The sequence below is a fragment of the Pseudosulfitobacter sp. SM2401 genome (assembly GCF_042932805.1).
Taxonomy (GTDB): Bacteria; Pseudomonadota; Alphaproteobacteria; order Rhodobacterales; family Rhodobacteraceae; genus Ascidiaceihabitans.
The window spans coordinates 1-55,836 of record NZ_CP170634.1 but is presented as its reverse complement, the minus strand read 5'-3'; the positions used below and the strand labels follow the sequence as shown (position 1 = coordinate 55,836).

Annotated in this window: 55 protein-coding genes; 22 read left to right on the top strand and 33 right to left on the bottom strand. The window is 56.3% G+C overall.

Features of this window, described 5'->3' with window-relative positions:
* The first annotated feature begins 86 nt into the window (after window positions 1-86).
* Window positions 87-1,438, top strand: a protein-coding gene (locus tag ACFIO0_RS21070; protein ID WP_390910864.1) for an IS3 family transposase whose coding sequence is annotated in 2 segments (ribosomal slippage) — window positions 87-423 and window positions 423-1,438 — 1,353 coding nt in all. Because the reading frame shifts where the segments join, the coding sequence is not laid out codon by codon here.
* Window positions 1,439-1,473: 35 nt separating this feature from the next.
* On the opposite strand, the gene ACFIO0_RS21065 is transcribed toward ACFIO0_RS21070, so the two are convergent.
* On the bottom strand, window positions 1,474-2,760 hold the full coding sequence (locus tag ACFIO0_RS21065) for a filamentous hemagglutinin N-terminal domain-containing protein (protein ID WP_390915410.1): 1,287 nt from the start codon (window positions 2,758-2,760) through the stop codon (window positions 1,474-1,476).
* 90 nt (window positions 2,761-2,850) lie between these two features.
* Here ACFIO0_RS21065 and ACFIO0_RS21060 point away from each other — a divergent pair, with 90 nt between their 5' ends.
* The 10 genes from ACFIO0_RS21060 (at window position 2,851) to ACFIO0_RS21015 (ending at window position 12,442) form a co-directional block, all read left to right on the top strand.
* Window positions 2,851-3,327: an invasion associated locus B family protein gene (locus ACFIO0_RS21060; protein WP_390915409.1), complete on the top strand. Its 477-nt coding sequence runs from the start codon at window positions 2,851-2,853 to the stop codon at window positions 3,325-3,327.
* Entirely contained in the window at window positions 3,324-4,232 is a 909-nt protein-coding gene (locus ACFIO0_RS21055) for a ChaN family lipoprotein (protein WP_390915408.1), read from the top strand. The genes ACFIO0_RS21060 and ACFIO0_RS21055 overlap by 4 nt, the downstream gene beginning before the upstream one ends.
* Entirely contained in the window at window positions 4,229-4,597 is a 369-nt protein-coding gene (locus ACFIO0_RS21050; protein ID WP_390915407.1) for a hypothetical protein, read from the top strand. Before ACFIO0_RS21055 ends, ACFIO0_RS21050 begins: the two co-directional genes overlap by 4 nt.
* Before the next feature lie 325 nt (window positions 4,598-4,922).
* On the top strand, window positions 4,923-5,753 hold the full coding sequence (locus tag ACFIO0_RS21045) for an FAD binding domain-containing protein (protein WP_390915406.1): 831 nt from the start codon (window positions 4,923-4,925) through the stop codon (window positions 5,751-5,753).
* On the top strand, window positions 5,750-8,464 hold the full coding sequence (locus tag ACFIO0_RS21040; RefSeq protein WP_390915405.1) for a molybdopterin cofactor-binding domain-containing protein: 2,715 nt from the start codon (window positions 5,750-5,752) through the stop codon (window positions 8,462-8,464). Before ACFIO0_RS21045 ends, ACFIO0_RS21040 begins: the two co-directional genes overlap by 4 nt.
* The gene (locus ACFIO0_RS21035) at window positions 8,457-9,938 is read left to right on the top strand and encodes a 6-hydroxynicotinate reductase (RefSeq protein ID WP_390915404.1); all 1,482 of its coding nucleotides are present in this window, start codon (window positions 8,457-8,459) and stop codon (window positions 9,936-9,938) included. The genes ACFIO0_RS21040 and ACFIO0_RS21035 overlap by 8 nt, the downstream gene beginning before the upstream one ends.
* Window positions 9,938-10,798 (top strand): UPF0280 family protein, encoded by an 861-nt coding sequence (locus ACFIO0_RS21030; RefSeq protein ID WP_390915403.1) that lies wholly within the window; start codon window positions 9,938-9,940, stop codon window positions 10,796-10,798. The genes ACFIO0_RS21035 and ACFIO0_RS21030 overlap by 1 nt, the downstream gene beginning before the upstream one ends.
* The gene (locus ACFIO0_RS21025) at window positions 10,791-11,372 is read left to right on the top strand and encodes an amino acid synthesis family protein (RefSeq protein WP_390915402.1); all 582 of its coding nucleotides are present in this window, start codon (window positions 10,791-10,793) and stop codon (window positions 11,370-11,372) included. The genes ACFIO0_RS21030 and ACFIO0_RS21025 overlap by 8 nt, the downstream gene beginning before the upstream one ends.
* Window positions 11,369-11,953 (top strand): amino acid synthesis family protein, encoded by a 585-nt coding sequence (locus ACFIO0_RS21020; RefSeq protein WP_390915401.1) that lies wholly within the window; start codon window positions 11,369-11,371, stop codon window positions 11,951-11,953. Before ACFIO0_RS21025 ends, ACFIO0_RS21020 begins: the two co-directional genes overlap by 4 nt.
* Window positions 11,954-12,007: 54 nt before the next feature.
* Entirely contained in the window at window positions 12,008-12,442 is a 435-nt protein-coding gene (locus tag ACFIO0_RS21015) for a MarR family transcriptional regulator (protein ID WP_390915400.1), read from the top strand.
* Here ACFIO0_RS21015 and ACFIO0_RS21010 read toward each other — a convergent pair.
* The 9 genes from ACFIO0_RS21010 to ACFIO0_RS20970 form a co-directional block, all read right to left on the bottom strand.
* Window positions 12,435-13,601 carry an amidohydrolase family protein gene (locus ACFIO0_RS21010; RefSeq protein WP_390915399.1) on the bottom strand — a complete coding sequence of 389 codons (1,167 nt, stop codon included), beginning with the start codon at window positions 13,599-13,601 and terminating at the stop codon, window positions 12,435-12,437. The two genes, ACFIO0_RS21015 and ACFIO0_RS21010, sit on opposite strands and share 8 nt — an antisense overlap.
* A gap of 21 nt (window positions 13,602-13,622) precedes the next feature.
* Window positions 13,623-14,318, bottom strand: a complete 696-nt coding sequence (locus ACFIO0_RS21005) for an ATP-binding cassette domain-containing protein (RefSeq protein WP_390915398.1) — start codon at window positions 14,316-14,318, stop codon at window positions 13,623-13,625.
* A complete protein-coding gene (locus ACFIO0_RS21000) occupies window positions 14,305-15,039 on the bottom strand; it encodes an ATP-binding cassette domain-containing protein (protein WP_390915397.1) in 735 nt (244 codons plus the stop codon). The genes ACFIO0_RS21005 and ACFIO0_RS21000 overlap by 14 nt, the downstream gene beginning before the upstream one ends.
* Window positions 15,027-15,971, bottom strand: a complete 945-nt coding sequence (locus ACFIO0_RS20995) for a branched-chain amino acid ABC transporter permease (RefSeq protein WP_390915396.1) — start codon at window positions 15,969-15,971, stop codon at window positions 15,027-15,029. The genes ACFIO0_RS21000 and ACFIO0_RS20995 overlap by 13 nt, the downstream gene beginning before the upstream one ends.
* Window positions 15,968-16,894 (bottom strand): branched-chain amino acid ABC transporter permease, encoded by a 927-nt coding sequence (locus ACFIO0_RS20990; RefSeq protein WP_390915395.1) that lies wholly within the window; start codon window positions 16,892-16,894, stop codon window positions 15,968-15,970. The genes ACFIO0_RS20995 and ACFIO0_RS20990 overlap by 4 nt, the downstream gene beginning before the upstream one ends.
* 29 nt (window positions 16,895-16,923) lie before the next feature.
* Window positions 16,924-18,234: an ABC transporter substrate-binding protein gene (locus ACFIO0_RS20985; RefSeq protein WP_390915394.1), complete on the bottom strand. Its 1,311-nt coding sequence runs from the start codon at window positions 18,232-18,234 to the stop codon at window positions 16,924-16,926.
* A 68-nt stretch (window positions 18,235-18,302) separates the two neighbouring features.
* Window positions 18,303-19,667: a hypothetical protein gene (locus ACFIO0_RS20980; protein WP_390915393.1), complete on the bottom strand. Its 1,365-nt coding sequence runs from the start codon at window positions 19,665-19,667 to the stop codon at window positions 18,303-18,305.
* A gap of 102 nt (window positions 19,668-19,769) precedes the next feature.
* A complete protein-coding gene (locus ACFIO0_RS20975) occupies window positions 19,770-20,189 on the bottom strand; it encodes a chemotaxis protein CheD (RefSeq protein ID WP_390915392.1) in 420 nt (139 codons plus the stop codon).
* A gap of 178 nt (window positions 20,190-20,367) precedes the next feature.
* The gene (locus ACFIO0_RS20970) at window positions 20,368-21,255 is read right to left on the bottom strand and encodes a CheR family methyltransferase (RefSeq protein WP_390915391.1); all 888 of its coding nucleotides are present in this window, start codon (window positions 21,253-21,255) and stop codon (window positions 20,368-20,370) included.
* Between the two features lie 128 nt (window positions 21,256-21,383).
* Here ACFIO0_RS20970 and ACFIO0_RS20965 point away from each other — a divergent pair, with 128 nt between their 5' ends.
* Window positions 21,384-22,070 (top strand): fumarylacetoacetate hydrolase family protein, encoded by a 687-nt coding sequence (locus tag ACFIO0_RS20965; RefSeq protein ID WP_390915390.1) that lies wholly within the window; start codon window positions 21,384-21,386, stop codon window positions 22,068-22,070.
* On the opposite strand, the gene glpK is transcribed toward ACFIO0_RS20965, so the two are convergent.
* Both glpK and glpD read right to left on the bottom strand, forming a co-directional pair.
* Window positions 22,067-23,545, bottom strand: a complete 1,479-nt coding sequence (glpK, locus tag ACFIO0_RS20960) for a glycerol kinase GlpK (protein ID WP_390915389.1) — start codon at window positions 23,543-23,545, stop codon at window positions 22,067-22,069. The two genes, ACFIO0_RS20965 and glpK, sit on opposite strands and share 4 nt — an antisense overlap.
* The gene (gene glpD, locus ACFIO0_RS20955; RefSeq protein ID WP_390915388.1) at window positions 23,542-25,086 is read right to left on the bottom strand and encodes a glycerol-3-phosphate dehydrogenase; all 1,545 of its coding nucleotides are present in this window, start codon (window positions 25,084-25,086) and stop codon (window positions 23,542-23,544) included. The genes glpK and glpD overlap by 4 nt, the downstream gene beginning before the upstream one ends.
* A gap of 175 nt (window positions 25,087-25,261) precedes the next feature.
* Between glpD and ACFIO0_RS20950 the strand changes: the two genes are divergently transcribed.
* Entirely contained in the window at window positions 25,262-25,723 is a 462-nt protein-coding gene (locus ACFIO0_RS20950) for a c-type cytochrome (protein WP_390915387.1), read from the top strand.
* A gap of 62 nt (window positions 25,724-25,785) precedes the next feature.
* Here ACFIO0_RS20950 and ACFIO0_RS20945 read toward each other — a convergent pair whose 3' ends face one another.
* A complete protein-coding gene (locus ACFIO0_RS20945; RefSeq protein WP_390915386.1) occupies window positions 25,786-26,472 on the bottom strand; it encodes a hypothetical protein in 687 nt (228 codons plus the stop codon).
* A gap of 508 nt (window positions 26,473-26,980) precedes the next feature.
* Here ACFIO0_RS20945 and ACFIO0_RS20940 point away from each other — a divergent pair.
* Both ACFIO0_RS20940 and ACFIO0_RS20935 read left to right on the top strand, forming a co-directional pair.
* On the top strand, window positions 26,981-28,285 hold the full coding sequence (locus ACFIO0_RS20940; RefSeq protein ID WP_390915436.1) for an AAA family ATPase: 1,305 nt from the start codon (window positions 26,981-26,983) through the stop codon (window positions 28,283-28,285).
* The gene (locus tag ACFIO0_RS20935) at window positions 28,282-29,340 is read left to right on the top strand and encodes a ParB N-terminal domain-containing protein (RefSeq protein WP_390915435.1); all 1,059 of its coding nucleotides are present in this window, start codon (window positions 28,282-28,284) and stop codon (window positions 29,338-29,340) included. The genes ACFIO0_RS20940 and ACFIO0_RS20935 overlap by 4 nt, the downstream gene beginning before the upstream one ends.
* A gap of 44 nt (window positions 29,341-29,384) precedes the next feature.
* Here the strand turns inward: ACFIO0_RS20935 and ACFIO0_RS20930 are convergent, their stop codons facing one another.
* The 8 genes from ACFIO0_RS20930 to ACFIO0_RS20895 all read right to left on the bottom strand — a co-directional run bounded on the left by ACFIO0_RS20930 (window position 29,385) and on the right by ACFIO0_RS20895 (window position 37,214).
* Window positions 29,385-30,782: a tetratricopeptide repeat protein gene (locus ACFIO0_RS20930; RefSeq protein WP_390915434.1), complete on the bottom strand. Its 1,398-nt coding sequence runs from the start codon at window positions 30,780-30,782 to the stop codon at window positions 29,385-29,387.
* The gene (locus ACFIO0_RS20925) at window positions 30,779-31,585 is read right to left on the bottom strand and encodes an alpha/beta fold hydrolase (RefSeq protein WP_390915433.1); all 807 of its coding nucleotides are present in this window, start codon (window positions 31,583-31,585) and stop codon (window positions 30,779-30,781) included. Before ACFIO0_RS20925 ends, ACFIO0_RS20930 begins: the two co-directional genes overlap by 4 nt.
* On the bottom strand, window positions 31,578-32,579 hold the full coding sequence (locus ACFIO0_RS20920; protein ID WP_390915432.1) for a P1 family peptidase: 1,002 nt from the start codon (window positions 32,577-32,579) through the stop codon (window positions 31,578-31,580). Before ACFIO0_RS20920 ends, ACFIO0_RS20925 begins: the two co-directional genes overlap by 8 nt.
* A 4-nt stretch (window positions 32,580-32,583) precedes the next feature.
* Window positions 32,584-32,934 carry a cupin domain-containing protein gene (locus tag ACFIO0_RS20915; RefSeq protein ID WP_390915431.1) on the bottom strand — a complete coding sequence of 117 codons (351 nt, stop codon included), beginning with the start codon at window positions 32,932-32,934 and terminating at the stop codon, window positions 32,584-32,586.
* An 18-nt stretch (window positions 32,935-32,952) separates the two neighbouring features.
* Entirely contained in the window at window positions 32,953-33,747 is a 795-nt protein-coding gene (locus ACFIO0_RS20910) for a hypothetical protein (protein ID WP_390915430.1), read from the bottom strand.
* 97 nt (window positions 33,748-33,844) lie between these two features.
* Window positions 33,845-35,458, bottom strand: a complete 1,614-nt coding sequence (locus tag ACFIO0_RS20905; protein WP_390915429.1) for a dipeptide ABC transporter ATP-binding protein — start codon at window positions 35,456-35,458, stop codon at window positions 33,845-33,847.
* The gene (locus ACFIO0_RS20900) at window positions 35,455-36,270 is read right to left on the bottom strand and encodes an ABC transporter permease subunit (RefSeq protein WP_390915428.1); all 816 of its coding nucleotides are present in this window, start codon (window positions 36,268-36,270) and stop codon (window positions 35,455-35,457) included. The genes ACFIO0_RS20905 and ACFIO0_RS20900 overlap by 4 nt, the downstream gene beginning before the upstream one ends.
* Window positions 36,267-37,214 (bottom strand): ABC transporter permease subunit, encoded by a 948-nt coding sequence (locus ACFIO0_RS20895; RefSeq protein WP_390915427.1) that lies wholly within the window; start codon window positions 37,212-37,214, stop codon window positions 36,267-36,269. Before ACFIO0_RS20895 ends, ACFIO0_RS20900 begins: the two co-directional genes overlap by 4 nt.
* Window positions 37,215-37,262: 48 nt before the next feature.
* Here ACFIO0_RS20895 and ACFIO0_RS20890 point away from each other — a divergent pair, with 48 nt between their 5' ends.
* On the top strand, window positions 37,263-38,378 hold the full coding sequence (locus tag ACFIO0_RS20890; RefSeq protein ID WP_390915426.1) for an acetoin utilization protein AcuC: 1,116 nt from the start codon (window positions 37,263-37,265) through the stop codon (window positions 38,376-38,378).
* 8 nt (window positions 38,379-38,386) lie between these two features.
* On the opposite strand, the gene ACFIO0_RS20885 is transcribed toward ACFIO0_RS20890, so the two are convergent.
* The 3 genes from ACFIO0_RS20885 to ACFIO0_RS20875 all read right to left on the bottom strand — a co-directional run bounded on the left by ACFIO0_RS20885 (window position 38,387) and on the right by ACFIO0_RS20875 (window position 41,640).
* Complete coding sequence (locus tag ACFIO0_RS20885) at window positions 38,387-38,794, bottom strand: cupin domain-containing protein (protein WP_390915425.1); 408 nt, start codon at window positions 38,792-38,794, stop codon at window positions 38,387-38,389.
* Window positions 38,795-38,855: 61 nt separating this feature from the next.
* Window positions 38,856-40,298, bottom strand: coding sequence for an ABC transporter substrate-binding protein (locus ACFIO0_RS20880; RefSeq protein ID WP_390915438.1), 1,443 nt, complete (start codon window positions 40,296-40,298; stop codon window positions 38,856-38,858).
* Between the two features lie 58 nt (window positions 40,299-40,356).
* Window positions 40,357-41,640: an acetylornithine deacetylase/succinyl-diaminopimelate desuccinylase family protein gene (locus ACFIO0_RS20875; protein ID WP_390915424.1), complete on the bottom strand. Its 1,284-nt coding sequence runs from the start codon at window positions 41,638-41,640 to the stop codon at window positions 40,357-40,359.
* An 80-nt stretch (window positions 41,641-41,720) separates the two neighbouring features.
* On the opposite strand from ACFIO0_RS20875, the gene ACFIO0_RS20870 reads away from it, so the two are divergent.
* Window positions 41,721-42,281, top strand: a complete 561-nt coding sequence (locus ACFIO0_RS20870; protein WP_390915423.1) for a LuxR C-terminal-related transcriptional regulator — start codon at window positions 41,721-41,723, stop codon at window positions 42,279-42,281.
* 27 nt (window positions 42,282-42,308) lie between these two features.
* Here the strand turns inward: ACFIO0_RS20870 and ACFIO0_RS20865 are convergent, their stop codons facing one another.
* Genes ACFIO0_RS20865 through ACFIO0_RS20855 form a run of 3 tightly spaced genes read right to left on the bottom strand, consistent with a single transcriptional unit; the run spans window position 42,309 to window position 45,044 of the window.
* Complete coding sequence (locus ACFIO0_RS20865) at window positions 42,309-42,635, bottom strand: hypothetical protein (RefSeq protein ID WP_390915422.1); 327 nt, start codon at window positions 42,633-42,635, stop codon at window positions 42,309-42,311.
* Between the two features lie 50 nt (window positions 42,636-42,685).
* On the bottom strand, window positions 42,686-43,795 hold the full coding sequence (locus ACFIO0_RS20860) for a CoA transferase (RefSeq protein WP_390915421.1): 1,110 nt from the start codon (window positions 43,793-43,795) through the stop codon (window positions 42,686-42,688).
* Window positions 43,788-45,044 (bottom strand): aminotransferase class V-fold PLP-dependent enzyme, encoded by a 1,257-nt coding sequence (locus ACFIO0_RS20855; RefSeq protein WP_390915420.1) that lies wholly within the window; start codon window positions 45,042-45,044, stop codon window positions 43,788-43,790. The genes ACFIO0_RS20860 and ACFIO0_RS20855 overlap by 8 nt, the downstream gene beginning before the upstream one ends.
* Before the next feature lie 128 nt (window positions 45,045-45,172).
* Here ACFIO0_RS20855 and ACFIO0_RS20850 point away from each other — a divergent pair, with 128 nt between their 5' ends.
* From ACFIO0_RS20850 to ACFIO0_RS20840, 3 genes are read left to right on the top strand one after another with little or no spacing between them, the layout of a single operon-like run.
* Window positions 45,173-47,425 (top strand): heavy metal translocating P-type ATPase, encoded by a 2,253-nt coding sequence (locus tag ACFIO0_RS20850; RefSeq protein WP_390915419.1) that lies wholly within the window; start codon window positions 45,173-45,175, stop codon window positions 47,423-47,425.
* A complete protein-coding gene (gene cueR / locus ACFIO0_RS20845; RefSeq protein WP_390915418.1) occupies window positions 47,426-47,815 on the top strand; it encodes a Cu(I)-responsive transcriptional regulator in 390 nt (129 codons plus the stop codon).
* 37 nt (window positions 47,816-47,852) lie between these two features.
* The gene (locus ACFIO0_RS20840) at window positions 47,853-48,677 is read left to right on the top strand and encodes a 3-keto-5-aminohexanoate cleavage protein (RefSeq protein ID WP_390915437.1); all 825 of its coding nucleotides are present in this window, start codon (window positions 47,853-47,855) and stop codon (window positions 48,675-48,677) included.
* Between the two features lie 10 nt (window positions 48,678-48,687).
* Here the strand turns inward: ACFIO0_RS20840 and ACFIO0_RS20835 are convergent, their stop codons facing one another.
* Genes ACFIO0_RS20835 through ACFIO0_RS20815 form a run of 5 tightly spaced genes read right to left on the bottom strand, consistent with a single transcriptional unit; the run spans window position 48,688 to window position 53,198 of the window.
* Window positions 48,688-49,662 carry an NAD(P)H-binding protein gene (locus ACFIO0_RS20835; RefSeq protein WP_390915417.1) on the bottom strand — a complete coding sequence of 325 codons (975 nt, stop codon included), beginning with the start codon at window positions 49,660-49,662 and terminating at the stop codon, window positions 48,688-48,690.
* A 50-nt stretch (window positions 49,663-49,712) separates the two neighbouring features.
* Window positions 49,713-50,057 (bottom strand): Rid family hydrolase, encoded by a 345-nt coding sequence (locus ACFIO0_RS20830; protein WP_390915416.1) that lies wholly within the window; start codon window positions 50,055-50,057, stop codon window positions 49,713-49,715.
* Window positions 50,058-50,087: 30 nt separating this feature from the next.
* A complete protein-coding gene (locus ACFIO0_RS20825) occupies window positions 50,088-51,128 on the bottom strand; it encodes a helix-turn-helix domain-containing protein (protein WP_390915415.1) in 1,041 nt (346 codons plus the stop codon).
* A 3-nt stretch (window positions 51,129-51,131) separates the two neighbouring features.
* The gene (locus ACFIO0_RS20820) at window positions 51,132-51,935 is read right to left on the bottom strand and encodes a phytanoyl-CoA dioxygenase family protein (protein WP_390915414.1); all 804 of its coding nucleotides are present in this window, start codon (window positions 51,933-51,935) and stop codon (window positions 51,132-51,134) included.
* Window positions 51,936-51,962: 27 nt separating this feature from the next.
* A complete protein-coding gene (locus tag ACFIO0_RS20815; RefSeq protein WP_390915413.1) occupies window positions 51,963-53,198 on the bottom strand; it encodes a urate hydroxylase PuuD in 1,236 nt (411 codons plus the stop codon).
* Window positions 53,199-53,483: 285 nt separating this feature from the next.
* On the opposite strand from ACFIO0_RS20815, the gene ACFIO0_RS20810 reads away from it, so the two are divergent.
* Window positions 53,484-54,524 (top strand): Rieske 2Fe-2S domain-containing protein, encoded by a 1,041-nt coding sequence (locus tag ACFIO0_RS20810; RefSeq protein ID WP_390915412.1) that lies wholly within the window; start codon window positions 53,484-53,486, stop codon window positions 54,522-54,524.
* A 138-nt stretch (window positions 54,525-54,662) separates the two neighbouring features.
* Complete coding sequence (locus tag ACFIO0_RS20805; protein ID WP_390915411.1) at window positions 54,663-55,403, top strand: hypothetical protein; 741 nt, start codon at window positions 54,663-54,665, stop codon at window positions 55,401-55,403.
* A gap of 238 nt (window positions 55,404-55,641) precedes the next feature.
* On the opposite strand, the gene ACFIO0_RS20800 is transcribed toward ACFIO0_RS20805, so the two are convergent.
* On the bottom strand, window positions 55,642-55,824 hold the full coding sequence (locus ACFIO0_RS20800) for an SDR family oxidoreductase (RefSeq protein WP_390915439.1): 183 nt from the start codon (window positions 55,822-55,824) through the stop codon (window positions 55,642-55,644).
* Window positions 55,825-55,836 lie beyond the last annotated feature (12 nt).

Sequence of the window (55,836 nt, the reverse complement as noted above, 5' to 3'; positions counted from 1 at the left end):
TGTCTGACGTCAGCGCTTATGGGTCCAAATAGGTATATTTGATAAGAGAGAGTTGTTGGCTCATCGTAACCACTGAGGAGTGGGACATGAGACAGACAACTGGAACACGCAAAAGCCCTGGCGAGAAGATCGTCAAAGACATCAAGCGGGCCACGCGCAAGCATTATTCATCCGAAGAGAAGATCAGGATCGTCCTGGACGGTCTGCGTGGAGAAGACAGCATCGCCGAACTGTGCCGCCGTGAAGGCATATCACAGGGCATCTATTACAAATGGTCCAAGGACTTCATGGAGGCTGGCAAACGGCGGCTAGCTGGCGATACGGCACGTGCTGCAAACACAGATGAGGTTAAGGACCTGCGCCGCGAAGCCCGTGATCTGAAGGAAGTGGTGGCTGAACAGACGCTGGAACTGCGTCTTCTCAAAAAAAGCATGTTCGACGGTGGGGGCGACCCCGAATGAGATACCCTGCATCTGAGAAACTAGAGATCATCCGGTTGGTCGAAGAAAGCCACCTGTCAGCCCGCCTGACGCTCGCCAAGCTCGGTATCCCCCGCACCACATTCTACCGTTGGTATGATCGCTACCTCCAGCGTGGTGAGGCTGGGCTGCAGGACCAGTCTCCCAGGCCCAAGCACGTCTGGAACCGCATCCCTGACGACGTGCGTCGCAAGGTGGTCAAACTGGCGTTGAAGGAGACAGAGTTGTCACCGCGAGAACTGGCGGTGACGTTCACAGATACAGAAAGCTACTTTGTATCAGAGGCTTCAACGTATCGGATCTTGAAGGCGCACGATCTGATCACCAGTCCTGCCTTCATTGTGATCAAGGCCGCCAGTGAGTTCAAAGACAAAACGACGGCCATCAATCAGCTGTGGCAGACCGACTTCACCTATCTGAAGATCATCGGTTGGGGCTGGTTCTATCTCAGCACGATCCTGGACGACTACAGCCGTTACATCATCGCGTGGAAGCTTTGCACCAATATGCGGACCCGCGACGTCACTGACACGTTGGATCTGGCTTTAGCAGCGTCGGGATGTGACCAAGTTCATGTCGTCCACAAGCCGCGACTGCTCAGCGACAACGGCTCCAGCTACGTCTCGGGGGAACTGGCCGAATGGTTGCAGAATAAAGGTATGAAGCACTCGCGCGGTGCGCCGTATCATCCGCAAACCCAGGGCAAGATCGAGCGTTGGCATCAGACTTTGAAGAACCGCATCTTGCTGGAAAACTACTTCCTACCCGGTGATCTCGAAGCCCAGATTGAAGCCTTCGTCGATCACTACAATCATCGGCGCTTCCACGAGAGCCTGAGCAACGTCACACCGTCTGATGTCTACTTCGGACGGTACAAAGCCATTCTACAGCAACGAGAAAGGATCAAACATAAGACGCTCGAAACGCGACGCTTGCATCACAGACAACGCGCCGCATAATCAAACCAACCAGATGAGCCAAACTCTGTCTTAGCTTAAGCTGCCATTGGTTCCAAAAACCCTGACGACGGACACATTCGAACATCGTCAGTCGTTACAAAATCCAAGCCTGAAAGGTCAATATATCCGCCTGCAACGAACACCACGTTACTGTTGGCAACGGCGTCAGAGTCTTCTCCGATCGTAGAACTTACAAAAGCTCGGTTTTGCTCAGTGCCAGTGGTAGTTATATTTTCGCTGGCTCGTACAGTCACACCACCATCCGATGCAAATGTACCTGAAGCCGTGGTCACACCAGACACAGACGATTGCCCTAGCGCCACGCTGCCGGCATTGGCAATGAGAACAACGCCACTTTCATTCGAGCGGATTTCGGTCCTGGCATCTTCGGCTGATGCCAGATCCACCGAGGCGGCTGAAACGATGACCGAACCTTTTGCAGTCACACGCGTATCTGCCATCTCAAGATGGCCCGTTGACGTTAATCGGAAACCTCCAGCAGCGGCCATGTGATCGCCAGCAATCCGCACTCCAGCCCCTGTATCGGTCACAGTCAAACTGATGCGGCCCGCTGAAATTGACCCCGTATTGGCAATGTCCACAATCAGATTTCCGTTGGCATCACCGGTACCTGCAGTTGCCAATGCCCATGGCAAAGCATTTGCCCCATCAACGCCCAAACCTCCTCGGTCCCGATCTATCGTTGTGACTGAGGATCCGGTGATGACGTTAACATGTGATTGGTCACTCGGAAGATCATAACTAATCCCCCCCAGCAAACGCAGGCTTTTCGAAATGAGCGCCAACTCATCCATTGTGCCCGACAATCCATCTTGTCCAACGACAATGCGCCCTGTGTTGACTGTCGACGTGACGACACCAGAAGTGTCGACATTCACTGTACCGGTTGTCAGCGCCAAGTTCCCTGTGTTCTGGAAACGACCACCGTTCACTGCAATTCCATTTGGATTGGCAATAATCACATCGGCCCTTGCGCCAATGACGGTCAGCGGACCATTTATAAGTGTCTTATTTGTTGACGTAACCTCGTTTAAAATGGTGCTGGCAGCCACTGCACTGTTGTCCAAATTCACGCCTGCGCTTTGAACCGAGAAGTTTGTAAAAGTGTTGTGGCTGATGGATGCGGAATTCGCAGGAGCAAGACCAACGGTAATCAACCCGTCAGATGACACCGTCACGCTCGTATTTGTTCCGCCATCAGTGACGACACTTTGAGCAACAGAATACTGCGATGATAAGGTAAAAAGGCAGAGCGTGAAGATGCCCAGAAGGGATACCCCAGTTTGGAATGACAGACCCAAGCGGGATTTTTTTTCACAATACATCTGGCTTGATACCTACAAATTCGCTATTCCACGCCAGACTTAATTCAATCAATGCGGGTTACCAACATGTGGAAAACAACCAAATCTGCATTTGTGGCTTGGATGACACTCGCAAGCGCCCTGCCCTTACACGCGCAAGATATTGAAGACACACAAACCTTCAGTGACTGGCGCGTTACATGTGAGGGCGATCAAGGCTGCCGTATGTCTCAAGCGATCGTTCAGGCCTCAACAAATCGGTTGATTTTGGAATTCAAAATCTACGGATCAGATGACCCGACGGCCCTCATCACATTCCCACTAGGCATATTACTCAGCACTGGTTGGCAATACAAAATCGATAATCAAAAGGGTGCCGTCTTACCGTTTGAGATATGTAATGTTGATGGATGTTTTGCGGGAGTGAAACTCTCAAACTCGCTTATCAAGTCAATGAAGCGAGGGAACAAAATGAGCATTCGCTTTTTTGACGCCGCCCAATCAGAAGTGAACCCCGTTGTTTCGTTGGCCGGGTTCACAAAAGCCTATGAGGCGATCCAGTGAAGTCTTTACTTTCATCTGTCGTCGCATTTTGCATGGCAGCAAACGTTGGCCATACTGAAGATAAACTGGCACCGCTTGCGGGGCAAATCTGGGGGGTTTCAGAGGAGCAATTTGTTTCCTTTGAAACCATGCGGGCATCTCTTTTAGAAGCACAGTACATTCTGCTGGGCGAGCGGCACGGGCGCAACGCTCACCAAAGGCGTCAGGCATTTGTTCTGATGGCACTTGCTGAAGCCGGTAAATATCCGACTGTCGCCTTTGAAATGCTCGACTACACGCAAACGGCAACGGTCAAAAGCTACCGGGCAAAGGCCCCGGAATATGCGCTGGAATTGGGTATCGACCTGAACTGGGCCGATACTAACTGGCCGTCGTGGAGCTTTTATGCCCCCATGTTTGACGCCGCATTTGCTACTAAAGCAAATATCGTAGGCGCGGATTTAACCGATCCCGAACAAAAGCAGGCGCTGGCGGGCTTAAGTGATATCAAGCAAACCACCCCAAACCAATCAACCTTAGACTACTACACAAATCATATGAAAAAGGCCCATTGTGATCTGATTACAGAGGAACGCGCCAACAATCTGGCAAATCTGCAATTGGCGCGAGACGTGCATATGACCCGCTCTATGATTGAACGCGCTGACAAACAACACGGCACCATCCTGATGGTTGGCTCCGCGCATGTGCGCAAATCTGTAGGCATTCCCCGACATTTCCCGAACCAAGACGCCGTCGTGGTCACAATGGTTGAAACCGACGCCCAAGTCGGAGATTTCCTCACCCCATTTCAAGACAGCGTAGCTGCGCCACTCTCGGATTTTGATTACATTTGGTTCACGCCAAAGCTCGAGAAAACCTCGTTATGTAATCGCTTAAAACCTATCCAACCGAAGGACCCATGATGAAATCTCGACACATTGCCACTGTAGCATTGGTCGCGTTTGGCTTGACCGGCTGCATTGAATCTGAAGAAGAAATTACGGCCCGAAAGGCCCAATTTGATGGCAGGCTACTTTCCGCAGTGGTGAGCAAAATTGGCGCGCCTCAATCCCAGTCTAACACCCAAGCCGTTTGGGACTATAAAAACACCTCAACAACACGTGTTCCGATCCAGAGTCTCGAGAATGGTGTTTTTGTTACCAAGGGGTATCGCACACAAACCACGATATTGACGTGCAACTATGTCGCCACGCTCGAAAATGGTCGTGTGATCAACAGCCGATACACAGGCAATAGCTGTCGACGCTACGCACCTGATCTTGGGTAGATAAGATCTCGGTATCCAGTTTTGAATATGCGCGGCGCAGCAGGTTCCTAACCAAACGCCTGTACGAACTGAGGCAGACTTTACTCGCCTAAAAGGCCATTCTTTCCCAGTGTTCAGAAATGCAAGTTCGTTGCGTATAGATAAGATCAAGACAGTTTGAGCACATACGACGAACTTCGGCTTACAATTCATCGGGTCAAATTTCACATATGCGACATTATAGATCCTCCAGATCACCGCAGAAATTATGCGTTCATACAATTCACAATTGACAAAATGCGCCACCCCAATATCATTAGCATACTAATGATAGTCAGGGGCACACGTGAGCTATAACAGTCCGACCGATTTAGCCTCTGCTTTGACATTGGCAGCAAAGGCGCACCAAACGGTGATCGCCGGCGGCACGGATGTGTACCCCGCCAGCCGTCAAGGGCGTCCGCCACAAAACCTGTTAGACGTGACGCGCATTCCCGACCTGACCAGCATCGCCCATTTAGACGATCACATCCGTATCGGTGCTGCCGTCAATTGGACGCAGATCATCAACGCAAATCTGCCTGCAGCTTTTGATGCGCTGAAACAGGCCGCGCGCGAAGTCGGCAGCGTGCAAATCCAAAACTCTGGCACGATTGGTGGCAACCTTTGCAACGCATCGCCAGCCGCTGATGGGGTGCCGCCGCTTTTAACGCTGGATGCGTCACTCGAAGTGAGCAGCCTTGCACGCGGGCCACGGATCATGCCGCTCGGTGACTTTATCACAGGACCACGTTCAACCGAGCTGCAAGCCGACGAATTGGTCACAGCCGTGCTGGTCACGAACCCGGATGCGAATGCGAAATCCGCTTTTGAAAAGCTAGGCAGCCGCAGATATCTGGTGATCTCGATCACGATGACCGCCGCTCAAATCACATGCGATGACGCAGGCAAAATTGCACAGGCCCGTGTCGCGGTTGGTGCCTGTTCGGCAGTGGCGCAACGCCTCCCCGATCTTGAGGCCAGTTTAATTGGCAAAACCCCACAAGACGTGCACGTTGCGCGGCACCATCTGGCCCCCTTGTCCCCGATCGATGATGTTCGTGGTAGCGGTGAATTCCGTCTGGATGTTGTGGCCGAACAATGCGTACGCGCGATCAAACGGGCGGCATTGGCATGACACAGACAACCGAATTCAACCTTGATGGCCGTGCAATCAGCGTGACCCCAAATGTTGGCGAACGCCTGTCAGAAACGCTGCGCGAACGCCTGGGCGCGCGCGACGTCAAGATCGGTTGTAACGCCGGTGATTGCGGCGCCTGCACGGTTTTGATTGACGGCGCGCCGGTTTGCGCCTGCCTGACCCCGTCCCAGCAGGTCGCTGGCAAGACTGTCGAAACCCTGCGCGGATTGCACGGTGATGACCCGATCGCGGCGCAGCTTGCCGAGCGTTTTCAAGACCATGGGGCGGCGCAATGCGGAATTTGCACGCCGGGAATGATGGTCGCAGCCGTCGCGTTGTTGCGCACAACGCCGCATCCAAACGAGGACCAAGTCAAAGACGCATTGGGTGGTGTTTTATGCCGCTGCACGGGTTATCGCAAAATCATCGACGCGGTGATGGGCAAGGCCGCCTTTGCGCGGGACACGACCGGACTGGTCGGGGATTCCATCCGCCGGTTGGACGGTTCAGGCAAAACCGCAGGCACCGAGGCATTTGGCGATGACGTGGCACCAGCTGGCACGCTTGAGCTGTTGATCATCCGCTCCCCCTACCCGCGTGCACGATTTGAACTGGGCAATTTGGCGGCATTTGTACATGCGAACGAGGGCCTCGTCGCCACACTGACGGCGTCGGATATCCAAGGACAAAACGCGTTTGGGGTCATCCCCGCCTTTGTCGACCAACCTGTATTTGCCGAAACCGAAACCCGTTTTCGAGGCGAAGCAGTGGCGGCAGTGATCGGCACATCCGACGCACTACGGCTTTTGTCACCAGATAATTTCCCCGTTTCATGGACCGAGCTGGACGCGGTCCAAGACGTGCACGCAGCCCTGCACACCGCCCAAGCGCCGCTTCACGACGGGCGCGCGCAGAACGTCATGTGCGGCGGATTTGTTGCCTGCGGTGACGCGGCCAAAACCGTGGACAACGCGGAAATATCTGTCACAGGGCACTACAAAAGCGGCTTTGTCGAACACGCCTACATCGAACCCGAAGCCGGCTTTGCGCAAATGGTAAACGGGCGCGTTGAAATTCATGCATGCACCCAAGCGCCAGTGATGGATCTTGAGGCGCTCGAAGTCATCTTGGGTTTGGAACGATCACAAATCAGGATCATTCCAACCGGTGTTGGCGGTGGTTTTGGATCAAAGCTGGACATCAGTGTGCAGCCCTATCTGGCCCTTGCAACGCTGAAAACCGGCAAGCCCGTGCGTCTAACCTACAGCCGCACGGAATCGATGCAGAGCACGACAAAACGGCACCCCTCTGACATCACGCTGCGGATTGGGGCGGACAAATCCGGCAAGATCACCGGCTTTGATTTCCTCGGGCTTTTCGACACAGGTGCTTACGCCAGCTGGGGTCCAACCGTCGCCAATCGCGTGCCTGTGCATGCCTCTGGCCCCTATCAGATCGCCGACTATCGTGCTGAATCCAAAGGAATTCACACCAACAACCCGCCTGCGGGCGCGTTTCGCGGGTTTGGCGTACCACAGTCTGCAATCGCACAAGAAAGCCTGTTCGACAGCTTGGCGGAAAAACTGGGCATGGACGCCTTGGAATTCCGCATTCTCAACGCGCTCGAAAACGGCGCGCCCACTGTCTGCGGGCAAGTGTTTAACCAAGGCGTCGGCATCAAAGCCTGCCTCAAAGCGTTACGTGCGCCATGGACCGCCGAAAACCGCGCCGCCCAAGATTTCAACGCGCAGAGCGCCACCGTCAAACGCGGGGTCGGCATCGCGGCGGGCTGGTACGGCTGTGGCAACACGTCACTGCCAAATCCGTCGACCATCAAATCGGGCATCCGCGCAGACGGCACAGTTGTGCTACACCAGGGCGCGATGGACATCGGCCAAGGCGCCAACACCGTCATCGCGCAAATCTTTGCCACAGCCCTTGGCGTGCCCGTTTCGCAGATCGAACTGATCGGCCCCGACACCGACGTGACACCGGATGCGGGCAAAACATCAGCCTCGCGCCAGACCTACGTTTCAGGCAATGCCGCACGGTTGTCCGGCGAGGCGTTGCGCGCGCTGATCCTGTCCAAAATGAACGCAGGCCCCGACACAACGCTGACCATTGGCGAAGGGTGCATCAAAGCTGACGAGCAATCCTTTGATCTGTTGACCCTAACCCCCGATTCAGAAGGCTACGTTCTGCGCGCAATTGAAACCTATGATCCGCCGACCAAACCGCTGGATGAAAATGGCCAAGGCGAACCCTACGCGCAATTCGGATATGCAGCCCACCTTGTTATCGTGGATGTCGACACGGCCTATGGCACTGTCAAACCTGTCAAATTTGTCGCGGCCCACGACGTCGGTCAGGCGATCAATCCGATGTTGGTCGAAGGCCAGGTCGAGGGCGGCATTGCCCAAGGGCTGGGCATGGCGCTGATGGAAGAATACATTCCCGGACGCACCGAAAACCTGCACGACTACCTGATCCCCACAATCGGGGACATGCCGCCGGTGCAAACGATCATCATCGAAGAACCGGATGCGCACGGGCCCTACGGGGCCAAGGGCTTGGGCGAACACGTGTTAATACCGACCGCACCCGCCATCCTGAACGCGATCTACAACGCCACTGGCGCGCGGATCACAACCGTGCCTGCGACACCGGATCGTGTGCGCGCAGCCATCAAAGGTTTGAGCAATGAATGATCGTGTAAAACCTGAAAAAATCCGCTGCGACGCCTGCCCTGTGATGTGCTTTATCGCGGATGGCAAGATCGGAGCTTGTGATCGTTACGCAAATCATGGCGGCGATTTGGTGCGGCTAGACCCGTTGACGATTTTGCATGGCACTGATCAAAAACTGGTGCCGTTTTTGCCCGACGACGACCTTGAATGGAACGGCGACATCGTCAAAGGCGAACGTACATTTGTGACAGCAGTCGGCGCGGGCACGACCTATCCCGACTACAAACCGGCCCCGTTTATCGTCAGCCAAGAGATCGACGGCGTCGACATGGTGACCGTCGTGACCGAAGGGATATTTTCGTACTGCGGCGTTAAAATCAAGATCGACACGGACCGTCACATTGGCAACGAACGCGATATTGTACGGGTAGACGGCGAACCGGTCGGGCATGTGATGACAACCGAATACGGATCAAAAATGCTGTCATTGGGTGGGGTTGATCACCTGACAGGCGGGTCCAAAAAAGAAGGGCGCGTGACCTGCGATGCCTTGCTGCGGCTGTGCAACGTGCAAGCTGTTGAACTGGTGATTGGCGAAGATGACCACGCTGTCAGCGTTACGGTCCAAGCCGGCCAAGCGCCGATCATTGACGGTGCGCCGGAAAAATTGATGCGCGTTGGGTGTGGGTCCGCAACCATCGGAATGTTCGCCAAACAATGGCGCGATCACGTCGATGACGTTGTGGTTGTGGATGACCACATCACCGGTGTTTTGTCAGAACATCAAGCGGGCAAAATGCTTGATATCCCGCCAACAGGGATCAAGATCAAAGGACGCCGTTCGACGCCCGGCCGCTATTTCCAAGTCGCCGAACCCGGCACCGGCTGGGGCGGCACGGACATCCAGGACCCGCTGTCGATCCTTGGCCCCTACAACCCCAAAGTCGCGTGGGCTGGCCAACGTCTGCTGATGGTTTCGACCACGGGCGAGCAGTTTGCCTACTACGAACTGGACGCTGATCTGGTGCCGCAACGTGCTGAAATGCCGCCCGCTGTCCTCGCCTCGGCCGAGCGGATCGCGGAAAACTGCGAACCTTCAATTTGCTCGGTTCTGTTCATGGGTGGTGCCGGTGGCAGCCTGCGATCCGGCGTGACAGAGAATCCCGTGCGCCTGACCCGCTCGGTCAAAGATGCGTTGACTCACGTGTCGTGTGGCGGTGCGCAGACCTACGTTTGGCCCGGCGGCGGCATCACCGTGATGGTCGATGTGTTGGACATGCCCGCGATGTCGTTCGGCTACGTGCCGACCCCTGCTTTGGTGGCACCCGTCGAATTTTCAATGCGGCTAAGCGACTATGCGGCCTTGGGCGGGCACATGGACGAGGTGCGCAAGGTGGCGGACATATCTGGCCCGTCTCGCAAGATCCCGCAGGCCAGCAAGGGCCACGATCCGATGGCCCCCGCCAACTATCGCTGGTCGGACAAGACCCCCTGATGGGCGCACAAGCACATATTTTGCCCTGTGGCACGCGCCTGCATTTGCAGCACGGACCTATCGATCTAATCATCGGTGCGGACGGGGATCGCACTGCGGCTTTTCGCGCAGCACGGACCCGTTTCGAAACCGTGCTACAAGAATTGATGAAAGAAATTTCAGATCTGCGCCGCCCCTTAACCCGCGACAGAGCCCACCCTCAGGGTCAGATCGCCAAACGCATGGATGCCGCCGCACGCCCGTTTGCGCAGGACCGGTTTGTGACGTGCATGGCGGCTGTTGCTGGCGGTGTGGCTGATACGATCCTAACAGCGATGACCGCACACGCCGAACTGTCGCGCGCCTATGTCAACAACGGCGGCGACATCGCGATCCACCTTGGGGCGGGTCAACATTTTACCACCGCGATGACCGGGCATGACGGCTCGGCACTGGGGCGCATCACGATCAAAGACACCGACACCGTTCGTGGCATCGCAACCAGCGGGCGGCATGGGCGCAGTCATTCCTTGGGCATCGCCGACAGCGTGACGGTTCTGGCCAAATCAGCCGCCACCGCAGACGTCGCAGCAACCTTGATCGCGAACGCCGTCGATCTGCCAAAGCACCCGAACGTAACCAGAATGCCGGCTTGTGATATCGACGAGACCTCAGATCTAGGCGACCGTTTGGTCGTGACCAACTGCGAACGCCTTGCGCAAGACGATCAGAATTCTGCCCTTGCGGCGGGGCTCAAAACCGCAGAGAATTTTCGCGCCAAACACCTGATTTGTGGTGCTGCATTGTTCCTGCAAGGGGCCAACGTCGCCACACGCACTTCCCAGCTCTTTCGCCTTCAAAGGACCCCAGAACATGCCTGACGTCAAACTACGCAAACTGCTGACCTCGGTCGAAGAGGTCTATCACGAAGGCGGGCCACGCGCGGACATTCCGCAACGCCGCGCCGCCGTTCTGGCCATCATCGAAAACCCGTTTGCCGGTCGCTATGAACCCGAAATCCAAGGGTTCATGGAAGACCTCAAACCGCTTGGCCTGTCCATGGCGCAAAAACTGTTGGACCTGTTGGGCGGTACTGATGCCATCGAAGGCTACGGCAAAGGCGCGATGATCGGTGCCGCAGGTGAACTGGAACACGGTGCACTTTGGCATGCCCCAGGTGGGTATGCGATGCGCGAACTGTTGGGCGATGCAAACGCGATTGTGCCGTCCTCGAAAAAGGTCGTGGGTGTCGGCGGACGCTTGGACATTCCGATCACGCACATCAACGCATCCTACGTGCGCAGCCACTTTGACTCGATGGAAGTCGGGGCCAACGACGCCCCGCGCGCAAGTGAACTCGCGCTGGCACTGGTCATGAGCACAGGTGCGCGCATCCACAATCGCGCAGGCGGATTGGCCGCCGCAGACATCACTGGAAAGGATGGCCTCAGATGATCGCCAACATCCGCAAAATTGCTGTAAACATCGAGGAAACGCACCGCGAAATCGGGCGCGACATTTCACCCGCGACCCGCAAGGCTGTGGCCGTCGCGGTGATCGAAAACCCGTTCGCCGGCGTCTACCAAGAAGACCTTTCGCAGCTGATGGACATCGGTGCAGAACTGGGCGCGCTGCTGGGCGAAAAATGTGTCAGCGCGCTGGGGATCACCCCGGAGCAAGTGGAAAGCTACGGCAAATCCGCAATGGTCGGCGAAAACGGCGAGCTGGAACATGCCGCCGCAATCCTCCACCCAAAACTCGGAGCGCCTTTGCGTGTTGCTGTGGAAAAAGGGGCGGCTTTGGTCCCGTCCTCGAAAAAGATGGGATCACCGGGGCAAGTGTTAGATGTGCCGCTTGGACACAAGGATGCCGCCTACGTGCGCAGCCATTTCGACGGTATCGAAGTCAGCCTGAATGACGCACCGCGCGCCAACGAAATCATGGTTGCGGTGGCAGTCACCGATAGCGGCCGTCCCTTGCCGCGCGTCGGCGGATTAGAGCACGAAGACGCCCAAGGCAAAGACGGTTTACGGTAAGAAAACCGGCCATTAACGGTTGTGCATGCGGTTGGCATCAGGCTATGCAACTGCATGACTGACACCGTATCTGCGCAAAATTCCTACAAACTGGACGACCAAATCGGGTACTTGCTGCGGCTGGCCAGCCAACGGCATGCCGCGATTTTCCAAGCGCACGCAATTGAAAACCTGACGCCAACGCAGTTCACGACGCTGCTGCGCGTGTCTGAACAAGGCCGTGTTTCCCAGAACCATTTGGGGCGTTTGGCTGCGATGGATGTCGCGACAATCAAAGGTGTTGTCGATCGGCTGCGCGCCAAAGGGTTGACCCAATCAGGAACCGATCCAAGCGACAAACGTCGCACAATGATTTCGCTGACAGACAAAGGCGAAGCGCTGATCGCGGATCTGGTCCGCATCGGCAAAGCGATTTCTGCCGACACGTTAGAGCCGCTCACTGACGCCGAACGTCAGACGCTGATCAAGCTGTTGCGCAAGGTCACGTAACGACTTCGGGCAGTCGATTTGCCGGCGGCGTGTTGCGGCTGCGTCCGCTACACACAACCCCGTCGATCACCGTCATCCCGACGCCAGGCAAATTGCCCAGTTGCACAGATTCCAGCATCGTTTTGCCCGGTGCATGTTGCGCCTGATCCATCAGAACAAAATCCGCGCATTTGCCGACCTCGATCAGCCCCGTGTCCAGCTTGCGTTGGCGCGACGTATTGCCGTTGCCAAAACAAAACGCGATCTCGGCAGGGACGTTTCCGAATGCCGACAGCATCGCGATCATCCGCAAAATGCCTAGCGGCTGCACCCCCGATCCAGCAGGCCCGTCGGTGCCCAGAATGATCTGGTCCATTTTGCCCAATTCGCGGGCTGTGTTCACGGTCAGGACCGCCGCGCGCTCGTTCCCGTTGTGCACAATTTCGAACGCAGCTTTGCACCCTTCGCACAGGCAAATGATCTGGTCATCTGGCAGCGCCGAGTGGCCGCCGTTGATGTGACCGATCACGTCGGTGCCGGTTTCCATGACCATGTCCGCGTCGATCAAACCCGAGCCGGGGATCGAAGGGCCACCAGTGTGGATCGTGCTTTGAATGCCGTATTTGCGCGCCCAACCGACCATTTCTTTGGCGGTTTTACCGTCCTTGACGGTGCCCAGTCCAACTTCACCCAACAGGGTCACGCCCGCCTCTGCGAGGTCTTTGAAATCCTGCTCGACCATGCCGTGTTCGATCACCGGCGCGCCGGCGTGAACTTTCATCCCCGAAGGGCGAAAATTTTCGTACCAACGCTGCGCCGCGATCGCCATCGCCTTGAGGCCGATGATGTCTTTTGGACGGCCCGGCATGTGGACTTCGCCTGCTGAAATCAATGTCGTGACGCCGCCGTGCAGGGTGGAATCGATCCAGTGCAATTGCTGTTGGCGCGGGGTGTAGTCGCCAATGACCGGGTGAATGTGGCTGTCGATCAGACCCGGTGCGAGGGTGACGCCATGGGCATTGATCACGGTCGTCGCGCCCTCGGTATCCATGTCTTTTTCAGCGCCCCACGCACTGATTTTGCCATCAATCGCGATCAAACAGTCGCCGTCAAAAATCGGTTCTTCCATCTTGCCCGACAGGATTTGCCCGATATTCCTGATCACCAATTTATCTGTCATTTGCCCATCCTTTGATGAATTTCACACGCCCAAATAGCGTTTTAGCTTGGCCGGGTCAGCCCGCAGGCTAGCCGCATCTGTGGTTTCGACGCTTTTGCCATTTTCGATAAACGCCACGCGATCCGCAATCGATAGAACCGCATCAACCCGTTGTTCTACAAGAATAATCGCAATACCTTCGGCGCGCATTTTGGTGATGACATCACGGATCAGCACGATCATTGATGGTTGCAAACCTTCTGTAGGCTCGTCCAGCATCAACACTTTGGGCCGCAAGCAAAGCGCGCGGGCGGTGGCCAACATCTGTTGCTCGCCACCCGACAACGTACCTGCTTGTTGCTTAAGTCGTTCACGCAAACGAGGGAACAAATCCAGCACCCATTCGCGGGTGTCACGGCCTTGTTTGCGCGCCATCAGGCCGATCTCGATATTTTCGGATACGGACAATTCAGGAAACAAACGCCGCCCTTGCGGGATGTACCCGACGCCACGTTTCGGGATTTCATGTGGTGGCAAATCGCTCAGCGTTTCGCCGTCCAAAGTAATCTTTCCCGCAGACAACGGCAGCTGACCCATGATCGATTTCAGCGTTGTGGTTTTGCCCGCACCGTTGCGTCCGAGCAGGCACAGAATTTCGCCGGCACCAACCGTCAACGACACATCAAACAGCGTTTTCACTTGGCCATAAGCGACGTCGATATGCTTAATCTTCAGCATCTGTTGTCCCCAAATAGGCCGCTTGGACCGCTGCGTTTTCGTGAATTTCGGACGGTGTTCCATTGGCCAAAACCATGCCTTGATCCAGCACGGTGATGTGATCCGCCGTTTCCATAACCACAGTCATGTTGTGTTCGATCAGTAGGATCGTGACCTCGCCCGCGAGCGACTTCATCAACTGGATAAAGTCCTGCACTTCGGATTCAGCCAACCCTTGGGTCGGCTCGTCCAGAATAAACACTTTGGGATCTTGTGCCAAACCCATCGCGATTTCCAGCAGGCGTTGATGGCCATAACTTTGATCACCGGCGATTTGATTTGCCCGTTCGCCCAAACCAACACGCGTCAAAACTGAGCGCACTTTGGTATCAACCGCGGTCTCGTCACCACGCAGCGCACGGCGGGCAGCCAGGGCCACATTTTCGTGCAACGTCAGCCCCGGAAAAACCGAAGTGATCTGAAAGGTATACGCAATCCCGAGCTGAATTCGTTTGTGCGCCGGCAGTTTGCTGATGTCTTTGCCTTCAAAAAACACCTGCCCCCGCGTTGCTTCGATGCGGCCAGACACCATGCCGACAAAGGTCGATTTGCCAGCACCATTGGGACCAATAAGCGCGGTAATCTTGCCCTGCGCCAATTCGAAATCGACGTCAGTGTTGGCTTTGATACCCGCATACGTCTTGGTTAATCCACTTGTGTGGAGGATATTTACGGTAGCCATGGCATCACCCGTTTGCGCAGTTCACCGGCCAGTCCTTGGGGCGCGAACATGGTTAGCAGCACCAAAACCACACCGGCGATCAACATGTACGCGTCGGTGTAGCTGCTGGAAATGTCGATCAAATAGAACATAAAGAGCACACCAATCAGCGGGCCAACTGTGGTCCCTGCCCCGCCCAAAAGCACCCACAACAATGGAAAAATCGAATACTGCACAGTTGCAAATGTCGCGCCCACATAGCCGAACAGCAACGCATACGTTGCCCCGCCCATGCCCGACACAGCGCCTGAAACCACGATCGCCTGCAATTTCAAACGGGTGGCATCATAGCCCAACATGCGCGTGCGTTCTTCGTTTTCGCGAATGGCAATCAGCGTGCGCCCAAAGGGGGATTGCACCAATCGCGCCAGCAGCAAAAAGCAAATCGCAAACAGTATAAACGCCGCGCCGTATCGCCCGCCTTCGCTGGTCAGATCGATGCCAGCGACGGTCCGCTGCGCCTGCTTGATCACAAATCCTTCGTCGCCGCGCGTGTATTCGCCAAAGTACAGGATCGTCAGATATCCCGCTTGGGCGAACATCAACGTCACGATCATAAACGCGACCCCTGACGTGCGCAGCGCCAGCAAGCCAATGAACAACGACACTACAGCGGCAGCCAAAATACCGAACGCAAATGCCACAGGCACAGGCAGGCCCAATTGTGTCACCGTCATGCCAAACCCGTACATGCCAGCGGCAAAAAACAACGCGTGTCCAAGGCTTAATAGCCCTGTGTAGCCAAACAGAAAATTGTACCCCATCGCGTAGATCGCCAGCACCATGATCCGCGCCATGTTGCCCGTGTGATAAGGCGGTAAAATGAAAAACAACGCCGCCAAAACGACCAGAACACCCAAGTGCAGGCCCATCGATTTGCGTGATGCGGTCACGGCGCGCGCCTCCCCATCAGTCCCTGAGGCCGGAACACCAGCACCATCGCCACCAGCAATGTTGCGAAAATTTTGGCCAGGGTGGGCGAGAAAAAGACCGAGATGATGCCGTCGCTCATGCCGATCAGGAACGCCGCGATTACAGTGCCTGGCAGACTGCCGAGACCGCCGATGATGACGACAATAAATGACAGCAACAACGGATCATGACCCATCAGATAATGCGCCTGTTGGATCGGTACCACCAGAACGGCGCCAATCGCGGCCAGCCCTGCGCCCAACCCGAAAACCCAACTGTACACACGTCCAACAGGCACGCCAAAGGCCTGCGCCGTTTCGCTGTCTTGTTGTGTCGCGCGCATGATCAATCCCAGCTTTGTGCGAGTGATCAACATCCAAAGTGCGAGCAGAATAACGGCGGCGGCGACGATCACAAACAGCTTGTAACTGGTCGTGCTGAGCCCCCAAGGCCAGAACATCGCAAAGCCGTTTTCGCCCCATTCAAACCACGGCAAGGCAAGCCGCGTGTTGAACGGTGCCTCGACCGGACGCGCATCAGGTCCAAAGGTCATCAGCGTGGTTTGCTGGATAATGTAGAGCACACCGATGGTTCCGACGATCGTGCGATCCGGATCATATTCGATGCGTTTCAGGATCAAACGATCCACGCCAGCAGCCATCGCACCGACAAACAGCGGCGCGATAATCAGCGCGGCTAGAAACCCGAACGCCGCGTGACCACCGACGTGCGAGGCGACCCACCACGCGATGACAGCGCCCAGCATAAAGAATTCGCCGTGCGCCACGTTCACCACGCGCATCACACCAAAAACGATGCTGAGGCCCATTGCAGTGAGCGCAAGAATGGACGCGATGACCGCCCCCTCGAGGGAGGCGAGCATCAAGTGAGGCCCAAATTCCATGGTTGGTCCGCCTATCTAACGTGTTGAAATCAGAAGGATTGCGTGGTGTAATCCACCTCGTCTTCGTACAATCCGTCTTCAATTGACGCAGTGTGCACGCACACAAGTTTCCCGTCTTTGACTTGCGAGATGTACTGCTGACCAAAGGTTTGGTGCGTCTTGCCGTTAAAGCGTTTTGGACCCTGTGGATGATCATCCGAGGCGGGCATGTCTGTCATCGCCTCCACCGCTTCGATCAATCTGGAACGATCCGCCGGGCCTTGGTAGTCGGCCGCCTCCATCCCGCGCTTGATGATGTTCAGCGTTTCCCAGCACCCAAACATGTGTGCGTAGGTCGACACATCCTTGCTATCCGCGAGCGACGCACCGCGATCATCGACACCAACGGCTGCGCGGAACGCTTTGTCATGGCTGGTTTGATCGACTTGGGCGTGGCGCGGATTGCCTTCCCAGAAATACGTACCTTCGAGGAATTCTAGACCCGGGCTGTTGATATCCACCGCTTCCAAGCTGTCGATAAAGCCAAAGATTTCAGGTCGGCTTGGGCCAAAGAATTCGCCCAGTTCTTTGACAAACGTCAGAACCGCAGGGCCAACCATGACGTGATACACAACTTCGGTTTCACGTGGGATCGACGGGAAATAGCGGGTGAACGTTGTCTCGGTCGGTGGGATCGCGATCTTGGCAACAACTTCGCCGCCTTGCGCCTCGATCGCGTCAGAAAAGAAGTCGCGGTGATCGTGGCCAAACGCGAAATCCGGATAGATCATCGTGACCTTTTTGCCCAAGGTGTCACCGACAAACGGCGCCATCGATTGCACCTGACTTTTCACATCAGTGATGCCGGGTTGCAGCGTGTAGCGGTTCAGTTTTCCGCTGGCGACGTGGTGCCCTTCGGAGACTACAAAATACGGTAGCTTCAATTCACCTGCGCGCGGGGCAGATCCGAAAACCACATGGCTGAACAGCGTGCCAAAGGCGACGTCACAATTGTGCTGCGTCGCGAATTTCTCGACCACTTCGGCGCCGCGTTTGGGGTCGGTGCCGTCATCTTCGATGACCAATTCAACAGGACGCCCGTTGATGCCGCCCATGTCGTTGATCCGCTTTGTCGCGGCTCGGGTGGTTGTGTCGTACCAGCGACCATAGGCGGCGCCGATCCCAGTTGCGTGTTTTTGAAAACCGATTTTGATGGGTGCCACGCTTTGCGCCGAGGCAAAACCAAAACTACCAGACGCGGCCATCGCGCCGACACTGGCCCCCATTCCGATCAAAGCCGAGCGGCGGTTTATCGTTGATTTATTCGTTTTCCCGTTGGACACAATTTTGCTCCCATGCATTATTTTTACAGCATTCATGACTCAAGTTTGTGTGTATACAAACGAAATGTCTAGAACTTTCTTAGCTTTTACATACCGCGCGCGGTTGCCAAAAGCCACAGACCAAAGACGGTGTAGGCGACCATCAACACGCTAATGCCCAGCTGCAAAAGGACAATGTTTTTGCGATTTGCAACGAGCGTCCCCGCCACATGGTGCGCCATCAAAACCGACAGAATATGCGAAAAAACAACGGCCCCAGCTTGTGTTAGCCAAATCGTTTTGACGCTGGCGGGCGATTTCAAGAACCCTGTTGTGATTTGGATTTGCCCCAACCCAAACAGGTTCGATCCTTGTTGAAAAGGATCCGAAAACGCCAGCGCTGCGTATTGAATTTGCACCAGAAAACTGACCAAGAAATGTGCAAAGTGATAGCCAAGCGCAATCGGCAGTATGGCGATCGCGAACGCAGTAAAGGCGTTGGCAAAGGTAGATTTCGGTGATTTCCCGACGCATTTCACGCCAGTCCAAACCGCAAACGCAAAGATGCTGATCAACGCCAGACTTGCCGCAAACATGCCAAAAGACGATGTCCAAATCACGGCTGAACGGCCGGGAAATTCCAATGGATTGATGCCGATTTTTGCCAACCACCAGAAGGTTTCATGCAAGCCATCAAAGCTGCCAGTGCCCAGAACCAGAAGGCAAAAAACAGCGAGGCTTATGCTAAGCGGCCCCCGCTCGATCGCGTTCCACCCCGGTGTGCCCAGCCTAAGGGTACGGGCGAAATTCGCAGGACGAAGCCGCCCGATCAAGTTAAACAGAACGCTCAGAAATTCGACCTGCGCCAGCCACGGCTTACGCCCAAAAATAACCATTCCAAGGAACGTAAAAATCCAATACCCCGCCGCAACATTCGCAAGACGCCTAGGATCGCTTGGGGCAATGTCAGCGATCGCAAAGACCTGAAACATCATGAACAACACAACGGCCGGCCATACGCCCAATTTTACCGGCAGTTTGTAGATGGGTTCGGACGCCCCCATCGCCAACCGGTGCAGCCCAGACCACGGATTAATCCAGCGCCAAACATCAAAGAAGATGCCTTGCGTCACAAACACACCCACCCACAGCATCGTCCAAATTACCAATGGCAACAGGTTGCTTTGCGGATCAGTTGGCCCGAACAGGCCAATACCAATTAGGGCGACAAAACTTGCTGTGGCAAAAAGATTGCAAAGGGTCACCAGCGCGTTAGATCGCCATCCTTGCCCCAACTCTACTGGTCGAAAAATGATCGCCAGCGCACGTTTGCTAAGAACGGTCACCAGCAAGATCGAGGCAACAACCGCAAGTGTGCCGCCCGCGATATAAAGTCCTGTTGGCAGCAGTAAAACAAATCCCTGTTCTGAAGCATGCGCCTGTGCCTGCGCGGCGGGCAAGAGGCAGAACATAGTCAATAAAAAAATGAGATAGCGCGTTCGATTGGATTTCATATCAGCAGTATACATACCAAACGCAGATTAGAAATCGCGTTCAACAACCCGCTTTGAAACCTAGAAAAGCTCTATTGATGGGCCATTTCCGGTCAAACCTTTGGCACCCACTTGCTCAATCGGAGACTCGCTTGCGGGGATAAGCATGTGCCGCACTTTGCCATCGCACGGCGAAAACTGCAGCTTGCGTGCCAAGGTTCCGCCCAGATTTTCCGCGACACAAGGAAACCCCTCAGCCTTCAGGAATTCTCTTGTGAATTTCTGATTGCTCACGCCAATATTGGTAAAGGATTTGCGCATTTCGCCACCGCCAAAAATTTTACACTGTAGATTTGACCGCTCTGCTCCTAGCTTTAGAACACCGTTGATCAACAGTTCCATTGAATTGACGCCATATCGCATGTCTTTGGAATTCAAGTCCGTTGAGCCCGGCAAAAGAAAATGGTTCATCCCGCCAACTTTTGCATCGCTATCAAACATGCACACCGCAATACACGACCCCAAAACCGTCGTGTACAAAACATTCGGATCAGCCGTCACCAAACAATCCCCTTGGATAACAGGGATTCGTTTTTGGATGGGAAGGCTCATATTCATTTCATGACCTTGGACAATGATGTCATTTCAAGGGGGCAGTGGACGTTGTTTAACCTCATTCTTACACCCCTTTCCGTTGATACATCGTGAAGCCGGTCTTACTAAATTCTGATTTTGCAGCGCCGGTCAAATGCTCGGAGTGTCCAATAAAAAGATGGCCACCGGGGGCCATAACGTCACTGAATGTGCGCCATAATTTCGTTTGAGTATCACGGTCAAAATAGATCGCAACATTCCTGCACAAAACCACATCAAACGGCCCGTGAAACGGCAGTGGGTCTATCAAATTCAAGACACCAAAAGTGATCATAGATCGAACATTGCCTTTGATCTCACCGACGCCACTAGGTCCGGTTTCAGTCACATATTTGGTTTGTAATTCGCGGGGGATACCGTCCAATTCGGCCTGCGGAAACTGCGCAACCTTAGCCGTTTCAATGACAATCGGGTCAATGTCGGTTGCCAGAATCTTTAGATCCCACGTTTTTGCGGCAGGACATAAATCCAGGATTGTCATCGCCAGCGAAAACGCTTCTGGACCGGTAGAACACCCTGCCGACCACAATCGAACACGCTGACCTTCCGCCGCCGCCTTTAGCAAGGGCGGCAGAATGGTGTTTCGCAATGCATCAAAGTGGTGCTGTTCGCGAAAGAAATGTGTGACGTTTGTCGTCAAAACCGACAGCAATTCCGTACGCTCATCCTTGGCCAGTGGCCCTTGCAACCGCACGAGATAATCAGAAAAACTGGACATGCCCAACTGCTTCATCCGCTGCCCCAAACGCGACTGGATCAATGCCATCTTTGAGCGCGACAGGTTCAAACCGAAATAGGTTTTCGCGATCTGTGCAATGCTTTCAAAGTCCGCTTGTGAAAACGTCCACGCGTCACGGCCTGACATTTCGGTCAGCACCTCACCACGTTGTGTTTGTGTTTCACGATTTAACAAGCTTGCTCAGTTCCTTTGCCGCGTGACCGTTTGTTGTTACCGCGCCCGGTTTAAGAAATGGTTGCGACTGGTTCTTGCACGCAACCCTTGTTAGGAAAGGACAACACAATACGCCCACGAGGATGCCCATGACCTACGTTTTCACGCCCCCACCCCAAGCCAGTCTGGCCGTTGTCAATTCAACCGACCGATTTCCGGTGCGGCGGGTGTTTTGCGTGGGGCGCAATTACGAGGCGCACGCGCGCGAAATGGGCAATGATCCTGACCGCGAACCGCCGTTCTTTTTCACCAAACCTAGCGACGCGGCGATCGACACCCCCTGCGCGATCCCCTACCCCGTGCAAACCAATGATCTGCACCACGAAATCGAGCTGATCATCGCCATCGGCAAAGGCGGCCACGACATCGCCGAAGACGACGTGCCAAACCACATTTGGGGGGCTTCAGTCGGCATTGATCTAACACGCCGCGACATGCAGCAAATCGCCAAAGACACGCGCCGCCCGTGGGACATGAGCAAGGGTTTCGACAACTCCGCCCCCATCGCGCCTATCATGCCGCTGGCTGACGTGCCTAGCCTGACCCAAGGCCGCATCTGGTTGGCTGTAAACGGGAACATCCGTCAGGATGCAGACATCGCAGACCTGATCTGGTCGGTGAACGAACACGTCGCTTATCTGTCACGCTCAGTGGCGCTGGCCGCGGGCGACATCATCATGACAGGCACGCCCGCAGGGGTCGCAGCAGTTGGCAAAGGCGACGTGATGACCGGCGGTGTCGACGGGATCGGCACACTAGAAGTGACGATTTCCTAGACACTCAGCGTGGCGGCCACAGCCCGTTTCCAGCGCGCATAGGCCATGTCTTTGGCAGCGCGATCCATCTGCGGCGCAAACCGGTGATCGCGCGCCCATTTTGCCGCAAACCCGTCCGCATCGGGATAAATCCCGGCCTTCATGCCAGCAAGCCACGCCGCTCCAAGCGCCGTTGTCTCGACGCCAGCAGGACGATCAACCGGCGCGCCCAGCATGTCGGCCAGAAATTGCATCGCCCAATCATTCGCACTTAGGCCCCCGTCCACCCGCAACACCGCGTCGCCTGCGTTCGGCCAATCAGCACGCATCGCATCCAGCAAATCGCGGGTCTGGAACCCGACGCTTTCCAATGCCGCGCGCGCCAAATCCGCAGGGGTCGTATCGCGCGTCAATCCGTAGGCAGCGCCGCGACAGTCGGCATTCCAGTACGGCGCACCAAGCCCGGTGAACGCAGGGACCAAGGTCACGTCCCCCCTGCCCTGATCCGCCAACGTCTGCGTGTCGGCAGCGTTCACAATCACGCCCAACCCATCGCGCAACCACTGCACTACGGCACCAGCAACAAAGATCGACCCCTCAAGCGCATAGGTCGCCTTGCCGTCAAATTGATAGGCCACCGTGGTCAGCAATTTGTTCTGCGAGGCAATCGCGTCATCACCGGTGTTCAGCAACGCAAAACAGCCCGTGCCGTAGGTCGATTTTAACATGCCGGGTTCAAAACACGCCTGCCCGATTGTGGCGGCTTGCTGATCACCGGCGACGCCCAAAACCGGTACCTCTGCGCCAAAATGTTCCGCCTGAACCACACCAAATTCCGCAGCGCAATCCATGACCTTTGGCAGCATCCGCATCGGCACATCCAGCAGATCGCACATCCGCGTGCTCCACTGTCCTTTGCGAATGTCATACAGCATCGTGCGCGCAGCGTTGGTCGCGTCGGTCACGTGGGCCGCCTTGCCCGTCAGGCGCCAAATCAAAAAGCTGTCGATGGTCCCGAACAACAGCTTGCCCGCAGCGGCCTGCGCGCGGGCACCCTCGTGTTGGTCCAGCAACCATTTCACCTTGGTGCCGCTGAAATACGGATCAGCCAGCAAACCGGTAATTGCGTTGATTTCATCGGCGTGACCAGCTGTGCGTAACTCTTCGCAAAACGGGGCGGTGCGACGGTCTTGCCACACGATTGCGTTGTGCAAGGGCGCGCCTGTTTCAGCATCCCAGATCGCGGTTGTTTCGCGCTGGTTGGTGATGCCGATGCCCGCCAGATCTGCCGCAGCGATCCCCGCGTTGGCCAAGGCGTCACGGCAGGTCGTCAGAACCGACTGCCAGATTTCCTCGAGGTCATGTTCGACCCAACCGGATTGCGGGAAATACTGGGTAAATTCCTGCTGCCCACTGGCCACGGGCTGCATGTTTTCATCAAAGACAATCGCGCGGGACGAGGTCGTGCCTTGGTCGATTGCGAGAATGAAACTCATGGCGTTGCCCCTTGGTCTTTGATCCATTTATCAATGGTCGCGATCTGGTCTTTGGTCAGGCGCAGGCCCAATTTTGTGCGCCGCCACACCGCGTCTTCAGCGGTGTGCACGTATTCACGTTCGATCATCCAACGCAATTCTGCGCCCGTAAGCGTCGCGCCGAAATCGATGCCCAGATCGGTCGCCGCTTTGGCCTCGCCCAGAATGTCACGCGCTTCGGTTCCGTAGGCGCGCACCAAACGCGCCGCCCATTTTTCGCTCACAAACGGATAGTCGCGTTGCAATCCCGCACTCAGATCCGCAACCCCGTCGACAGGGAAATCGCCGCCGGGCAAAGGCACGCCAGCGGTCCAGTCTTCGCCCAGATCAAGCTTGGCCAAAGCCTGCTGTGCAAGTTTGCGATAGGTCGTGATTTTTCCGCCAAAAACGCTGAGCAAAGGCGCCCCGTTGGTGTCTAAATCCAAAACGTAGTCCCGCGTGGCGGCCGTGGCAGATGCGGCGCCATCATCATACAGCGGCCGCACCCCCGAGTAGGTCCACACCACATCCTGCGGCGTCACGGGTTTGGCGAAATATTCAGAGGCGAACCGGCACAGATAATCGCGTTCCTGATCGGTGATTTCAGGGCTTTGGTGAGGGTCATCGTGGTCCGCATCGGTGGTGCCGATTAACGTAAAGTCCTGTTCGTAAGGAATGGCAAAAATGATCCGCCCGTCAGTGCCTTGAAAGAAATAGCACTTGTCGTGATCGTACAAGCGTTCGGTCACGATATGGCTGCCACGCACAAGGCGCACGCCGGCGGGGCTGTTTTGATGCAGGACACCGCTTAGAATGTCAGCAACCCACGGCCCGCCTGCGTTCACAATGTTTCGCGCGCGAAACAAACCGGCTTCGGTCTCGATCTCCCAAAGCTGGCCAACACGGCGCGCGGACGTCACCCGACAGCGGGTCAAAATCTGTGCGCCGCGCTGTTCAGCGTCACGCGCATTCAGCATCACAAGGCGGGAATCCTCGACCCAGCAGTCGGAATATTCATAGGCTTTTTCAAAGCGCTTTTGCAGCGGTTTGCCCTCGGGGGCGCTGCGCAAATCCAAGGTCGTGGTTGCGGGCAGAATTTTGCGCCCGCCCAAATGGTCGTACAAGAACAACCCCAAACGGATCAGCCACGCAGGGCGGCGTCCTTTCATCCAAGGCATCACCCAAGACAACAGACGCGAGGTTGGCGTGTCACTTTCGAACCGCATGTCCGCGCTGTAGGGCAGCACAAATCGCATGGGCCAGGAAATATGCGGCATGGCGTTCAACAACACTTCGCGTTCGGTCAGCGCAGATTTTACCAGCCCGAATTCAAAAAACTCCAGATAGCGCAAACCGCCGTGAAACAGTTTGGTTGACGCCGAAGACGTCGCGCCGCCCAGATCGCCCTGCTCTGCCAAAGCCACGGACAAGCCACGACCAGCGGCATCCCGCGCGATCCCGCACCCGTTGATGCCGCCGCCAATGATAAACAGATCCAACGGCGTTTCAGTCATACTACCCATGCTTTAATTGCTACCGGCTTAGTCAATCAGGGCACCGCGGCGGGTGCAAGGGGATCAGCAAAAATACACCAAATGTCACCCAACTTTGCCTCGAAAGTCGTGCTCGCAAGAAATTGAGTGTTGATTTCTTTTTAATCGGAATACGTTATGATTTGAACATTTAGGGAGACGGTCAATGATCCGCACTATTTTAACTCTTACCGCACTTGGTTTTGCAGCCCCTGCTTTTGCAGATGGTCATTCGACCGGGGATGCCGAAGCGGGTGAAAAAGTCTTTGGCAAATGCAAATCCTGTCACATGATCGTTTCCGACACGGACGAAGTGATTGCGAAGGGCGGCAAATCAGGCCCGAACTTGTATGCGATCATCGGGCGCACGGCGGGTTCTACCGAAGGGTTCAAATACGGCAAGGATATCATCGCCGCAGGCGAAGCTGGTTTGGTTTGGGACGAAGCGTTGATCGCCGAATACGTGGTTGATCCTAAGAAATTCCTGCAAACATTCTTGGACAGCAAAAAAGCCAAATCCAAAATGTCTTTCCGCCTGAAAAAAGGTGGCGAAGACGTTGCAGCCTATCTGGCAAGCGTTGGTCCGGCACCCGCTGAAGACGACGCCGCGGCCAGCACAGACGGCTAATTTTAAAAGTCGAACCTAATTTTAAAGCCAGCGGGATTTGTACCCTCGCTGGCTTTTGCGTTTCAGAAAGAGATTCTAAGTTCGCTGACGGTCGCGTCGATTTCTTGACAGGTGCGCAGCAGACGCGCCTCAAGGTGGCTTTGCACGTAGGCTGCATGAAACCGTGACGGCGCGCGCAATGTGATCCGCCCCCCTGCCCTGTCTTCACGGACCAAAGCACTGATCCACGACGCATAAAGACCTGCGTCTTGCGCATGCAGCACCCCTTGGGCCAGCGCCCATTCCGTGCCACTGCTCAGGTCCGGCGCAGTCACCGTGCCGCGCACTGGCAACGGCACAACGGTGGTTTCCGCTGGCGCATCCTTCTCGGACATCCGCAATTCAAAGTCGGGACCAACAGCCCCCCAGTGCGCTGATGTATCCGCAAGCATTTTGGCCAAATCCATGCTGTATTGCGTCACGCGACCCCGCGCGCCTTGACGGCGGACAACAAGCCAACCTTTCGCCCGCAAATGCGCCATCTCGCGCTTTACCGTTCGTTCGTCGACTGACCACATTCGCGCAATTTCGCGTTGGCCCACAGACAGTTCATCACGCGCCCAATTGTAGCGCGCAGTGATCAAAGTCATAAGTCGTAGAACGCGGCGCTGTTCATGTTTACCTTGCGCTAGGGCGAATGTGCCAAGCGCGGTTAACAAATCGTATTTCTGCGCCTGTGCCCCACGACCAACAGGTTTCGTGGATAGCATAGCTGCCCTCGTTTCGTGATGTTGTCCGCTGGCCAAAACTGTCGATGACCTAGGGTGCCTCTGGATGTGACTTATCATGTCAATTGAGCGTTTCTAGCCGCTTTTCATCTCTTGGCTCTGATTTGCGTCCGTTTGTCCGATTCTGTCAAGAGATCACTTTTATTGAGAGAGCTCTAAAACCCAAATCTAAAAGAAATATAGGTAATAATGGTATAGGGGGACGTTCTGTCTGTCCCCCATTGAGATCATATTGTCCCCCAATAGGCAGTGGCGTGCTGTAGCTTGTCACCCTATATCAAGTGCGCTGCACTGGAAAATTCAGTGGCCTTGCCGAATCGGAACTCCGCAGATCAACTTATGTTACCTCACATACAGGTTTGTTGATTCCCTGCGCGCGTTACTTCTCGGCCTCAACATATTCGCTTTTGCATTTTTCTCCTAATCAGCGTAAATCAGAGAAAAGGCACAATTAGCGTCCCCGCGGGGACAAAAGAACAGCAGGCACCACATGTTTACTCATCAAGATCTGGCAAGGCTTCAATCCCAATCCCTCAAAATGCAGGGGTTCATTCGCCAGCAAACATTCTCGCCCGAGAGCGAAAAAACACTGCGCAGGTTCAGCAGTTGGGAAGTTGCGGAACTGATTTTCAAAGTAAACCAGTCGACGTTGCGCGGACGGTTGGCGGCCGATCCGTCGCTTCCCCAAGGCATTGTCGAAGAAGACGGGCGCCAGCGCTGGTACACTCTGGAAGAGATCAACGAATTGCGCCGTCGCCTTAAGGTGAACCGCAAGTCCTTGATGCCAGAACGCCCGGCTGGAAAACGCGCGATCCGCGCTGCGATTGCCAACTTTAAGGGGGGGGCCGGCAAGTCGACCGTCGCGCTGCATTTTGCCCATGCCGCGGCCCTTGATGGGTATCGCGTGTTGTGTGTCGACTTTGATCCGCAAGCAACGCTGAGCCATTCGATGGGCCTGAATGACGTCGCCGAAGAATACACGGTTTGGGGCATCATGGCGCGTGATCTTGCTGTCGAAACGGACCGGATGAATTCCTCTGCCAGCGGTGCCGAGAGCGGTGCCGCCCTGCCCCAACGCCGCCTACCTGCTGCGATCACGGACATGGGTTTGACTGATCTGCGGGCCTCGGATTTCATCAAGCCAACCAACTGGCCAACGATCGACATTGTCCCCAGCTGTGCGAATGCTGCTTTTGTTGAATTTGCGTCGGCGCAATATCGTCACCTTAATCCCGAATGGTCGTTCTTTGCGGCTGTGTCGCGGTTTCTGGATCAACTGCCAGCGGACGCTTATGACCTGATCGTTTTCGATTGTCCGCCTGCGATTGGCTATCAATCGATGAACGCGGTGTTCGCGGCGGATGTGCTCTATATTCCGTCGGGTCCCGGCTATTGGGAATACGATTCGACCACGTCGTTCATTGGTCAGCTGGCAGAGGCGCTGGAGGATCTGAGCCGCTTTAACGGGCTTGTCCCCGCGGGGACAATGAACTTGCCCAAAGCGTTTTTGGATCTGCGGTTCATGCTGACGCGGTTCGAGCCGAACAACGATTTGCACAAGGCAATGCAGGCTGCGTTTGGCAAGGTATTCGGTGACCGGTTGACGGAACATCCCATTGAAATGACCCGCGCGGTTGAACAATCAGGCCGGTTTTTGTCGTCGATTTACGAGAGCGATTACCGTGATATGACACGGGAAACCTGGCGACGGGCGCGTGGATCGTTTGATCGGGCATACGAAGAATTTCGCGATAATCTGGTTTCGGCATGGCAGCAGATGGAGGATGAGGCATGAGCAAGCGACGCGTTTTCGACATCAATTTTGATACGGATGACACGGATGTCCCCGCGGGGACACCTGAGGCTGAGACGCGGCGTGGGCCAATGGCTTCGGCGATCTCGGAGAATGCTGCTGCGCTAGAACAGCGCCAGACAGCAGAGGCGGCGATTCGCGCCGAGAATGATCGTCTTGCGCATGAATACGTGGCGCTGAAAAAGGATGGTGCCATTGTCGCGCGTGTATCATTGGAACATGTGCGCACGTCGAAATTGGTGCGTGACCGCGCGGCTGGCGTTGATCCCGAGCTAGAAGAATTGAAGGCCTCGATTGTGGCGGTCGGTTTGTCAAACCCGATCCATGTTGAGGACACAGGGCAGGGGTATGAGTTGATCCAAGGCTTTCGTCGCCTGTCTGCCTACAAGGAATTGTTGGCTGAGACGGGTGATGACCGGTACGCAAAAATCCCTGCGGCGTTGCAGGCCAAAGGTGTGCAGTTGGATCAGCTTTATCGCCGTATGGTCGATGAAAACCTTGTGCGCCGTGATATTTCATTTGCCGAGATGGCGGGGCTCGCGCTGTCCTATGCCAAGCGTACCGATGGTGTGACGGCTAGGGATGCGGTTGAGATTCTCTTTGCCTCTGCCGGTCGTCAAAAGCGGAGTTACATTCGCCATTTCGCGGTACTTGTGCACAGTCTGGGCGGGGATCTAAAACACGCAGAATCGATCCCGCGCGCATTGGGTCTAAAGCTGGTTAAAGCATTAGAGAGTGATCCAAAGTTGATGGGGCAGATCACGTCCGTATTGCGGGCGCACCCTGAGCGCACTTCCGAGGAAGAGGTGCAAATTCTTGCATCTGCCTTGGTCAAAAAAGCGCCAAAGGCAACGTTGCCAAAGACCGTTACAGGATCAGCGCGCACGACGTTCAAGCTGAACCAACCCGAAGGTGTTGCCAAATGCACGGCGACTGATGGGCGGTTCGAAATCCAGTTGGATCGCAACTTTGGCGCAGTTGACCCGCGCAAATTAGAAGCGGCAGTTCGTGCGTTGTTGGATCAGTTGCGCAAGTAAAAGCAGTCTCTAACTTGGCGTTTAGAGCCTGCTTTTACAGACCTTTAGTGAACTGTCCCCGCGGGGACAGTGCGATGGGTTGCTCTCATTTGTTCGGCGCGCGTTTTGGCGGGTGCTGCTAAAGACGGCAGGCCAGCTTGATCGTACACTTCGGCCAACATCAAATTCAGGGGCACGCCGTCGGGATCATAAGTTCGGCGCATTTCTAAAACTTGTTGTGCGCGGGCGGATTGGCCGGACTGGATCAAGGCATCAAGGTGGATTTGTTCAAATAGGTCGCGTTGCGCGTGACTGCCCCCACATTCAGCCAGACGGGGAAGCGATTTGCCCAAGAACCTAATCGCGTCTTCCCAGTCTTCTGCTGCGTGCGCTGCAATTCCGTGTGCTGCCCAAACAGTGACATCACGCCAGACCTTCCAGTCGTGTTGCGTTTCATCCATCGCGCGGTCTTCGATTGCGGTAAGCAAACCTTCGGATTCCGGTCGCTGGGCCCGTCCCAAGGCGTAAAGATATTGTAACGTCAGAAATGGGCTGACGGTATCCGCGCCCCGCTCTGCAATATGGTCCGCGACGTCGTTCCAGCGATCACCAACATCAATCCCCGCGAAATCCATGCGGGCCAGAAGCGAGGCGGCACCAACTTGGTCTTGGCTATAATCCTTGGCCAAACCCCACACGTGGGTGTCGTATGCAGCGCGCACATCATCGTGCCGGCCCGCGCTGATGTAGAACAACGCAAGGTGCCACCAGTTGTGACTGTGCATGAACGAATTGAGGTTCGACCATGTGTCCGCAACGCTTTCTAGAAATGCGATGCCTTCGTTGACTTGGCCGCGAGTCAAAAGAATATGCGCAAGGGCGTGGTGGGCCCAAGGTTCGTCGTGGCGCAACGACATTGCACAGCGCGCTGCCGTTTCTGCGTGATCCAAGAGGTGGCATTCCTCATATCCAAATGCAACCATGCCGTGTACGTAGGGGATGTCGTCAGCCGCAGGCAAACACTTGAGCGCAAGCCGCAACATCGCGGGAAAATCACCGATGTTGAACGTGTGGTACTGTCCAAGCTTCAGCGTCGCCATGTCACGCGGATGATCCGTTAAAATCTCGTCGCACTGCTTGATGCATCCCGGTACGTCCCCGTTTGCCCAAAGGCGAATTGCCTGCACAAACATGCGTTCCCGGGGCGTAACAGTGTCTATTTTTGCCTCTGCGAGCGCCAGAAATGGTTCTGCTTTTTGTGGCGCAATCGGGGCCTCAAGCATCATCCACAACATTGCGGTATAGGCATTGGCAAGACAGCACTCAGGTGCCTGTGCGGCGGCGGCCATGACGTTGGTGGCCTTTGGCTCAAATCCGATAAATCCGTGAATGAAATCATCGATGGCTTGCAGCGTGGCCTTGTCTGCGTGGCTTACGGGCAGGCCGTATAAATCCTGTGTCATGCGGCACCTTTGATCGGGTTGGATTGGGTGAAAGCGAACAGATGATCCGCAACCTGTTTTGGGGCATCCCAATGGATGGAATGACCCGCGTGCGCGATGACGTGCTGCGGGTAACCGTCTAGGGCTGTCTGGGCGTCCTTCAGGGGGATCAGCAGATCAGAGCCTGCCAAAAGGCATTGCACCGGCGTTTCGGGCGGGTGTGACAGGGCAGAGGGGTCAAATGTGGCCAGCGCGTCGATCTGGTGGGCCATCGCGTCGGTTGATTGCGCAAAAGGATACTCAAGCGAGGCTTTTGTGGCCTCATCGATCGCTTCTGGCGTGTCAAACAGACTGGTCGCAAAGAGCCACGGAAACAACGCGCGCAACCACGTGTCAGCCGGTGCATTGCTGCGCCTGATCGCCACGAGCGTTTGGAACAAGGCCACGTTGCGCGACATTCGCATCGGCGCGGTGGCGGCTGTGGTTAGGCTCGCGATGCGGGCAGGGTGGTTCTGCGCCAAAAGCAGGCCAATCAATCCGCCCATTGAATGCCCAAGAACATGTGCGTGGGGGATTTCCAAGTGATCTAGCAAGGCGCGCGCGTCATCGGCGACAAGGTCTAATGCAGCCGGCGCGTTCCAAGGCGTCGTGCGCCCAGTGGTGCGATTGTCTGGCCGGATCAGCGTAAAATACGGCTCTAACATGGGCAAAAGCGGTGCCCAACTGGCGCTATCGCTTAGCATCCCTGCCAGCATCAGCAGCGGCGGACCTGTCCCGCTGACCTCGTAGTGCAGACTGACGTCACCGCGATCCAGCTTAGGCATTGAGCGTGCTCCAACACGGCAGCAAATCGTTCGGGGCAGGGGTGGCGGAATAGACGGCGCGGGCAATTGCACGGGACAGACACAGGGCAGCGGCGTGACCCGCCAGCATCGCGTCTTGAGCCGGGTTTTGGATCGCCTGCGCGCCGGTTGATACGCCAAAGACCAGATCACCGTCGCCGGGCATGTGCGCTGGCACAATCGCGCGTCCGATGCCGTCGTGTGCGGCCGTTGCCATGCGTTGGCAGCCTGCCTTGTCCAAAGCCAAATCCGTGGCGACAATGGCAATTGTGGTGTTTGCGCGCTCAAACATGGCGGTGATTTTACGGCTGTTCAGATCACGACCTAAACCAGAGGCAGGATCAGGCCCTTTGCCACCGAATTCACCGTCAATTTCAAAGGGCGCGGCCCAAAAATGGGAATCGCTGGGCGTGGTCACGCTGCCAATCGGATTGACAGCAACAAGGGCGCCGACGGTCGATCCGTTCGGCAGCACCAGCGAAGCCGACCCAAGCCCGCCTTTGAGCATACCAGTCAACGCGCCGGTGCCTGCACCGATTGTGCCGATGTCGAAGGTGTCAGAGGCATCGGCGTAGGCGGCAAGTCCCAGTGCGCGGTAAGGGTTTTCTGCCCAATCCTTGTCGCCGCCATTCAGCAGATCGAACAGGATTGCGCCGGGCACCAACGGGATGCTGGCTTGCCCGACTTTGTATCCGCGCCCGTCTGCACGCAGCCCGTCCACGACGCCAGAACATGCATCTAGCCCGTAGGCGCTGCCGCCTGACAGGACCAAGGCATCGACAGCGGTTACGGATTTGTCGGGGGCGAGCAGATCCGTTTCACGCGTCCCCGGTGCGCCGCCCATGACGTGCACCGACGTGACCAAAGCCGCATTCCCGATCAGGACCGTGGCCCCTGATTTCAGAGTGTCGTCCTGGGCGTTGCCGACCCTAAGGCCAGCAACATCCGTAATCAGGTTTTTGGGGCCAGGAACCATGGCGCTAAATACGTGGCTTGGCGGCTGCGGTGGCAGGATCGCCTGTGTTAGGCTCGCCTTTTGGCTCGATCAGCAGCACTTTGCATTCGTGTTCAGCGCGTGGGCGGTGCGTGACGCCTTTGGGAACGATGAACAATTCACCAGCTTTGACGGTGTGCGATGCGCCCTCAAGATCCATGGCCATTTCGCCCTCAAGCACCAAAAAGAAATCATCGGTGTCAGGGTGTACGTGATAGGGGAATTCGCCCTGGAATTTGACCACCATCACGTCGTTGCCATTGTAGTCAGCGATCACATGCGGATCCCAATGGGTGCTGAACTGAGCAAGCTTTTGCGCCAGATTAACCGGTGTCATAACGCGTCCCTTTCGAGGTTATTCAAATCCCAACAAAAACAGCTGGATCAATGTCCGTTTGTCAGGGCCATCATATGCGATTGCTGTGTCCACAAACAACAGACCCAAACGGCAGGCGTCGTTGTTACTAAGCAAGCGCATGCTTTCAGCTGATTTTTCCAACTGGCGCATCAGGTTTTCCGCCTGCGCGCGCTCGATCACGTCGCTAAAGTACAGATCAGACACTTTTTGACGGGTGGCATTTGAAATCTTCGGGGGTGCTTTGCGCGACACGCCAGTGATCGCGGCTTTGCGCAAAATACGCAAATATTCACGCAGGGCAGGGGTGTTAAGCCTTGATACCACGCGATGATTATCGCGGCTAAAGGTTTCGGGGTTGATGGTTTCCTTCATCACGCGCCCGCAGTTCGATTTGGTCAGCGCGCGCACGACGGTGGTTTCGACCTTGAGAAAATACACCTGCTCTTTGAGCGGCAGAAACGGCAGGCCGCGATCGACCAAAGGCTGTATCACGCCGCCCAGTTGGTTGGTGGTCGGCTGGCCCTGACGCGCGGCGATCAGTTGATCCGCAACAAAGCTGGACACGCCTTTGTTGGCCATGACCTTGCGGGTGTGTTCCAGCATGATCGCTGTGCGTTCTTCGTCGAAACCGGACTGGCGATACCCCAGCGCGATGCCGGGCAATTCATGCAAACCTTCCAGAACGCGGACCACATCGGATTTGCGCACCTCTTGGGCATTCAAGGGCAGGATCATAGTTGCGGCCAGCGCTGCGGCACACACCAAGCGAAGCAATTGTCGGGCGATAAACAAGGAGCAATATCTTTCGTTTGGATGCAAAGTCACGGCACCTTCGCACGGCTGTACACGAGGTGCCATACGGTGCGGGTGCTGATGCATCACAATTCGTCTATGCGCTGGCGTCAACGCTATCCAAATGGGCAAGATCGGGCAGAACAGGGGCCGCTTTGATCAGTTCTTGGGTGTAGGGGTGTTTTGGGGCGTCGAACACCTGTTTGGTGTCGCCTTGTTCTACGATTTCGCCTGCTTTCATCACCAAAACGCGGTCTGTCACGGTTTTGACGACGCTGAGATCGTGGCTGATGAACAAATAGGTCAGGCTGTATTTCGCGCTGAGATCGACCAACAGATCAAGGATTTGGGCGCGCACCGAGACATCCAAGGCGCTGACGGCCTCGTCGAACACAATGAGGTCAGGCTGGATAATCAAGGCGCGCGCAATCGCAATGCGCTGCCGTTGGCCACCTGAAAACTGGTGAATGTATTTGGTCGCATCATCTGGCGACAGGCCTACCGCCGTCAGTGTCTCACCGATCAGCTGATCGCGGGCAGCGCCGGTTGGTGGCGTTTCGAGCAGATGGAACGGTTCGGTGATGAGGCGCGCGACCTTGTGGCGCGGGTTGAAACTGCCGAAGGGGTCCTGAAACACGACCTGCATTTTGCGGCGCACGGCGAGGTTCGGTTTTTGCCCAGCAAACACCGGATCACCGTCAAGCTGGATTTCACCGGATTGCACTGGCTCAAGCCCCAAAATCGCGCGGGTCAGGGTCGACTTCCCGCACCCGCTTTCGCCAACCAGACCAACCCGTTCGCCGCGCTTGATGTCAAAACTGACACCTTTGAGCGCGCGAAAATAGTCGGGCGCAGCAAACAAATTGCGTCGGGGCATTTTGTAGTCACGCACCACGTCACCTACGTGCAACAGGGTGTCTGATGCGGGCATGTCGTGCAAGTCGACTTCGTGCCCCGAGGCTGCGAACAACATGCGGGTGTAGGGGTGTTGCATGTTGGCAAGCAGGTGTTTGGTGGGCCCGTGTTCGACGACTTTTCCCAGCCGCATTACGACGATTTTGTCGGCCATGTCTGACACAACTGCAAGATCGTGCGTGATCATCAGCAAACCCATGTCGTAGTCGCGCGCAAGGTCGCGGAGCAGATCAAGGATCTGCGCCTGCGTGGTGACATCCAGCGCGGTGGTCGGTTCGTCCGCGATCAGCAGTTTAGGACGCAGGGCGATGGCCATCGCGATGACAACACGCTGACGTTGCCCGCCTGACAGCTCGTGCGGATAACGGGTCAGCGGGAACCGGTCCGGTGGCAGGCCGACGCGCGAAAGCACGTCAGCTGCGCGGGCGTAGGCGTCTGATTTGGAGGTTTTCGTGTGTATCAGGATTGTTTCAGCCACCTGCGCGCCGATGGTTTGCACGGGGTTCAGGGCGGTCATCGGTTCTTGGAACACCATGCCGATGTCGTTGCCGCGCATGGCGCAAAGATCGCGCTCCGGTAGGGCGACCAAGTCTTGGCCATCCAGTAAAATGCGTCCGGACATTTCAGAGCCTTTGGGCAGCAATCCGAGACAGGCCAGCGCAGTTAGCGATTTCCCTGATCCGCTTTCGCCAGTCACAGCGACGATTTCTCCGGCTGCAATGTCCAGCGAAACATCCTGCAAAATCGGAGTGCCCGTGATCGATAGAGACAGGTTTTGAATGCTGAGCAGGCTCATGTTCTGGCCACTCGTAGGCGCGGATTAAGGTAGTCGCGCAGCCCGTCGCCCATCAGGTTCAGGCCCATGACGGTTAGGATAATCGCAAAGCCGGGGATCAGGGCCATGTGTGGTGCGATGCTGACCAAGGTTTGTGCGTCTGCCAGCATGCGTCCCCAACTGGGTGTTGGTGGTTGGGCGCCCAGGCCGACATAGCTAAGTGCAGCTTCTGCAAGAATACCAAGCGAGAATTGGATCGTGGCCTGAACAATCAGCAGGTTCATCACGTTAGGCAAAATGTGTTCAACCGAAATGCGCGCCGCGTTCTTGCCAGCGACACGGGCGGCAAGGATGAATTCGCGTTCCCAGATCGGCATGGCAGCCCCGCGCACAACGCGGGCAAACACGGGGATGTTAAAGATGCCAATGGCGATGATCGCATTAACCGCACCGGCCCCAAAGATCGCGGTAATCAGGATGGCAATCACCAGCGACGGAAAGGCAAAGATCAGGTCATTGGCGCGCATGATCAGCTCGTCGATGAACGATCCTTTGCGCGCGGCTGCCCACAGGCCCAGCGGAATACCCAGCCCCATGCCGATGCCCACCGCGACAAAAGCAACCGCAATCGAGGTGCGCGCGCCGACCATAATCATGCTGAAAATATCGCGTCCAAAGTGGTCTGTGCCGAACCAGTGGATGCCGTTTGGCGTTTGCAATTTGTCTGGAATGTTTAAGGACGCATGATCAAACGGTGTCCACACGAACGACACGAGCGCCGCAATTACGGTCAGCGCCGACAGGGTCAGCCCGATGATCAAATTGCGGTTCATGAGCGCGTCCTTAGCCTTGGGTCGACAATCGCATAGGCTAAATCGACTGCGAAATTGACGACGATGACGCAGAACACCAACAGCATCACGACGCTTTCTACGACGATCAAATCGCGCGCGCTTATGGACTGAAAAACGAGACGCCCGAGGCCGGGCAGATAGAACACTTGTTCGATGATAATTCCGCCAGCTAACAGGAACGAAAACTGCAATCCAATGATGGTCAAAACCGGGATCAACGCGTTGCGCAACCCGTGCCGCCATAACGTCTGGGCCGAGGTCAAACCTTTGGCGCGCGCGGTGCGCATGAAGTCTTCGTTCATCACGTCCAACAACGCGGATCGCATGACGCGCGCAAGGATCGCTGCTTGGGGGAGAGCGAGCGAAATGGCGGGCAAAGTCAAGGACCACATGACGGCGCCGAAGCCTTTGTCCCAACCGGCAAAACCACCCGCAGAAAACCAGCGCAGGTTGATCGCAAAGATCAACACCAGCATCATCGCGAACCAGAAATTCGGCACGGCAACGCCCAATTGTGTGGCACCCATGACCGCGACATCACCGGTTCGCCCACGCCGCGCAGCCGCGTACATGCCCGCCGGAAAAGCGATCAGCGTCGACAAAGCCAGGGCGTACAATGCCAGCGGCAGCGACACCCACATCCGGTCCGAAATCATCTGTGCGACGGGTGTACGATAGGTGTACGAGGTCCCGAAATCCCCCGTCAGCATGCCCGAAACCCACGCAACATAGCGCTGCCATTTCGGTACATCGAGGCCCAGTTCAGTGCGCAAAGCAGCAATTGTGTCGGGCTGCGCGTTGAGCCCCAACATGAAGGACGCAGGGTCACCCGGCGCGATTTCGATCACGAAAAAGATCAGCAAGGACGCGACTCCTAGGCTGATGCACAGCGACAACAAACGTTTGAGCGTATAGCGCAGCATTCACAAAACCCGCTTGCTTGGGGCGGCAATCAGGTTAGCTAGGGGGGCATGTCCAAGCCGCTTTTTATCGGGTCTGAAATCTATCGTCGCTCGTCTTACGGGGCTGCGCATCCGCTGCGGGTGCCGCGTGTTTCGACGGTCATGGATTTGTCGCGCGCTTTGGGCTGGCTGGACGATGATGTTTACCGGATTAGCCCGCGTGCCAAGCCTGCTGCCCTGCACATCTGGCACGACGCGGACTACATTCAGGCTCTGATGCAGGCCGAAACCGATCAACGCGTCAGCGACGATGTGCGCATGCACTACGGTCTTGGCACCCCATCCAATCCGGTGTTTCCGGAAATGTTCCGCCGCCCCGCGACCAGTGCTGGTGGATCGCTGATGTCGGGTGAACTGCTGCGAAACGGCGGTACGGTGTTCCACCCCGCAGGTGGTACGCACCACGGAATGCCGGACCACGCCAACGGCTTTTGCTATCTCAATGATCCGGTTCTGGCGATTTTGTCTTTGCGTCGAAACGGCGCGCAGCGTGTGGCGTATATCGACATCGACGCGCATCATCCCGACGGTGTTGAGCACGCGTTTGGCGATGATCCTGATTGTCTGATGATCTCGGTGCACGAAGACGGGCGTTGGCCGCGTACCGGTGGGCTTGGGGCTGATCGCACACGGTCGCTGTACAATCTGCCGGTGCCCGCGGGCATGAACGACAGCGAAATGGCGCAGATCACCCGCAGCATGATCCTGCCGGTGGTTCAATCGTTTGCGCCCGACGCTATCGTTTTGCAGTGCGGCGCGGACGCGGTGGATGAGGACCCGCAATCGCGCCTGTCCCTTTCCAACAACGCGCATTTCGATGTGGTGCGAGGGCTGATGGGTCTGTCCGAGCGGCTGCTGGTTCTGGGCGGCGGCGGTTACAATCCGTGGTCGGTGGGGCGCTTGTGGACCGGAGTTTGGGGCGCGTTGAACGGGTTTGATTTGCCAGATATCTTGCCACACACCGCCCAAGCCATCCTGCGCAATTTGACGTTTGATGGAAACAGTCGGGGCCGCAATCCGCCCGCGCATTGGTTCACGACATTGCGTGACGCCCCGCGCGTTGGACCGATCCGTGATGAAGTTGTGCAAAGCGTCGCGCATGTGCTGAAATTGGCGTCCTTGTAAGGTGGGTTTTAACCCACCACCGCTTGGGCGTAATCTGCGTCACTGACGTGCTCGAGCCAGTCTGCCGCCGACCCGTCAACGACCTCTTGCATGGCCATGTGCACCATGCCGGTTGCAGGTGCCGCGCCGTGCCAATGTTCGACGCCCGCAGGTATCCAAACGGTGTCACCAGCCCTGATAGCTTTGGGTGCTTCACCACGCAAACACACACGCCCCGTGCCTGACATAACGTGCAATGTCTGGCCCAAAGGATGCGTGTGCCATGCCGTGCGCGCGCCGGGTTCAAAACTGACGACCAAAGCATTCAGGCGGGCAGGGGGCTGGGCACCGATGACAGGATCCTGCCAAACAGTTCCTGTGAAGAAATCAGGATTGGCGCGCATACTTGGGCGTGTGCCTGCTTTGAAAATATCCATCCGTTCCCCCGAAGTTTTGGTGTCGTAAGGCGGGGTTTAGCCCGCCTTAGCTGTGTCGCGATCAGTCTGCCCAGCTTACGCCAGTCAGGTCTGTTGCTTGGGTCGGCGCGTTAGTCCACAGTCCTTGTACACCGGCTTTTGCCACGGACAGTGCCGCCAGTTGGAACAAATATCCGTTCACGTAATCGCCCGAGATCATCCGCTGTGCATCCCCCATCAGGGTGGTGCGCGCATCAGGATCCGTCGTTGTGTTCAGCTTGGTCATCAGTTCCTGGAACGCTGGATTGTCGTACTGGAAATAGTAGTCAGGATTGGCGTAAATGTTGATGTCCATCGGCTCTGTGTGCGACACGATTGTCAGACCAAAGTTCTTGCCGCGAAACACAGTTTCCAACCACTGCGCCCACTCGACGTTGGTGATCTCGGCTTTGATACCGACCTCTGCCAGTTGGGCCGCGATGATCTCGCCACCGCGACGCGCGTAGGATGGGGGCGGCAGGTGCAACGTGGTCTCAAACCCGTCGGCAAAGCCTGCTTCGGCCAACAATTCCTTGGCCTTTTCAGGGTCATACGCGCTGTCGCCCGTCAGATCGACGTAGGCGGGATTGTGCGGGGCAAAGTGCGTGCCGATTGGCGTGCCGTACCCGAACATCGCGCCGTCAACGATGGCTTGGCGATCAATCGCGTGGGCCAAAGCTTCGCGGACCAACACGTTGTCAAATGGCGGCATCTTGTTGTTTGTGGACAAGATCGTCTCGCCTTCGGTCGATCCAACCAGAACCTGGAACCGTGGATCTGCCTCGAATTGAGGAAGGTTCTCAGGCGCAGGAAAGCCGCTAAACACATCCACATCTTCGGCCATCACAGCCGCAAACGCCGCCGTCGGGTCAGAGACAAATTTGAACGTCGCGGTTTCCAGCGCAGGTGCCGTGCCCCAATACGCATCGTTGCGCGTCAGTTCGATTTTGTCGCCCTGCACCCAGTTGGTGAATTTGAACGCACCCGTGCCGATCGGCGTTTGTTTGATGTTCTCGATGCTTTCAGGCGCGACGATAACCGCGTCACCCCATGCCATGTTGAACAAGAAATTGCCGTTTGGTTTATCGAGCGTCACTTTGACGGTGCGCGCATCAACGGCTTCGACCGCTGTGATGCCGGCGAACAGCCCCTTTTGTGCGTTTGTGCTGTCTTCTGCGCGGGCGCGGTTCAGACTGAATTCAACGTCCGTGGCTTCCATTGTGGTGCCGTCATGGAACGTGACACCGTCGCGCAACTTGAATGTGTAGATGCAGCCGTCTGCGGAAATTTCCCAGCTTTCGGCGAGACCTGCAACCACGGCACCGTCGCCCATGAAACGGGTCAACCCTTCGAACACGTTTGAGTACAGAACCGAGTCAATTGCACCAGCGGCGGCACTTGTCGGATCAAGGTGCGGCGGTTCCAATTGCAAGGCAACAGTGATGTCGGTGCCAGCGGCGTGCGCGGAAATGCCTGCGACGCTCATGGCACTGGCAAGCGCCAGTCTGGATACGAAATGTTTCATTTAATTCTCCCTCAGGTTTTTAGTTTTTGTTGGGTAACAACAGCGTTTCAAGACTTGCGCCCATCACCTTTGCGCTGTCGATCATATCATTGATTCCGATATATTCATCGGGTTTATGCGCCAGTTCCAAGATGCCGGGGCCGTAGGCGATGCAGTTCTTGAGTTTGCCGATGCGGTCGATGTGTTTTTGATCGTAGGTGCCGGGGCTGGCGACGTATTCCGGGGCTTTGCCCATCACGTCCTGGATCGCTTGGGCGACGGTTTCGACCACAGGCGCGGTTTTGTCGGTCATTGACGGCAGAACCGCGTTGAGTTCGGTCAATTCGTATTCGAAATCAGGACGGGATTCGCGCAGCCCTTCGAGCAAGCCTTTGACCTCGCCGCGCACCTGTTCCAGCGGTTCTTCGACCAAGAATCGCCGGTCAATCACGATCCGGCAACTGTCGGGCACGCAATGCGCAGGCAGGCCGGTGAAATCATCGTCCTGTTCCTTTTGACCGCCATGGATCGAATTGATGTTCATGGTCGATTGCTTGGCCCCTTCGGGCACGACAGGCATGTCGGTGCGGCGCAAGGCCATGGCGGGGAACAATTTATCCTCGAATTCATGAATCACAGCGCCCATGTGGCGCACGGCACAATCCCCTAAAAACGGCATAGAACCGTGGGCAATTTCGCCTTTGGTTTCGATCTCGGCCCACCAACCACCGCGATGGCCCAGACAAATCCGGTCTTTGTTCAAGGGCTCGGGGATGATGACGTGCTGCACCTTTTCGGGGCTGAAAAACCCGTGTTCGGCTAGGTAGGCGACGCCGCCATAGCCACCGGATTCCTCATCCGCTGTGCCTGATATTTCGATCGCGCCGTGGAACTCCTGATGTTCTTCGATGAACGCCTCTGCGGCGATGATGGAGGCAGCCAATCCGCCCTTCATGTCGCACGCGCCGCGCCCGTAAATTTTGCCATCCGCGATGTCGCCGCCAAAGGGGTCAAACGTCCAGCCTGCGCCGACTTCGACCACATCTGTGTGGCTGTTAAAATGAACGCAATCGCCTGCGTGTTTGCCATCGCGACGTGCTATAATGTTCCAGCGAGGGTATTTTTCGCAATCACCGGGCGTGCCAAATGCGCGGATCAGCTGTGTTTCAAACCCGTGCGCTGACAGGCGTTTGTCCAGAAAATCGCAAATCGCCTGATAATTTTCACCTGGTGGGTTTAGTGTCGGAATACGGATCAAATCTTGCGTCAGCTGGATCAAATCATCCCGCTTGCCGTCAATACGTGCCATCAAGGTTGTCGTCATAGCTCACCTAATCGAGGAATCGCTTGGAGTATTGGCGGGATCAGTTACGGTATCAATACCGTAGAATCACGGAGAGCGCTATGGATGATTTAACAGCAGAGATGTTGCAGGCATTCCACGCAGCCCCAATCGGGCTGGCCGTGTCGCGGTATCGTGTGATCAGTTCGTGCAATGACACGTTTGCTGCAACGCTAGGCTACACGGCGGATACGCTGATTGGCCAGTCTTTTCGCATTTTGTATCCCAATCACGCTGAATTTGATCGGGTGCGTGACATCGGGCTGCAAACCATGGCCGATACGGGCAGTTACAGCGACGAGCGGATGATGCGCTGCCAAGACGGGCTGCCGATCTGGTTCCGGTTTCGCGCCAAATCACTGACGCCGGACGATCCGCTGGCCCATCTAGTGATGAGCTTTGCGTTGATCCGCGATCAGGTGGACGGGCCGCGTTTGACGAAACGCGAACGCGAGGTGCTCAGCCGTCTAAGCCGGGGTTTGACCAGCAAAGAAATCGCGCGGGAGTTGGAGTTGTCTCCGCGTACGATTGAGGACGTGCGAGCGCGTCTGTTGCGTAAGTTTGAGGCAAAGAACACGACGGATTTGTTGAGGCGGATGAGTTATGCAAGGCCAAGTGGGTAGGGGTTGGCCGCGACACGAACGCGTGCTTCAACAAGCCAGTGGTTCTGTTCTGCTTTGCCGAAAGCGTTGCACCAACTTAAAAAAGGTGTCGAATGCGGTATCTGATCCATGCGCGTTTTCTTCAATGGCACGGGCAAACCCAAACGCTCCCGACCACCCCATTTCATCAAATAACCAATCGGAGAACTCTGAAGGGTTAAACACACGGCCCTCATATGGCTCTTTGATTTCATTCGCATGCAGACAAGCACAGTAACCGAAGAGAAGAGTTTCCAAAGGACCTAAGGACCCGACTTGCGTAAACATGCCGGGCCGCTGTTTCATTTCGTCAATGAAATCGTAGATGTTGCTCAATATATTGTCCTCTCTTGCCGCTCAAAATATACGCGCTGGAACTGAATGAATTAGCCCCACTTCTCCATCACCTCATCAAAACCAACGTGTCCCGCATCCCCGTGCGTTGGTGGATCGCTTGGGGTGCCCATAAACCGCGGCACGGGCGCAGGCTGCACTACCCCGTCCGTTTCAACAAAGGTCCCGCGCGCGATGTTGTGGGGGTTTTGCGGGGCTTCCTCCATCGACAGAACGGGTGCAAAGCAGGCGTCGACCTCTTCCAGAATTGTTTGCCAAGTGTCGCGGGTGTTGCAGCGAAAAATGCTCTCTAGCGCGCTGTGCATATCGGCCTGCGCGTCCGCGTCGTATTGATTGGCGAACGTCGGGTGGTCGGTCAGGTTCAGCTTATCCAGCAAGGTGGCAAAAAACTGCGGTTCAATTGGGCCAAGTGCCACATAGCCGCCATCGGATGTCTCGTAACACCGATAATACGCAGCGCCGCCGTTCAACACGTTGCCGCCCCGCGCGGTGTCATCCCACGCGCCGCCGGCCTTGAGCCCGTATTGCAAAACCATCATCAAGGCCGCGCCGTCGGACATGCAAGCATCGACAACTTGGCCTTCGCCGTTGGCCCGCGCGTGGGTCAATGCCGCGAGCACGCCTGTCAGCAGCATCATGCCGCCACCGGCCAGATCAGCGATGATATTTTGCGGTGGCGGTGGGGGCGCGTCCGCAGGTCCGATGGACCAAAGCGCGCCTGAAATCGCCATGTAATTCAAATCGTGGCCAGCGCGTTGTGACAGCGGCCCGTCTTGGCCCCAACCTGTCATACGCCCGTAAACTAACGCGGGATTGGTCGGGGTGACATCATCAGGCCCAAGCCCCAAACGTTCCATCACGCCGGGGCGAAACCCTTCGATCAGAATCTCGGCTTTGGCGATGAGCGATTTAGCTTGTCCCAATTGTTCGGGGTCACGCAGGTCCAGCGTTAGCGACCGACGCGAACGGTCGTACAGGTTGTGTTTTTGTTCTAATCCGAACAGCGGCGCCTGACCGGGGCGGGCAATTCTGATCACCTCGGCCCCCATGTCGGCCAGCATCATCGCGCAGAACGGGGCAGGGCCAAGACCGGCCATTTCCACCACGCGCACGCCGCGCAAAGGGCCTTTGCGATCAAGCATTGTCCGAGATGCTTTTCATGGCGGCAAGGAAGGATGCGACCTCTTCGGCGGAATTGTAGTGGCACATCGACACGCGCACGGCGGCGGGCAGGCCCAGAGGCGTCAGGATGTTGCCGGAATAGTGGTCGGCTTTGCGAATGTGCGTGCGAATGCCGCTGGTGTTCAATTGCTCTACGATGTCCAATGCTGGCACGTGGTCAAGCGCGAAACACACAAGCCCCTCGCGCGCCGGGTTGTCGGCGCCCCCGATGATCGTAACGCCCGGCAGGTCGTTCAATCCGGGTAAATTGCCAGTGCCGTTCAGCATCGTGTCGGTCAGGGTTTTCTCGTGCGCTTTGATCGCAGCACCCGCCGCTTCGATCCGCGTGCGCCGATCTGTGGCATCAGATACTTCGCCACCCAGCCAGTCGAAATAGCTGACAACATCGGAAAATGTGGCGTAGGCGCCGGTGTCGCGCGTGCCCATTTCCCAGTTCTCAAGCGGGCCATCAATCAGCTCCTCTAGCGGCAATTGCGACAAGCGATCTGACGCCCACGCGACGCCGTAACCGTGCCGCGAAAACACTTTGTACGGCGACACGATGTAGCCATCCACGTCACACGCCGCGATATCGATCAACCCGTGGCTGGCGTGCTGGATGCCGTCGACGATGATGAAGCAATCGGGCGAAACCGCGCGAATGGCAGCGGCGATGCTGGCCACATCAATCGCCATGCCTGTGACCGGCGAGGTGTGCAGGATCGTGGCGACCCGAACGTCGGGTGTCATCAGCGCGGTGTAGGCGTCCGGCGTAACGAGGCCCGTCGCGTCGTCGTGTGGAACGCTGACATAGGATTTGCCAGCCGCCTTTGCCCAATGCTGCGCCGCACTGCGCGATGCGGGGTGCTCAACGGTTGACCCGATCACAGGCCCATCGGGCGTGCCCATCACTGCTGTGCGGATCAAGCGGTAGGTCAATTCTGTGCCGCTTTCGCCGACAAAAAACTGGCCGGAAGACGCGTTAAAGAACGTCGCCATGTCCGCTTTGGCGGTTTTGATGATGTTCACCAACGCCTCGGCGGCAGCATTCGCGCGGCCTTGATTGTCAGGGATCGCTGCGAACTTGGCCGAGGTTTCAACCACAGAATTCAGCGTCAGCGCACCGCCTGCGTTTTCGAAAAAGATGCGCGGGCCGGAAAATGGGCACGCGTTGACATGCGCAAAGCGGCTGCGAATGTCGTTCATCAGGGTATCGGTAAAGTGCGCCATGGGTCTGTTCCTCAGTTTTTCTCATTTCTTTGCCGAACTGCTGTTAAAGGCAATGGAAATGTTTGCGAGGGCTTGACCTTACAGTGACTGGAACCTTTATGTAGCTCATATCATAGATTGGATATGCGATGGCTCAGACGACATTTGATATTTCGGGAATGCACTGCGCAAGCTGTGTGGGTCGGGTTGAACGGGCGTTGCTTGCGATGCCCGGCGTGGTGACGGCGCATGTGAATCTGGCGCTGGACGAAGCCGTGGTCGAAGGGCTGCCTGACAGCGCGGCAGAGGCGCGGATTGCCAGCGGGATCACGCAAGCGGGCTACCCTGCGCGGATCAAAGTTGCAGGGGCAGGGCGCGCAGAAAAGACCGCGCAGAAACAAGCCGAGATCGCGACGCTTGGGCGCATGACGCTGATTGCCGCGATGCTGACGCTGCCGGTGTTCTTGGTCGAAATGGGCGGCCATGCCTTGCCGTCAATTCACCACTGGATCGCAGGCACAATCGGGCAAACCAACAGCTGGCTGATCCAAGCGGTGCTGATCACCGTCGTGATGGTGTGGCCGGGGCGTGATTTTTATCTGCGCGGTCTGCCGGACTTGTTCAAAGGCGCGCCTGACATGAATGCTTTGGTAGCCATCGGCACCTTGGCCGCGTGGGGCTATTCGATGGTCGCGTTGTTTGCCCCCATCGTTCTGCCGATTGGCACCGCCGCAGTATATTTTGAAGCAGCAGGCGTCATCGTGACGTTGATCCTTTTGGGCCGCTACCTAGAGGCGCGCGCCAAAGGGCGGACCGGTGACGCAATCGCGAAACTGGTTGGTTTGCGCCCGACAACCGCGACAGCGCGACGTGGCGCGGCGTGGGTGCAGATCGCCGCGGATCAGATCACAATCGGGGATGAACTACAGGTTGCCCCGGGTGAAACCATCCCGGCGGACGGTGTCGTGGTCGAGGGACAATCCTATGTGAACGAAAGCATGATGACGGGCGAACCTGTGCCGGTTCAAAAGGGCACAGATGCGCGGATCATTGGCGGCACGCTGAACACCACTGGCAGCTTGATCTTGCGCGTCAGTCACGTGGGCGAGGCCAGCGTTCTGGCGCAAATTATTCGCATGGTCGAAGACGCCCAAGGCGCGCGTTTGCCGGTTCAGGAACTGGTCAACCGCATCACGCTTTGGTTCGTGCCTGTGGTCATGGCACTGGCGCTGTTGACGGTTTTGGGGTGGCTGGTTTTTGGCCCTGATCCTGCGCTGCGATTCGCGTTGGTTGCCGGTGTCAGCGTCTTGATTGTGGCCTGCCCCTGCGCGATGGGTTTGGCCACGCCGACTTCGATAATGGTTGGGACAGGACGCGCCGCACAAATGGGCGTGCTGTTTCGCAAAGGTGACGCGCTGCAATCGCTGCAATTGGTCCGCACGATTGTGTTCGACAAAACCGGCACGCTGACAATGGGCCACCCAGATGTCACCGATCTCAGCTATGTTGACGGGGCAGGCGCTGCAAAAGTGTTAGCAGATGTCGCCGCAGTCGAGGCCCGATCAGAGCACCCTATTGCCAAGGCGATTGTCGCGTATGCGACGGCGCGGGACCTCACAATTCCCATCGCCCAGGATTTCGAGGCGGTCATTGGATACGGAGCAAAAGCCAGCGTCGACGGGCGTTTTGTACTTGTCGGCACGGCGCGTTTCATGGCTGAAAACGATGTGCCGATCGCCGCCTTGAAAGCTGACAGCGATGCGTGGACCGCTCAGGGTAAAACGCTGGTTTTTGTGGCGGCAGACGGCAAAGTTCAGGCCTTGCTTGCGGTTTCTGATGCGTTGAAACCCACCACGACCCAAGCGCTGAACGCGTTGCATGACATGGGTATCAAGCTTGCGATGATCACAGGGGATACCCAAGCATCGGCCGACGCGATTGCGGCGGAACTGCCGCTTGATCACGTGCGAGCAGAGGCGCTGCCAGATCAAAAACTGGCCGCGCTCAAGCAGATGCAGGGGCCAGTCGCTTTTGTCGGTGACGGGATCAATGACGCGCCGGCACTGGCGGCGGCTGACGTCGGTATCGCGGTGGGTACCGGCACCGACATTGCCATCGAGGCGGCAGACGTAGTTCTGATGTCCGGCGATCTGTTGGCTGTCGTCAACGCCGTGCAGATCAGCAAACATACGATGCGCAATATCCGTCAAAACCTGTTCTGGGCCTTTGCCTACAACAGCCTTTTGATTCCTGTGGCGGCGGGCGTTTTCTATCCGCTGTTTGGGGTTTTGTTGTCACCAGCGCTCGCGGCGGGGGCCATGGCCTTGTCCAGTGTGTTTGTGTTGTCCAACGCATTGCGCTTGCGCTGGGTCCAGCCCGCAACCCAGAAACAGGAGGCGTAAATGAACATCGGTGACGTCGCGGCCCAATCAGGTCTGCCCAGCAAAACCATCCGCTACTACGAAGAAATCGGCTTGGTCAAACCTGCACGTGATCCAAACGGCTACCGGTCTTTTTCAGATGCCAATGTGCATGTTTTGACCTTTGTCGCCCATGCCCGTGCGTTGGGGTTTTCCATTGATGATTGCCGCCAGTTGGTTGCGCTGTGGGAAAATCAATCACGGGCCAGTGCGGATGTTCGGGCCTTGGCGCAATCCCATTTGCAGCAGATCGAAACCAAGATTGCGGACCTCGAGGCGATGCGTGCCACCCTGTCAGATTTGATCCGCGATTGCGCTGGCAACACCCGTCCCGATTGTCCGATCCTTGAACGTCTTGCCGATCAATCATAGGGTCGGCGCACCCACCAAAAAGGACGTGACCATGAGCATGACTGACCCCTGTATTATCTGCGTCGCGATCACGGGCTCTGTGCCGACAAAGGCCGACAATCCAGCCGTGCCTGTCACCGTGTCTGAGCAAATCGAATCGACGCACGCCGCCTTTGAGGCCGGTGCCAGCATTTGCCACGCCCACGTGCGCAACGACGACGAAACGCCCAGTTCCGATCCGGAAAAATTCGCAGCGCTCAAAGAAGGTGTCGAAAAACATTGCCCCGGCATGATTATCCAACTGTCGACGGGCGGGCGATCAGGCGCAGGCAAAACCCGGGGCGGGATGTTGTCGCTACGTCCGGACATGGCATCGCTGTCAGTAGGGTCCAACAATTTCCCCACGCGGGTCTACGAAAACCCGCCTGATTTGGTGGATTGGCTGGCTGCCGAGATGGTCAAATACGATGTAAAACCCGAAATCGAAGCCTTTGACCTAAGCCATATTTTCCGCGCTGCAGACCTGCACGCCAAAGGTCAGATCGCCGCAACGCCTTACGTGCAATTTGTGATGGGTGTGAAAAACGCGATGCCTGTGGACCGCCAAGTGTTTGATTTTTATTTGGAAACCGTGGAACGACTGTTCCCTGGCGCGCCGTGGTGTGCGGCTGGTATTGGCCGTGACCAGATCACGGTGAACGAGTGGGCGGTGTCAAATGGCGGGCACGCACGGACCGGACTGGAGGACAACGTCCGGTTCGATAAAGACCGGCTCGCGTCGTCGAATGCAGCCTTGGTGGAACGGGTTGTCGGGCTGTGCGCCCAATACGAACGTGCCGTTGCGACGCCCCAACAAGCACGGGCACTGTTGGGGTTAAGGTAGCGAACAGGCTTTACACTTTGGCCGCATCTTTCATCGCGTCTTCGCCTTTTTTCCAAAGGTTGCCTTGCCACAATTCCTCAAGACCGGTTTCGCCACTGGCCCCTTTGGTCGTCAGGTAGTCGTAATACGAGGTCGGTTTGTGACCTGTCAGATTGTAGAAATCAGGGCTACAGCGCGTGTAAAAACCGTTTGTCAGATATTCAAAGAATTCCGCCCGTGTCGCGCCAAAATCCGCCTCGAAATCGACCATCGATTGGGCGCGGTATTCGATGGTTTTACCCATCGCGCGACCTAAATCAGCGCCGATTTCCGACATGGATTGTGGGGCAGGGCCGGTGATGTCGTAGAACTTGTTCGCGTGCCTGTCCGGCCCTTCGGACAACACAACCGCCGCAACTTCGGCGATGTCGCGGGTGGCGACAAACGAATTTCGCATGTCGCCCAAGGGGTTTGAAAACCAGCCTTCGCGATCAATGTTTTCGCAGTCGGTTTTCAGCAGGTGGTTCATGAAAAAGTTGTTGCGCAGTGCTGTGACATTCAGGCCTTCGTCGATCAGTGCTTTTTCGCCCCACCAGTAGTGTTGCAACATCAACGGAATGCCTGCGCCTGCGCGCGATGCGTGCTGATCTGCGACGTAGGACGCGGTGTTGGTATCGGCCCCCATGCAGCTGACGCGCACGACGTGTTTGATTTGATCGCGCCGTTTGCCTAGCTCTTTGGCAAACGCCAGATGGCCTTGCAACATCGGATCAAGCGAGGCTGAATAGACCGCACTGACGCCCGCAAGGGCGGCGGCCCATGTGCCCTGATCCGAGAGATCAAATTTCACAACTTCGTCCGCGCCAAGCGCCAAAAGGCTGTCGGCTTTGGTCTCGCTAAAATAGCATGCGCGCACAATAAATGCGGGGTCCTTGGCAAGGCGCGCCACCAGTTCTTTGCCGATGCGGCCGGTGGCAGAGGTGATCAGAACGGTCTGTTGGGGCATTTGGATCGCTTTCAGGCGTAGGGTTTTCAGGTAAGAATGGAGGGCAAGTTTTAGTCGTCGTAGGCCGCGTCGACGATGATCTCGACTTTTAGTTCTGCGCGCGCCAGTTTTGCCTCGCCGCAGGCGCGGGCAGGGGCGTGACCTTCGGGCACCCACGCGTTCCAGACTTCGTTCAGCCCGTTAAAATCGCTCATGTCCGCCAGCCAAATGGTGGCCCGCAACATCTGTTCGCGTGACGAGCCTGCTTTGATCAGCAGCGCGTCGAGGCGACGCAGACATTCGATGGTTTGGTCCTCGATCGTGGCCCCTTCGCCGACCTGGCCAGTGATGTAGGCAACGCCGCGATGTTTCACAATTTTTGAGGACCGCGCCCCCGTTTCAATCCGTTCAATCATGTTTTGTCTTTCTGTATAAGTGTGAGGGTTCTAAGCGTCTTTGCTCTTTAAACGACTGCGGTGGCCCTTGGGCGTTTCGCCGTATCGGGTCTGGAAATGACGGGTAAAGACTTCGTTCGAATTGAACCCGCTGGCCATGGCAACCTGCATGATGCCAAGGTCGGTTTCCATCAGCAGCGATCTTGCGCGATCCAGTCGAATGTTGCGGTAGGTTTGGGCGGGGGCCTCGTTCAGCAACTGCTTGAATTGGCGCTCCATCTGACGGCGTGAAATGCTGGCAAGCTCGGCGAGGTCCTCTAACGCAAGGGGTTCTTCGATGTTGGCATACATCGCCCGCAAAACGCCAAGCACCCGTGGATTGCGCGAACTGATCGCCTTGGCGATGGACGAACGTTGCTCTGTGCGCGAAGAAATATCCGGCCCGTTCAGACACATATCCGACACAGCAATCGCAAAATCCTGACCGTAATCCTGCGCGATGATCGAAATCATCATTTCGGTTGATGCAGCGCCGCCACCACAGGTCAGCAGATCACCGTCTTGTTCGTATCGGTGGCTGGTCGGGGTCAGATCAGGGAAGGCTTCGATAAAGCCCGGTTGGTTTTCCCAATGCAACGTGAACCGTTTGTTTTTCAGCACGCCTGCGCGCGCAAGTGTCGAGGACCCCGTGCAAATGCCGCCGACCTTGCCACCAAAACGCACATGACGGCGAATGCTATCCAGCACGTTTTGCGTTGCAACTTTGGTGCCTTGGTTGCCGGCGCAAACAAACAGATAGGTGTCGGTTTCCAAATCACGCAGCGCGCCATGAACACCGGCGTCAATCCCCGAAGATGACCGGACGGCATCCCCGTCTTCGGACAAAACGACCCAGCCGTACAGTGGCTTCTGGGCAAGTTGGTTGGCGATGCGCAGCGGGTCTAATGCGGCACTAAACGCCAGCAACGTGAATTCTGGCAGCAGCAGAAACCCAAACCAACGGGTGTCTTTTGGATGCGCCACCGGATAGCTGAACGCGCCCGCAGGCACCAAATCTGGTCGTGATGGAATGGTGCGCACAGACGTGGTCATGGGTTAGCTGTGGGTGCCAAGCAGCATCGGAAACCAGTCCTCGCGCAGCCGCTGACCCGCTTGCATGTTGTGGCCGGGAAACGGCGGCGACGTGGGGCCGGGCCGTCCGACGTACCGCGCATCATCGCCAATCAACCGCAGCGAAAACGCGCGTCTGCGGGACGTGCTTTCGTTGCCGCGCGCGCCGTGCAATGTCTTGAAATTGAACGCAACTGCGTCCCCCGGTTCCATATCCCATTCGCGCACGTCCATGGCTTCGGCGTCGGGGTCGGGCACCTGCATGTAGTCGTCGTCGTTGGGATAAAAGCTGGTTTCAGCCAGCCAGCGCGTCGGCAAAACCGGTTTTTCCCAACGGTGTGATCCAGCCACGCAGCGCAAAGATGCCTGTTTAACCGGATCAAGCGGCGACCAAAAGCTGACGGTTTGTTCGCCTTCGACAAAATAATACGGGCTGTCTTGGTGCCACGGCGTTGGCTTTGAGGTGCCGGGTTCTTTGACCAGAACATGATCGTGAAACATCTGCACGGTTTTTGATTTCATCAGCTCGGCTGCAACCGCTGCGGCGGGTGAGGCATGGATCGCATCGCTAAATTCGGAAATCCGCGTCCAGTTGCAATAGTCATCAAAGAACCGCCCACCTTCGCCCGCGTGCAGATTTTCGGCGGCATAGGGTCCCGGTTCAGACATGTTGCGTTCAACACCCGCGCGCAGTTGTTCGACTTGGTCCTTGAACAAACCACGCACAAGAACGGCACCATCGGTGTGGTAATCTTGGATGTGCTGCGGGGTCAAAAGCGGATGCGTCATGTTCGGTGTCCTTGCTGAATGTTGGGTTCAATCCGCCCGCGCATTGCGCACCCATGCGACGATTTTACCGCGGTTTTCGGCGGTCATCGTTGCGATGGCATTTGGTGGCGGCATGGCCGTGCTAAGGCCTGCGTGCATGTAAATTTTGTCGGCATATCGCGCCACATCGCTTTGCGTTTCCAGCACCACGCCCTTGGGTGCCCACCGAAGACCATCCCAACTGGGTTCGCGTGCGTGGCACATCGAGCAATTGCCAAGGACGACGTCATACGCCTCCTCGAACCCTTTGGCGGATACGAATTTTTGCTCGTACGGCGTCAGCGCGCGCGCCTCGGCTTCTTCATACGTGTCACCCCCCGGAACAGAGGAAAGCCACGCAATGATGATCATCAAAATGACCGTCACGGCCCATGTCCAATGCGGACCTTGGCCTGTGGCATGCATCGTGTTGAAATAATGCCGGATCGTGACGCCGGTCAGGAAAATCAAGCTGGCGATGATCCAGCTGTATTCGGTCCCAAAGGCCAGCGGATAGTGATTGGACAGCATCAAAAACACGACCGGCAGCGTCAGATAGTTGTTGTGGGTCGATCGGAGCTTGGCAATCTTGCCGTATTTCGCATCCGGCGTGCGGCCGGCCATTAGGTCAGCAACAACAATGCGTTGGTTCGGCATGATCTGAAAGAACACGTTGCCGGTCATAATCGTGGCGGTAAACGCCCCCAAATGCAGCAGCGCCGCACGACCGGTAAAAATCTGATCATAGCCCCACGCCATGATCACAAGGATCACAAACAACAGCAGCATCAACAGGGTCGAATGTTCGCCCAGCTTGGATTTGCACATGAAATCATACGCGATCCACCCGATGGTCAAAGAGCCACCCGAGATCAGGATGCCTTGGAACAGCGACAAGTTCGCCTTTGTCGGATCGAGCAAAAACAGCTCGCCTCCGACCCAATAGACGATCATCAGCAGCGCAGCACCCGACACCCACGTGATGTAGCTTTGCCATTTGTGCCAGATCAGATGCTCGGGCATGTTTTCAGGCGCAACCAGATATTTCTGGATGTGGTAAAATCCACCGCCATGCACCTGCCATTCTTCGCCATGCACCCCTGTCGGCATGTTGGGGGCTTTTTTTAAACCCAGATCCAGCGCTATGAAAAAGAACGACGCCCCTATCCACGCCATCGCCGTGACGACATGAAGCCAGCGCACCGCAAAGGCGATCCAGTCCCAAATGACTGAAAAATCATACATAGCAACCTCCTAAGGTCGGAATTAGCGACGTTCCACCGCGATACTATCCACAGTTTCGCCCGCGTCTATGGCTTGGTTTGTGTGCAGGTAGCGAATGGCACGCCCTGTCTGCTGTCACGTCTTTGTCTGTTTCACAACAAAAAGAGCCAAGCTTTGTTGTAAAACAGCATCCTTGCCTGCGCGCCTCAAATCATCGTTGGTTTCAAGATGGGCTTTTGCAGCGCCAAATTTCGTATATCAGTGATCCAAACTCAGCCAACGAAACCGCCTCAGCTAGGAAGTCATATGTTTCTGAAAAATGCATGGTACGTCGCCGCCTGGAGCGAAGAAATTGTGAACGAGTTGCAGCAGGTCAAAGTGCTGGGTGAAGAAATCTGCATGTTCCGCACTGACGACGGCGAAGTCATCGCGATGGAGGACGCCTGTCCGCACCGCAAATTGCCGCTGTCCAAAGGCCGGATCAAAGACAACAACATCGAATGCGGCTATCACGGCCTGACGTTTGATTGCGCGGGTCAGTGCGTTTGGGCACCGGGGGGCGGGCGCATCCCGTCGGCGGCGCGTGTGCGTCCGTTTCCTGTGCACGAAAAATACGGGCTGATCTGGATCTGGATGGGCAATGCCGCAATCGCCGACCCCGAAGACATCATTGATATCCCGAACTTTGATAGCCCTGAATGGGGCATCAATCGTGGTGCCGCGATGGAGCTGAACTGCAACTATCTGCTGATGTGCGACAACCTGCTGGACCCCACGCACGTCGCATGGGTGCATCAAAGTTCGTTCGCCGCCGCCGCCACAAAAGACACACCGCTGCGGGTGACCAAGACCGACAATGGCGTCATTGTTCATCGCTGGATGATGGATCACGAACCGGCACCGTTCTACAAAAAGGTCGTCGAATTCGAGGGCAATTGCGACCGCCTGCAGCACTATGAGGTCCGCTATCCAAGCCATGCGTTGGTGCGCGCTGTGTTCACGCCAGCAGGGACGGGCGGCGTCGATGGGCCGCTGCACGAAAACACGTTCATCATGGACAGCTACAATTTCATGACCCCGACGACCGAAACCGAAACGCGGTATTACTGGTTCCAACTGCGCAATATTCGCCCCAACGACGAAGCCCTGTCAAAAATGATGTCCGAAGACGTGCAGCACGCGTTTGAAGAGGACCGCGCTGTGTTGGATCAAGTGCAGATCGGCATGAGCAAAAAGACCTCGCCGCACATTGATCTGGGCATCGACGCAGGCCAGCTGCGGTTCCGCCGTCAACTAGAGGCGATGATCGCAGAAGAAGCGATGGTGGACGCGAAAATGAGCCAGTAGGGCGCTGTCTTCGTTCTCATCCCTGCAAAGACAACGATGAAGGTTTGAGTGCTTCAACACGAAAAGAAGTGCAATGTCAGGTCATGAAACAAGCGCAGAAATCCCAAGCAACCGCAGATTCTGTCGGAGCGGCAAACCATGATTGATGCGGCATTCATTCATCGTCGGCGCAAAAACAATGTTGGCGACTTGGCCTGTTCGCCCGGCAACTACCTAAATCTTGGCAGTCACAGGTTTTTTGATTTCTCAGAAGACACACCAGACTGCAAATTGGCGATTTTAGGCGGTGGTCAAGTTTTTCAAGAGTGCGTCTCCTCGTGCGTTTACAAAACGGCAGGGGCAGATAAACGCGTGGTCTGGGGCGTCGGACTATCTGCAAAGGATAGCAAGAGCGTAGAATTCGATCTTTTGGACGCCAGCTGCGCGTTGGTTTCAACCCGGAATTGGGGTGTAGAGGGGTGCGAATATGTGCCGTGCGCATCGGCAATGTCACCTTTGTTTGACGCTCCTGCGGACCCAACGCGCGACGTCGTTTTGTTCTCGCATGCCAGAAAATCCGAACATCTCCAGCGGGTTAAAGGTATTCCAGAACTCAGCAACGATACCGGAACAATGGAGGACGCAATCGCATTTCTTGCCAGTGCTGAAACGGTCGTGACAAATTCATACCACGGTACCTATTGGGCTATGTGTTTGGGGCGCCGTGTTCTTTGCCTGCCCTTTAATCAAAAATTTCAATCCTTTCGCCAGAACCCGATTATGGCAGCGCCAGATGATTGGTCCGATCAGATCAAACATGCCGAACGGCGCAATGATGTCCTAGAAGACGCCCGTTTTCACAATTCTCGGTTCTACGAAAAAGTCTGCAACTTATCCTGAGTTCCGCGAAACTCTTCTAGCGCCACCCCAAGGCAGCCGTTCATCAGGTGAATTAGATTTCACATAATCTATCTTATGTTAAAATTATATAAGCGATGACTAAACTGGGCAAGTTTCAGATCATCCGGTTATGCGAGCTTCAGTTTCCAACCTTAAATCGGCGAAATAAACTCAAGCAATTAGGCATGCATCCTTATCATTTCGAAGGAACGACCTTTGACCACGAGTTTGCCGAAGCTTATAGTCCGCCATTCACATGAATAACTTGACCGGTAATATAGCTTGCATCCTCGCTCAACAAGAATGCGATCATACCAGCCACATCTTCGGGCTTGCCAAGGCGACTGACAGGAATACGCGATAACATTTCGGCCAAGATTTTCGGGTCTAGCCCGTCGGCAGTACTTGCGTCCTTTTCAATATATCTCGGGAC

Excerpts from the sequence above, each read along its gene's own strand:
- glpK (WP_390915389.1), bottom strand. The coding sequence starts at position 23,545 with ATGAGTTTCATTCTCGCAATCGACCAAGGCACGACCTCGTCCCGCGCG.
- ACFIO0_RS20925 (WP_390915433.1), bottom strand. The coding sequence starts at position 31,585 with ATGCCTAAGCTGGATCGCGGTGACGTCAGTCTGCACTACGAGGTCAGC.
- ACFIO0_RS20835 (WP_390915417.1), bottom strand. The coding sequence starts at position 49,662 with ATGCCCCAACAGACCGTTCTGATCACCTCTGCCACCGGCCGCATCGGC.
- ACFIO0_RS20860 (WP_390915421.1), bottom strand. The coding sequence starts at position 43,795 with ATGCTTGATCGCAAAGGCCCTTTGCGCGGCGTGCGCGTGGTGGAAATG.
- ACFIO0_RS20815 (WP_390915413.1), bottom strand. The coding sequence starts at position 53,198 with ATGTATGATTTTTCAGTCATTTGGGACTGGATCGCCTTTGCGGTGCGC.
- ACFIO0_RS21005 (WP_390915398.1), bottom strand. The coding sequence starts at position 14,318 with ATGCTGAAGATTAAGCATATCGACGTCGCTTATGGCCAAGTGAAAACG.
- ACFIO0_RS20985 (WP_390915394.1), bottom strand. The coding sequence starts at position 18,234 with ATGCATGGGAGCAAAATTGTGTCCAACGGGAAAACGAATAAATCAACG.
- ACFIO0_RS20915 (WP_390915431.1), bottom strand. The coding sequence starts at position 32,934 with ATGACACCGGTTAATCTGGCGCAAAAGCTTGCTCAGTTCAGCACCCAT.
- ACFIO0_RS20920 (WP_390915432.1), bottom strand. The coding sequence starts at position 32,579 with ATGGTTCCTGGCCCCAAAAACCTGATTACGGATGTTGCTGGCCTTAGG.
- ACFIO0_RS20885 (WP_390915425.1), bottom strand. The coding sequence starts at position 38,794 with ATGGATATTTTCAAAGCAGGCACACGCCCAAGTATGCGCGCCAATCCT.
- ACFIO0_RS20875 (WP_390915424.1), bottom strand. The coding sequence starts at position 41,640 with ATGACGACAACCTTGATGGCACGTATTGACGGCAAGCGGGATGATTTG.
- ACFIO0_RS20900 (WP_390915428.1), bottom strand. The coding sequence starts at position 36,270 with ATGAACCGCAATTTGATCATCGGGCTGACCCTGTCGGCGCTGACCGTA.
- ACFIO0_RS21035 (WP_390915404.1), top strand. The coding sequence starts at position 8,457 with ATGAATGATCGTGTAAAACCTGAAAAAATCCGCTGCGACGCCTGCCCT.
- ACFIO0_RS20820 (WP_390915414.1), bottom strand. The coding sequence starts at position 51,935 with ATGACGCATCCGCTTTTGACCCCGCAGCACATCCAAGATTACCACACC.
- ACFIO0_RS21020 (WP_390915401.1), top strand. The coding sequence starts at position 11,369 with ATGATCGCCAACATCCGCAAAATTGCTGTAAACATCGAGGAAACGCAC.
- ACFIO0_RS21025 (WP_390915402.1), top strand. The coding sequence starts at position 10,791 with ATGCCTGACGTCAAACTACGCAAACTGCTGACCTCGGTCGAAGAGGTC.
- ACFIO0_RS20965 (WP_390915390.1), top strand. The coding sequence starts at position 21,384 with ATGACCTACGTTTTCACGCCCCCACCCCAAGCCAGTCTGGCCGTTGTC.
- glpD (WP_390915388.1), bottom strand. The coding sequence starts at position 25,086 with ATGGGTAGTATGACTGAAACGCCGTTGGATCTGTTTATCATTGGCGGC.
- cueR (WP_390915418.1), top strand. The coding sequence starts at position 47,426 with ATGAACATCGGTGACGTCGCGGCCCAATCAGGTCTGCCCAGCAAAACC.
- ACFIO0_RS20850 (WP_390915419.1), top strand. The coding sequence starts at position 45,173 with ATGGCTCAGACGACATTTGATATTTCGGGAATGCACTGCGCAAGCTGT.
- ACFIO0_RS20945 (WP_390915386.1), bottom strand. The coding sequence starts at position 26,472 with ATGCTATCCACGAAACCTGTTGGTCGTGGGGCACAGGCGCAGAAATAC.
- ACFIO0_RS20895 (WP_390915427.1), bottom strand. The coding sequence starts at position 37,214 with ATGCTGCGCTATACGCTCAAACGTTTGTTGTCGCTGTGCATCAGCCTA.
- ACFIO0_RS21050 (WP_390915407.1), top strand. The coding sequence starts at position 4,229 with ATGATGAAATCTCGACACATTGCCACTGTAGCATTGGTCGCGTTTGGC.
- ACFIO0_RS21060 (WP_390915409.1), top strand. The coding sequence starts at position 2,851 with ATGTGGAAAACAACCAAATCTGCATTTGTGGCTTGGATGACACTCGCA.
- ACFIO0_RS20855 (WP_390915420.1), bottom strand. The coding sequence starts at position 45,044 with ATGGCGCACTTTACCGATACCCTGATGAACGACATTCGCAGCCGCTTT.
- ACFIO0_RS20825 (WP_390915415.1), bottom strand. The coding sequence starts at position 51,128 with ATGACCACGTCTGTGCGCACCATTCCATCACGACCAGATTTGGTGCCT.
- ACFIO0_RS20840 (WP_390915437.1), top strand. The coding sequence starts at position 47,853 with ATGACTGACCCCTGTATTATCTGCGTCGCGATCACGGGCTCTGTGCCG.
- ACFIO0_RS21015 (WP_390915400.1), top strand. The coding sequence starts at position 12,008 with ATGACTGACACCGTATCTGCGCAAAATTCCTACAAACTGGACGACCAA.
- ACFIO0_RS20935 (WP_390915435.1), top strand. The coding sequence starts at position 28,282 with ATGAGCAAGCGACGCGTTTTCGACATCAATTTTGATACGGATGACACG.
- ACFIO0_RS20905 (WP_390915429.1), bottom strand. The coding sequence starts at position 35,458 with ATGAGCCTGCTCAGCATTCAAAACCTGTCTCTATCGATCACGGGCACT.
- ACFIO0_RS21010 (WP_390915399.1), bottom strand. The coding sequence starts at position 13,601 with ATGACAGATAAATTGGTGATCAGGAATATCGGGCAAATCCTGTCGGGC.
- ACFIO0_RS20940 (WP_390915436.1), top strand. The coding sequence starts at position 26,981 with ATGTTTACTCATCAAGATCTGGCAAGGCTTCAATCCCAATCCCTCAAA.
- ACFIO0_RS20810 (WP_390915412.1), top strand. The coding sequence starts at position 53,484 with ATGTTTCTGAAAAATGCATGGTACGTCGCCGCCTGGAGCGAAGAAATT.
- ACFIO0_RS20830 (WP_390915416.1), bottom strand. The coding sequence starts at position 50,057 with ATGATTGAACGGATTGAAACGGGGGCGCGGTCCTCAAAAATTGTGAAA.
- ACFIO0_RS20975 (WP_390915392.1), bottom strand. The coding sequence starts at position 20,189 with ATGTTTGATAGCGATGCAAAAGTTGGCGGGATGAACCATTTTCTTTTG.
- ACFIO0_RS20880 (WP_390915438.1), bottom strand. The coding sequence starts at position 40,298 with ATGAGCGTCGCAGGCATTTCCGCGCACGCCGCTGGCACCGACATCACT.
- ACFIO0_RS20870 (WP_390915423.1), top strand. The coding sequence starts at position 41,721 with ATGGATGATTTAACAGCAGAGATGTTGCAGGCATTCCACGCAGCCCCA.
- ACFIO0_RS20980 (WP_390915393.1), bottom strand. The coding sequence starts at position 19,667 with ATGTTCTGCCTCTTGCCCGCCGCGCAGGCACAGGCGCATGCTTCAGAA.
- ACFIO0_RS21040 (WP_390915405.1), top strand. The coding sequence starts at position 5,750 with ATGACACAGACAACCGAATTCAACCTTGATGGCCGTGCAATCAGCGTG.
- ACFIO0_RS20805 (WP_390915411.1), top strand. The coding sequence starts at position 54,663 with ATGATTGATGCGGCATTCATTCATCGTCGGCGCAAAAACAATGTTGGC.
- ACFIO0_RS20930 (WP_390915434.1), bottom strand. The coding sequence starts at position 30,782 with ATGACACAGGATTTATACGGCCTGCCCGTAAGCCACGCAGACAAGGCC.
- ACFIO0_RS20890 (WP_390915426.1), top strand. The coding sequence starts at position 37,263 with ATGTCCAAGCCGCTTTTTATCGGGTCTGAAATCTATCGTCGCTCGTCT.
- ACFIO0_RS21000 (WP_390915397.1), bottom strand. The coding sequence starts at position 15,039 with ATGGCTACCGTAAATATCCTCCACACAAGTGGATTAACCAAGACGTAT.
- ACFIO0_RS20990 (WP_390915395.1), bottom strand. The coding sequence starts at position 16,894 with ATGGAATTTGGGCCTCACTTGATGCTCGCCTCCCTCGAGGGGGCGGTC.
- ACFIO0_RS21030 (WP_390915403.1), top strand. The coding sequence starts at position 9,938 with ATGGGCGCACAAGCACATATTTTGCCCTGTGGCACGCGCCTGCATTTG.
- ACFIO0_RS20950 (WP_390915387.1), top strand. The coding sequence starts at position 25,262 with ATGATCCGCACTATTTTAACTCTTACCGCACTTGGTTTTGCAGCCCCT.